General features: G+C 74.8%; 48 protein-coding genes and 1 riboswitch. Of the genes, 25 read left to right on the top strand and 23 right to left on the bottom strand.

Features of this window, described 5'->3' with window-relative positions:
- Positions 1–16: 16 nt before the first annotated feature.
- The gene (locus ACFYNX_RS10320; protein WP_388659664.1) at positions 17–1,807 is read left to right on the top strand and encodes a glycoside hydrolase family 15 protein; all 1,791 of its coding nucleotides are present in this window, start codon (positions 17–19) and stop codon (positions 1,805–1,807) included.
- Positions 1,808–1,811: 4 nt separating this feature from the next.
- Positions 1,812–2,567, top strand: coding sequence for an SDR family oxidoreductase (locus ACFYNX_RS10315; RefSeq protein ID WP_365550143.1), 756 nt, complete (start codon positions 1,812–1,814; stop codon positions 2,565–2,567).
- Positions 2,568–2,627: 60 nt separating this feature from the next.
- Here ACFYNX_RS10315 and amaP read toward each other — a convergent pair whose 3' ends face one another.
- The 5 genes from amaP to ACFYNX_RS10290 form a co-directional block, all read right to left on the bottom strand.
- Positions 2,628–3,215, bottom strand: a complete 588-nt coding sequence (gene amaP, locus ACFYNX_RS10310) for an alkaline shock response membrane anchor protein AmaP (RefSeq protein ID WP_388659661.1) — start codon at positions 3,213–3,215, stop codon at positions 2,628–2,630.
- Between the two features lie 148 nt (positions 3,216–3,363).
- Positions 3,364–3,984, bottom strand: a complete 621-nt coding sequence (locus tag ACFYNX_RS10305) for a DUF6286 domain-containing protein (protein WP_388659657.1) — start codon at positions 3,982–3,984, stop codon at positions 3,364–3,366.
- Positions 3,981–4,361 (bottom strand): hypothetical protein, encoded by a 381-nt coding sequence (locus ACFYNX_RS10300; protein ID WP_388659654.1) that lies wholly within the window; start codon positions 4,359–4,361, stop codon positions 3,981–3,983. Before ACFYNX_RS10300 ends, ACFYNX_RS10305 begins: the two co-directional genes overlap by 4 nt.
- Before the next feature lie 6 nt (positions 4,362–4,367).
- Positions 4,368–4,559 carry a hypothetical protein gene (locus ACFYNX_RS10295; protein WP_030204980.1) on the bottom strand — a complete coding sequence of 64 codons (192 nt, stop codon included), beginning with the start codon at positions 4,557–4,559 and terminating at the stop codon, positions 4,368–4,370.
- Positions 4,560–4,653: 94 nt separating this feature from the next.
- Positions 4,654–5,142, bottom strand: coding sequence for an Asp23/Gls24 family envelope stress response protein (locus tag ACFYNX_RS10290; RefSeq protein WP_388659651.1), 489 nt, complete (start codon positions 5,140–5,142; stop codon positions 4,654–4,656).
- Between the two features lie 93 nt (positions 5,143–5,235).
- On the opposite strand from ACFYNX_RS10290, the gene ACFYNX_RS10285 reads away from it, so the two are divergent.
- Positions 5,236–5,910: a hypothetical protein gene (locus ACFYNX_RS10285; RefSeq protein ID WP_388659648.1), complete on the top strand. Its 675-nt coding sequence runs from the start codon at positions 5,236–5,238 to the stop codon at positions 5,908–5,910.
- Between the two features lie 25 nt (positions 5,911–5,935).
- Here ACFYNX_RS10285 and ACFYNX_RS10280 read toward each other — a convergent pair whose 3' ends face one another.
- The 3 genes from ACFYNX_RS10280 to ACFYNX_RS10270 form a co-directional block, all read right to left on the bottom strand.
- Positions 5,936–6,736, bottom strand: a complete 801-nt coding sequence (locus ACFYNX_RS10280) for an enoyl-CoA hydratase/isomerase family protein (protein ID WP_365550125.1) — start codon at positions 6,734–6,736, stop codon at positions 5,936–5,938.
- 127 nt (positions 6,737–6,863) lie between these two features.
- A complete protein-coding gene (locus tag ACFYNX_RS10275) occupies positions 6,864–7,085 on the bottom strand; it encodes a helix-turn-helix domain-containing protein (protein WP_006123601.1) in 222 nt (73 codons plus the stop codon).
- Positions 7,086–7,450: 365 nt separating this feature from the next.
- Positions 7,451–9,049 carry an ABC-F family ATP-binding cassette domain-containing protein gene (locus ACFYNX_RS10270; protein WP_365550121.1) on the bottom strand — a complete coding sequence of 533 codons (1,599 nt, stop codon included), beginning with the start codon at positions 9,047–9,049 and terminating at the stop codon, positions 7,451–7,453.
- A 281-nt stretch (positions 9,050–9,330) separates the two neighbouring features.
- Between ACFYNX_RS10270 and ACFYNX_RS10265 the strand changes: the two genes are divergently transcribed.
- On the top strand, positions 9,331–10,221 hold the full coding sequence (locus ACFYNX_RS10265; RefSeq protein WP_388659644.1) for a neutral zinc metallopeptidase: 891 nt from the start codon (positions 9,331–9,333) through the stop codon (positions 10,219–10,221).
- 66 nt (positions 10,222–10,287) lie between these two features.
- On the opposite strand, the gene ACFYNX_RS10260 is transcribed toward ACFYNX_RS10265, so the two are convergent.
- Both ACFYNX_RS10260 and ACFYNX_RS10255 read right to left on the bottom strand, forming a co-directional pair.
- Positions 10,288–11,730 (bottom strand): hypothetical protein, encoded by a 1,443-nt coding sequence (locus ACFYNX_RS10260; RefSeq protein ID WP_388659641.1) that lies wholly within the window; start codon positions 11,728–11,730, stop codon positions 10,288–10,290.
- Positions 11,731–11,911: 181 nt separating this feature from the next.
- On the bottom strand, positions 11,912–13,039 hold the full coding sequence (locus ACFYNX_RS10255) for an alpha/beta hydrolase (protein WP_388659638.1): 1,128 nt from the start codon (positions 13,037–13,039) through the stop codon (positions 11,912–11,914).
- A 443-nt stretch (positions 13,040–13,482) separates the two neighbouring features.
- Between ACFYNX_RS10255 and ACFYNX_RS10250 the strand changes: the two genes are divergently transcribed.
- The 7 genes from ACFYNX_RS10250 (at position 13,483) to ACFYNX_RS10220 (ending at position 22,005) form a co-directional block, all read left to right on the top strand.
- The gene (locus ACFYNX_RS10250) at positions 13,483–14,751 is read left to right on the top strand and encodes an inorganic phosphate transporter (protein WP_365550112.1); all 1,269 of its coding nucleotides are present in this window, start codon (positions 13,483–13,485) and stop codon (positions 14,749–14,751) included.
- A gap of 12 nt (positions 14,752–14,763) precedes the next feature.
- A complete protein-coding gene (locus ACFYNX_RS10245; protein ID WP_388659635.1) occupies positions 14,764–14,985 on the top strand; it encodes a hypothetical protein in 222 nt (73 codons plus the stop codon).
- A gap of 199 nt (positions 14,986–15,184) precedes the next feature.
- Positions 15,185–15,316: riboswitch (cobalamin riboswitch) on the top strand.
- A gap of 34 nt (positions 15,317–15,350) precedes the next feature.
- Positions 15,351–16,331: a cobalamin biosynthesis protein gene (locus tag ACFYNX_RS10240; protein ID WP_388659632.1), complete on the top strand. Its 981-nt coding sequence runs from the start codon at positions 15,351–15,353 to the stop codon at positions 16,329–16,331.
- A complete protein-coding gene (locus tag ACFYNX_RS10235; protein WP_388659629.1) occupies positions 16,328–17,836 on the top strand; it encodes a cobyric acid synthase in 1,509 nt (502 codons plus the stop codon). Before ACFYNX_RS10240 ends, ACFYNX_RS10235 begins: the two co-directional genes overlap by 4 nt.
- A gap of 67 nt (positions 17,837–17,903) precedes the next feature.
- Complete coding sequence (locus ACFYNX_RS10230; RefSeq protein WP_388659626.1) at positions 17,904–20,003, top strand: putative cobaltochelatase; 2,100 nt, start codon at positions 17,904–17,906, stop codon at positions 20,001–20,003.
- Entirely contained in the window at positions 20,003–20,611 is a 609-nt protein-coding gene (gene cobO / locus ACFYNX_RS10225) for a cob(I)yrinic acid a,c-diamide adenosyltransferase (protein WP_125667376.1), read from the top strand. The genes ACFYNX_RS10230 and cobO overlap by 1 nt, the downstream gene beginning before the upstream one ends.
- A complete protein-coding gene (locus ACFYNX_RS10220; RefSeq protein ID WP_388659624.1) occupies positions 20,605–22,005 on the top strand; it encodes a cobyrinate a,c-diamide synthase in 1,401 nt (466 codons plus the stop codon). Before cobO ends, ACFYNX_RS10220 begins: the two co-directional genes overlap by 7 nt.
- Positions 22,006–22,007: 2 nt before the next feature.
- On the opposite strand, the gene ACFYNX_RS10215 is transcribed toward ACFYNX_RS10220, so the two are convergent.
- A complete protein-coding gene (locus ACFYNX_RS10215; protein ID WP_125667377.1) occupies positions 22,008–22,736 on the bottom strand; it encodes a ZIP family metal transporter in 729 nt (242 codons plus the stop codon).
- Positions 22,737–22,811: 75 nt separating this feature from the next.
- Between ACFYNX_RS10215 and cobC the strand changes: the two genes are divergently transcribed.
- On the top strand, positions 22,812–24,380 hold the full coding sequence (cobC, locus tag ACFYNX_RS10210) for an Rv2231c family pyridoxal phosphate-dependent protein CobC (RefSeq protein WP_388659807.1): 1,569 nt from the start codon (positions 22,812–22,814) through the stop codon (positions 24,378–24,380).
- Positions 24,381–24,660: 280 nt separating this feature from the next.
- Here cobC and ACFYNX_RS10205 read toward each other — a convergent pair whose 3' ends face one another.
- The 3 genes from ACFYNX_RS10205 to ACFYNX_RS10195 form a co-directional block, all read right to left on the bottom strand.
- A complete protein-coding gene (locus tag ACFYNX_RS10205; RefSeq protein ID WP_388659621.1) occupies positions 24,661–25,647 on the bottom strand; it encodes an SCO1860 family LAETG-anchored protein in 987 nt (328 codons plus the stop codon).
- 319 nt (positions 25,648–25,966) lie between these two features.
- Positions 25,967–26,686 (bottom strand): siderophore-interacting protein, encoded by a 720-nt coding sequence (locus ACFYNX_RS10200; RefSeq protein ID WP_388659618.1) that lies wholly within the window; start codon positions 26,684–26,686, stop codon positions 25,967–25,969.
- A gap of 136 nt (positions 26,687–26,822) precedes the next feature.
- Entirely contained in the window at positions 26,823–27,908 is a 1,086-nt protein-coding gene (locus ACFYNX_RS10195) for an amidohydrolase family protein (RefSeq protein ID WP_388659616.1), read from the bottom strand.
- A gap of 86 nt (positions 27,909–27,994) precedes the next feature.
- Here ACFYNX_RS10195 and ACFYNX_RS10190 point away from each other — a divergent pair, with 86 nt between their 5' ends.
- Positions 27,995–29,095, top strand: coding sequence for a pyridoxal-phosphate-dependent aminotransferase family protein (locus ACFYNX_RS10190; RefSeq protein ID WP_388659805.1), 1,101 nt, complete (start codon positions 27,995–27,997; stop codon positions 29,093–29,095).
- Positions 29,096–29,256: 161 nt separating this feature from the next.
- Here the strand turns inward: ACFYNX_RS10190 and ACFYNX_RS10185 are convergent, their stop codons facing one another.
- Complete coding sequence (locus ACFYNX_RS10185; protein WP_388659613.1) at positions 29,257–30,324, bottom strand: alkene reductase; 1,068 nt, start codon at positions 30,322–30,324, stop codon at positions 29,257–29,259.
- 141 nt (positions 30,325–30,465) lie between these two features.
- Here ACFYNX_RS10185 and ACFYNX_RS10180 point away from each other — a divergent pair, with 141 nt between their 5' ends.
- A complete protein-coding gene (locus ACFYNX_RS10180) occupies positions 30,466–30,975 on the top strand; it encodes a MarR family winged helix-turn-helix transcriptional regulator (protein WP_388659610.1) in 510 nt (169 codons plus the stop codon).
- Positions 30,976–31,122: 147 nt separating this feature from the next.
- Here the strand turns inward: ACFYNX_RS10180 and ACFYNX_RS10175 are convergent, their stop codons facing one another.
- Entirely contained in the window at positions 31,123–32,193 is a 1,071-nt protein-coding gene (locus tag ACFYNX_RS10175) for an aminotransferase class V-fold PLP-dependent enzyme (RefSeq protein ID WP_388659607.1), read from the bottom strand.
- Positions 32,194–32,349: 156 nt separating this feature from the next.
- Positions 32,350–33,060 (bottom strand): DsbA family oxidoreductase, encoded by a 711-nt coding sequence (locus ACFYNX_RS10170; protein ID WP_388659605.1) that lies wholly within the window; start codon positions 33,058–33,060, stop codon positions 32,350–32,352.
- A gap of 334 nt (positions 33,061–33,394) precedes the next feature.
- On the opposite strand from ACFYNX_RS10170, the gene ACFYNX_RS10165 reads away from it, so the two are divergent.
- Entirely contained in the window at positions 33,395–33,964 is a 570-nt protein-coding gene (locus ACFYNX_RS10165; RefSeq protein ID WP_388659602.1) for an SMI1/KNR4 family protein, read from the top strand.
- Between the two features lie 751 nt (positions 33,965–34,715).
- Here ACFYNX_RS10165 and ACFYNX_RS10160 read toward each other — a convergent pair.
- A complete protein-coding gene (locus tag ACFYNX_RS10160) occupies positions 34,716–35,108 on the bottom strand; it encodes a hypothetical protein (protein WP_388659599.1) in 393 nt (130 codons plus the stop codon).
- Positions 35,105–36,094, bottom strand: a complete 990-nt coding sequence (locus tag ACFYNX_RS10155) for a GlxA family transcriptional regulator (protein ID WP_388659596.1) — start codon at positions 36,092–36,094, stop codon at positions 35,105–35,107. The genes ACFYNX_RS10160 and ACFYNX_RS10155 overlap by 4 nt, the downstream gene beginning before the upstream one ends.
- 70 nt (positions 36,095–36,164) lie before the next feature.
- Here ACFYNX_RS10155 and ACFYNX_RS10150 point away from each other — a divergent pair, with 70 nt between their 5' ends.
- Positions 36,165–37,595 (top strand): MFS transporter, encoded by a 1,431-nt coding sequence (locus ACFYNX_RS10150; protein WP_388659593.1) that lies wholly within the window; start codon positions 36,165–36,167, stop codon positions 37,593–37,595.
- 165 nt (positions 37,596–37,760) lie between these two features.
- The gene (gene helR / locus ACFYNX_RS10145) at positions 37,761–39,968 is read left to right on the top strand and encodes an RNA polymerase recycling motor ATPase HelR (protein WP_388659590.1); all 2,208 of its coding nucleotides are present in this window, start codon (positions 37,761–37,763) and stop codon (positions 39,966–39,968) included.
- A gap of 52 nt (positions 39,969–40,020) precedes the next feature.
- Here helR and ACFYNX_RS10140 read toward each other — a convergent pair whose 3' ends face one another.
- Complete coding sequence (locus ACFYNX_RS10140; RefSeq protein WP_388659587.1) at positions 40,021–41,520, bottom strand: aldehyde dehydrogenase (NADP(+)); 1,500 nt, start codon at positions 41,518–41,520, stop codon at positions 40,021–40,023.
- Between the two features lie 150 nt (positions 41,521–41,670).
- On the opposite strand from ACFYNX_RS10140, the gene ACFYNX_RS10135 reads away from it, so the two are divergent.
- On the top strand, positions 41,671–42,441 hold the full coding sequence (locus tag ACFYNX_RS10135; RefSeq protein WP_365540773.1) for an IclR family transcriptional regulator: 771 nt from the start codon (positions 41,671–41,673) through the stop codon (positions 42,439–42,441).
- Positions 42,442–42,492: 51 nt separating this feature from the next.
- Here the strand turns inward: ACFYNX_RS10135 and ACFYNX_RS10130 are convergent, their stop codons facing one another.
- Complete coding sequence (locus ACFYNX_RS10130) at positions 42,493–43,581, bottom strand: hypothetical protein (protein WP_388659583.1); 1,089 nt, start codon at positions 43,579–43,581, stop codon at positions 42,493–42,495.
- A gap of 155 nt (positions 43,582–43,736) precedes the next feature.
- On the opposite strand from ACFYNX_RS10130, the gene ACFYNX_RS10125 reads away from it, so the two are divergent.
- The 5 genes from ACFYNX_RS10125 (at position 43,737) to ACFYNX_RS10105 (ending at position 51,703) form a co-directional block, all read left to right on the top strand.
- Positions 43,737–45,185, top strand: coding sequence for a peptidoglycan D,D-transpeptidase FtsI family protein (locus tag ACFYNX_RS10125; protein WP_388659580.1), 1,449 nt, complete (start codon positions 43,737–43,739; stop codon positions 45,183–45,185).
- 202 nt (positions 45,186–45,387) lie between these two features.
- The gene (locus ACFYNX_RS10120) at positions 45,388–45,774 is read left to right on the top strand and encodes a hypothetical protein (protein ID WP_388659802.1); all 387 of its coding nucleotides are present in this window, start codon (positions 45,388–45,390) and stop codon (positions 45,772–45,774) included.
- Between the two features lie 64 nt (positions 45,775–45,838).
- Complete coding sequence (locus ACFYNX_RS10115; RefSeq protein ID WP_388659577.1) at positions 45,839–47,908, top strand: SpoIIE family protein phosphatase; 2,070 nt, start codon at positions 45,839–45,841, stop codon at positions 47,906–47,908.
- A complete protein-coding gene (locus ACFYNX_RS10110; RefSeq protein ID WP_388659574.1) occupies positions 47,905–50,721 on the top strand; it encodes a SpoIIE family protein phosphatase in 2,817 nt (938 codons plus the stop codon). Before ACFYNX_RS10115 ends, ACFYNX_RS10110 begins: the two co-directional genes overlap by 4 nt.
- A 226-nt stretch (positions 50,722–50,947) precedes the next feature.
- On the top strand, positions 50,948–51,703 hold the full coding sequence (locus ACFYNX_RS10105) for an SDR family oxidoreductase (RefSeq protein ID WP_388659572.1): 756 nt from the start codon (positions 50,948–50,950) through the stop codon (positions 51,701–51,703).
- A gap of 350 nt (positions 51,704–52,053) precedes the next feature.
- Here the strand turns inward: ACFYNX_RS10105 and ACFYNX_RS10100 are convergent, their stop codons facing one another.
- Complete coding sequence (locus ACFYNX_RS10100; RefSeq protein ID WP_388659570.1) at positions 52,054–52,992, bottom strand: AraC family transcriptional regulator; 939 nt, start codon at positions 52,990–52,992, stop codon at positions 52,054–52,056.
- Positions 52,993–53,224: 232 nt separating this feature from the next.
- On the opposite strand from ACFYNX_RS10100, the gene ACFYNX_RS10095 reads away from it, so the two are divergent.
- Positions 53,225–53,464 (top strand): hypothetical protein, encoded by a 240-nt coding sequence (locus ACFYNX_RS10095; RefSeq protein WP_125656251.1) that lies wholly within the window; start codon positions 53,225–53,227, stop codon positions 53,462–53,464.
- A gap of 36 nt (positions 53,465–53,500) precedes the next feature.
- Complete coding sequence (locus ACFYNX_RS10090) at positions 53,501–54,742, top strand: TerD family protein (RefSeq protein WP_388659568.1); 1,242 nt, start codon at positions 53,501–53,503, stop codon at positions 54,740–54,742.
- A 55-nt stretch (positions 54,743–54,797) separates the two neighbouring features.
- Here ACFYNX_RS10090 and ACFYNX_RS10085 read toward each other — a convergent pair whose 3' ends face one another.
- On the bottom strand, positions 54,798–56,252 hold the full coding sequence (locus ACFYNX_RS10085) for an alkaline phosphatase PhoX (protein WP_388659565.1): 1,455 nt from the start codon (positions 56,250–56,252) through the stop codon (positions 54,798–54,800).
- Between the last annotated feature and the right edge of the window lie 217 nt (positions 56,253–56,469).

The following is a 56,469-nucleotide window of genomic DNA, read 5'->3' as shown; positions in this document are numbered from 1 at the left end:
CGGGAACAGCCCGAGCGTGACGCAACACATCGACGACTACGCCATGATCGGCGATCTCCAGACCGCCGCGCTCGTCGGCCGTGACGGATCGGTCGACTGGCTGTGTCTGCCCCGGTTCGACTCGGCCGCCTGCTTCTCCGCCATCCTCGGCGACGAGGAGAACGGGCACTGGCGGATCGCCCCCAAGGGCGCCACGACCTGCACCTCCCGCCGCTACGCCGAGGACTCCCTGGTCCTGGAGACCTACTGGGAGACCCGTACCGGCGCCGTCAAGGTCATCGACTTCATGCCGCAGCGGGACGCGTACCCCGACGTGATGCGGATCGTGGAGGGGGTCCGCGGCAGCGTCGAGATGAGCGCCGTCCTGCGGCTGCGCTTCGACTACGGCTCGATCGTGCCCTGGATGCGCCGGGCGGACGGGCACCGGGTGGCGGTCGCCGGTCCCGACGCGGTCTGGCTGCGCAGCGAGCCGCACGTGAAGACCTGGGGCCAGCAGTTCTCCACCTGCTCCGCCTTCACCGTCGCCGCCGGCGAGAAGGTGGCCTTCGTGCTGACCTGGCACCCCTCGCACGAGCCGCGCCCCGACCTGATCGACCCCTTCGAGGCGCTGGAGCAGTCGCTCGCGGACTGGCGGGAGTGGGCGGCCCGCTGCACCTACCGGGGACCCCACCGGGAGGTGGTGCTGCGCTCCCTGATCACCCTGAAGGCGCTCACGTACGCCCCCACCGGCGGGATCGTCGCCGCCCCCACCACCTCCCTGCCGGAGGAGGTCGGCGGCGTGCGGAACTGGGACTACCGCTCCTGCTGGCTGCGCGACTCCTCCCTCACCCTCGGCGCGCTGCTGGCCGCCGGGTACGTGGAGGAGGCCGCCGCCTGGCGGGACTGGCTGCTGCGCTCGGTCGCGGGCGACCCCGCCGACCTCCAGATCATGTACGGCCCGGCCGGGGAGCGCCGGCTGCCCGAGACGACCCTGCCGTGGCTGCGGGGGTACGCCGACTCGGCGCCGGTGCGGACCGGGAACGCGGCCGTGGACCAGTTCCAGCTCGACGTGTACGGCGAGGTCATGGACTCGCTCAACCGGGCGCGGGAGGCCGGGATCCCGGCGGAGCGGCACGCCTGGAACCTCCAGCTCAGCCTGCTGGGCTTCCTGGAGTCGACCTGGCGGGAGCCCGACGAGGGGCTGTGGGAGGTGCGCGGGCCGCGCCGCCACTTCACCCATTCGAAGGTGATGGCCTGGGTGGCCGCCGACCGGGCCGTGCGCACCCTGGAGTCCGACCCGTCGCTGCCGGGGGACGCGGCCCGCTGGCGGGCCATGCGGGACGACATCCACGCCCAGGTGTGCGACAGGGCGTACGACCCCGTGCGGAACACCTTCACCCAGTCGTACGGCTCGCGGGAGCTGGACGCCGCCACCCTGCTCATCCCCCAGGTGGGCTTCCTGCCGCCGGACGACCCCCGGGTGGTGGGCACGGTGGACGCGGTCATGGCGGAGCTGACGCACGACGGCTACGTGCGCCGCTACAGCGCCGACTCGACGGCGGTGGACGGCCTGCCGGGGCAGGAGGGGACCTTCCTGGTCTGCTCGTTCTGGCTGGCGGACGCCCTGCGGCTGACGGGGCGGCCCGAGGAGGCGCGGGTGCTCTTCGAGCGGCTCGTCGCGCTCGTCAACGACGTGGGGCTCCTCGCGGAGGAGTACGACCCGGCGACCGGACGCCAACTGGGCAACTTCCCGCAGGCCTTCAGCCACATCGGTCTGGTCGGCACGGCGTTCGCGCTGGCAGCGGAGGAGCCCGACCCGGCAGGATAGGGCCATGGATCTTGGACTGAAGGACCGTGTGTACGTGGTGACCGGCGCGACGCGGGGGCTCGGCCGGGCCTCGGCGGAGGCGCTGCTCGCGGAGGGCGCCAAGGTGCTGGTGACCGGGCGCGAGGAGAAGACGGTCGCCGAGGCCGTGGAGGCGCTGGGCCCGGGCGCGGCCGGGATCGCGGCCGACAACACCGACCCGGAGACCCCGGCCCGGCTGATCGCGGAGGCGCGGTCCCGGTTCGGCGGCTTCGACGGCGTCCTGATCAGCGTCGGCGGCCCGGCGCCCGGCTTCGCGGCGGACAACACCGACGAGCAGTGGGCCGCCGCCTTCGACACCGTCTTCCTGGGGGCGGTGCGGCTGGCCCGCGCGGCGGCCGAGGCCCTCGGGGAGGGCGGGGTGATCGGCTTCGTCCTGTCCGGCTCGGTCCACGAGCCGATCCCGGGCCTGACCATCTCCAACGGGCTGCGCCCGGGGCTCGCCGGCTTCGCCAAGTCCCTCGCCAACGACCTGGGGCCGCGCGGGGTGCGGGTCGTCGGGCTCCTGCCGAGCCGGATCGACACGGACCGGGTGCGCTCGCTGGACGCGCTCTCCGGGGACGCGGACGCGGCCCGCGCGGCGAGCGAGGCGACGATCCCGCTGCGCCGGTACGGCACGCCGGAGGAGTTCGGGCGGACGGCGGCCTTCCTGCTCTCGCCGGCCGCCTCGTACCTGACCGGTCTGATGCTGCCGGTGGACGGCGGGGCCCGCAGCGGCTTCTGAGCCGCCGTCGCGCGAAAGCGCCCGCCGGGTCGCTCCCGGCGGGCGCCTTCGCCGCTTCCGTCAGGTGACCCTGCGGGCGCGGTGCTTCACCGCGCGCAGGCGCGCCTCGGTGGGCAGCGCGGACAGGCCGGTCGCGGTGCGGGCGTTGGCGAGCGCCTGGGAGCCGAGGGTGGCGAGGGCGTCGGCCGGGGCGGCGTACGGCTCCAACTGGAGCTTCACGCGGGCGCGGGGGGCGGTGCGGCGGCCGGTGAGGGAGACCCTCGCCCGGTCCACGCCGTCCTGGGAGGCGGCGTCCGCCTCCAGGACGCCCTCCAGGGCCCGGCCGCGCAGGACGGCCTCGTCGCCGTCGCCGGTGTCGACGGCGACCTCGGCGAGCCGGGCCCGCCGGAACTGGGCGATCAGCCACCACAGGGCGAGCAGGACGATCACGCCGAGGACGGCGATGACCGCCGGCCACCACCAGCCCTCGTCGCGCCAGCGCTGCCGGTCGGCGGTGGTGAGCAGGACGTCGGAGGGGCCCGACCAGGGCCACCAGGACGGTACGTCGAGGCCGGCCGCGGCGGCGAGGACGGAGCCGCCGAGGACGACGAGGACCAGCCCGGCCAGGGCGAGCAGGACGCGGTTGACGCGACGGAGGACGGCGGTCACCTGCGGGCTCCTTCCGGGGGCGCCGGGGTCTTCGCGCGGGAGGTCCCTTCGCGGGGCGCGGGGGCCTTCGCGCGCGGTGGGTTCTTCTCGGGGCGCGCGGGGGCCTTCCCGCGCGCCGGGGTCTTCTCGTGGAGGGTCATCGGCCCGCTCATCCCTTCCGGGGCGGCCGGGCCACCCGTACCTTCGGCACGGGCGGACGGGCGAGGCCGAGTTCGTCGACGCCGGTGGCGATCGCCCGCTCCAGGTCGGTGCGGACCTCGTCGAGGTCGCGGAAGTGCGAGACGGCCCGGACGGCGGCCTTGGAGCGGCGGACGCGCACCTTCGCGGACTGCACGCCGGAGACCTCCATGGCCCGATCCCGCAGGATGAGGGCCGCGGCCTTGCGGTCGAGTCCGGCCCGTACGTCGGGGTGGTCCCGGCGCATGGGGAGGACGGAGCGCAGTCCGGGGGTGAGGGCGAGGAGCAGGAGCCAGAGGCCGAGGAGCGCCGCGAGGGACGCGCCGGCGAGGACCCAGGTGGAGTCGAGCGCCTCGGTCGCGAGGCCGTCGGCCGTCTCCTTCCGCCAGGCCATGGCGGAGTGGCCGGCCCGCACGGCCGCCACGTCGTAGAGGAGCAGCCCGGCGCCGCCGAGGACGGCGGCGGCGAGCAGGGCGGCGGGAACGCGGCGCACCGCCCAGAAGCGGCGGGCGCGGGCCGCGGGGGCGGTGTCGTGGGGCTTCTCCTCCTCCCGGGCGGGAGCGGAGGGGGCCGGTGCCGGGGTGGTGGTCATGAGAGGCGGCCCCTCGGCGTGTCGTCGCGGGTGAGGGCGGAGTGGAGCCGTTCGACGTCGACGGTCACCTCGTGGACCTCCAGGCCGACGAGGTGCTCCACCCGGGTGCGGACCCGGCTGCGGACGGCGCCGCACTGGCGGCCGACGTCGGAGGGGTAGTCGAGTTCGAGGCTCACCGCGATCCGGGCGGCGTCCCGGTGGACGACGACCGAGGCGTGGGGCTTCGAGCCCCCCTTCGGGACGCGGTCGAGCGCCTCTCTGGCCGCCTGGGCGGCGATCTTCGCGACGACCCGGTCGGCGACGTCGGTCGCCCCCCGGTCACGTACCGGGTCGCGTGCCGTGTCCGCCGCCGGGGCCGCTGCAAGGTCCGTCGCCACCCCCCGTCACCGCCGCCGGTCGCCGCGCTCGCGTCCCCGGAACAGGTCGCCGGGTTCCAGGTCCCCGTCGGCGAAGCGGCCGACCACGAAGCCGACCGCCCCGAGGGCCGCGACCAGTACGAAGGCTCCGAAGCCGCCGAAGTATCCGGCGAAGCCGAGAGCCATGCCGGCCAACAGGCCGACCACCGCCATGCTCATTCCGCGTCCCTTTCCCGGCCCTGACCGGCCGGTGTTCCGGTGCCTGCTGGAACCGACGGCCCGCCGGGGTCGTCGGTCCCCTGGAGTCGACGGCTCACTGGAGTCGGCGCTGGTCCTCGTCGCCCTCGTCGTCGTCCTCGTCGTCGGGCAGCTTCACGTCGCTGACCGCGATGTTGACCTCGACGACCTCGAGGCCGGTCATCCGCTCGACGGCGTTGACGACGTTCTCGCGGACGTTGCCGGCGACGTCGGAGATGGGGTAGCCGTACTCGACGACGATCTCCAGGTCGAGCGCGGTCTGCACCTCGCCGACCTCGGCCTTCACGCCCCGGGTGACGTTCGACTTGCTGCTGCCCCCGGGGACCCGGTCGCGCACGGCGCCGAAGGTGCGGGAGAGGCCGCTGCCCATGTCGTGGACGCCGTCGACGTCACGCGCGGCGAGACCGGCGATCTTCTCGACCACGCCGTCGGCGATGGTCGTCTTGCCGCGGGTGGCCGCGGGACCGCCGCCGCTCCGCTTGGTCACGGAGGCGCGGCGCGAGTCGTCCGAGCCGGAGTCTCCGGTGTGCGTGGTGTCCGTCATCAGCTTTCGCCCCTTCTGGGTTATTTCGGGGTTCCTCGCTCACATTAAGGGCGCTTTCCCCGATCCGCTCCACCAATGCGGCAGTCTGGGGGAATGACGACGGCTGAGGGTTGGACGGCGGCGGTCCGCGACCGCCTGGCCCCGGGCAGGCTGCTGCCCCTGGGGACGGCGGAGGACGGCGCCTGGATCGCGGAGCGGGCGGCACGGCGGGTGCTCGACCGGGCCGCCGCGGAGGTACGGGGGGTGGTGCCGGGCGTGATCCGGGTCGGTCCCGATCCGGACGGGGAGCCGGGGCCGGAGCCGCTTCCGGTGCCGCCGGGCGCCCTGTCGCCGGGACCGCTGCGGATCACCGCGGACTTCGGGGCGGTGGCGGGCCGGCCGCTGCCGGAGGTGTCCGAGGAGCTGCGGGCGGCCCTGCTCGAGGCGGCGGCGGACGGGATCGGCCTGGCGGTGGCGGCCGTGGACCTGCGGGTGACGGAGCTGCTCGACGCGGCGCCGGAGGAGGAGCCGGCCGCTCCCCCGCCGGGGCGGCCCTCCCCCGCGACGGACGACCCGGTGGCCCTGGCGGTGTTGCGGGTCGAGGGGGTGGCCGGCGTGACGGACGCGCTGGGACCGCCCGTGCGCCGGAGCGGGGACGCGCTGCGGGTCGAGCTGGCCGTGACGGCGGGCCGCCGCCCGCTCGACGTGGCGCGCGCCGCCCGGAACGCCGCGACCGCGGCCGCCGTTGGGGCGACCGCGGTCACGGTCCTGGTGTCGGAACTGCGCTGAGAGGGCGGCGGGGGCGACGGGGCCGTCAGTCGCCGAGGCCCGCGAGGTCGCGCAGGCGGCGGCCCTGGGCGGCGCGCTCGGCGACGCGCTGCTCCTCGTAGGAGCGGCCGGAGACGCCCTGGAGGAGCGCCTTGGTCTCGTTGACCGCGTCGCGGGGCGCCGCGAGCAGGGCGGCGGCGAGGTCCCGTACGGCCGCGTCGAGCTGGTCGGCGGGCACGGCGAGGTTGGCGAGGCCGATGCGCTCGGCCTCGTCGGCGTGCACGAAGCGTCCGGTGGCGCAGATCTCCAGGGCGCGGGCGTAGCCCACGAGGGAGACGAGGGGGTGCGTGCCGGTGAGGTCCGGGACGAGGCCCAGGCTGGTCTCGCGCATGGCGAACTGCACGTCCTCGGCGACGACCCGCAGGTCGCAGGCGAGGGCGAGCTGGAAGCCCGCGCCGATGGCGTGCCCCTGGACGGCCGCGATCGACACGAGGTCGCCACGGCGCCACCAGGTGAACGCCTCCTGGTACTCGGCGATGACGGCGTCGAGGTCTTCGTCGGAGCCCCGCGCCATGTCGAGGAAGGAAGGCTCGCCGTCGAAGCCCTCGGGCGTGAACGCCTGCCGGTCGAGTCCGGCGGAGAAGGACTTGCCCTCACCGCGCAGGACCACGACCCGCACGCTGCCCGGCAACGACCGCCCGGCTTCCGTCAACGCCCGCCACAGAGCGGGAGACTGGGCGTTGCGCTTCGCCGGATTGGTCAAGGTCACCGTGGCGACGGCGTCCTCGACGGTGAGCCGTACACCGTCCTTGTCGAATACGAGCTCGGCGTCGTCGAGCGTGGTCATGGGGGGCCTCCGGTTCCGGTGCAGCACTGAGTCCATTGCTAAGTGACTGCACAGTAACCACCCGGCCCGCCCTGGGGCCGACCGGGTGGCCACCGGGGGAACCGGTGGCCCGGTCGGGCCGCCCCTGTCAGGCCGAGGCCGCCTTCTTGCCCCGTGTCGCTCCACCGCGTCCACGCAGCGTGACCCCGGACTCACTGAGCATCCGGTGGACGAATCCGTAGGAGCGACCGGTTTCCTCGGCCAGCGCCCGGATGCTCGCACCGGAGTCGTACTTCTTCTTCAGGTCTGCCGCGAGCTTGTCACGCGCGGCGCCGGTCACCCGGCTGCCCTTCTTCAGAGTCTCGGCCACCCGTGCCTCCTCATGGGAAGTGCGCTCTGGACTTCTCATGATCACCCCTCCCGTCCGTCCTGGCCACCCATTCGACAAGGTCCGTGCCGCTTGCTTGGTGGACGGGTACCCCGTCGTCACGACCGGAACCCCGTCTTCCGATCTTCGGGAAAGGCACCGCCACGCCGGTCGGGACGGGAAGTGCCAGGTCAGCGGGGCTCCGGGAGGACGCGTGCGGCGCGGGTCTGCCGGAAGGATTCAGCAGAACACCGCGCCGACGGGTACGAGACGTCCTCACTCAGATGAAGGATCACCCATGAGCCGAATGATCCAGCCCGGGATGATCGTCCGGGGCCCCGCAGGGGTCCTCGGGGGCTTCCCGGCGGTCAGGCCAGGGCCACCAGGTCCGCGTAGTCCGCGCCCCACAGGTCCTCGACGCCGTCCGGGAGCAGGATGATCCGCTCCGGGTCGAGCGCCTCCACGGCCCCCTCGTCGTGGGTGACGAGGACGACGGCGCCCTTGTACGTGCGCAGCGCGCCGAGGATCTCCTCGCGGCTGGCCGGGTCCAGGTTGTTGGTGGGCTCGTCGAGGAGCAGCACGTTCGCCGAGGAGACGACCAGGGTCGCCAGGGCCAGCCGGGTCTTCTCGCCGCCGGAGAGCACCCCGGCGGGCTTGTCGACGTCGTCGCCGGAGAAGAGGAACGAGCCCAGCGTCTTGCGCACGTCGACGAGGTCGAGGTCGGGCGCGGCCGAGCGCATGTTCTCCAGGACGGTCCGGTCGGGGTCGAGGGTCTCGTGCTCCTGGGCGTAGTAGCCGAGCTTGAGGCCGTGGCCCGGGGTGACCTCGCCGGTGTCGGGCTGCTCGACCCCGCCGAGCAGGCGCAGCAGGGTCGTCTTGCCGGCGCCGTTGAGGCCGAGGATGACGACGCGCGAGCCCTTGTCGATGGCGAGGCTCACGTCGGTGAAGATCTCCAGCGAGCCGTACGACTTGGAGAGCCCCTCGGCCGTCAGCGGGGTCTTGCCGCAGGGCGAGGGCTCGGGGAAGCGCAGCTTGGCGACCTTGTCGGAGGCACGCACCGCCTCCAGGCCGGAGAGCAGCCGCTCGGCGCGCTTGGCCATGTTCTGCGCGGCGACGGTCTTGGTGGCCTTGGCGCGCATCTTGTCGGCCTGCGAGTTGAGCGCGGCGGCCTTCTTCTCGGCGTTCTGGCGCTCGCGCTTGCGGCGCTTCTCGTCGGCCTCGCGCTGCTGCTGGTAGAGCTTCCAGCCCATGTTGTAGACGTCGATCACGGAGCGGTTGGCGTCCAGGTAGAAGACCTTGTTGACCACGGTCTCGACCAGGTCGACGTCGTGGGAGATGACGATGAAGCCGCCGCGGTAGGTCTTCAGGTAGTCGCGCAGCCAGACGATCGAGTCGGCGTCGAGGTGGTTCGTGGGCTCGTCGAGGAGGAGCGTGTCGGCGTCCGAGAAGAGGATCCGGGCGAGCTCGACGCGGCGGCGCTGACCGCCGGAGAGGGTGTGCAGCGGCTGGCCCATGACCCGGTCGGGCAGGCCGAGGGCGGCGGCGATGGTGGAGGCCTCGGCCTCGGCCGCGTACCCGCCCTTGGTGAGGAACTCGGTCTCCTGGCGCTCGTACTGGCGCAGGGCCTTGTCGCGGGTGGCGCCGCTGCCGGTGGCGATCCGCTCCTCGTTCATCCGCATCTTCTTGAGGAGGGTGTCGAGGCCGCGGGCGGAGAGGATGCGGTCGCGGGCCAGGACGTCGAGGTCGCCGGTGCGCGGGTCCTGCGGGAGGTAGCCGACCTCGCCGGAGCGGGTGATGGTGCCGCCGGCGGGCTGGCCCTCGCCGGCCAGGCACTTGGTGAGGGTGGTCTTGCCCGCTCCGTTGCGGCCGACCAGGCCGATGCGGTCGCCCTTGGCGACGCGGAAGGAAGCGGACTCGATGAGGACGCGGGCGCCGGCGCGCAGCTCGATGCCGGAAGCGGTGATCACGGACAGACTCCAGGGCGGTGGGGATACGGCGGAAGGACGGGGTGGAGGGCTTCGACGCCGCTAATGCACGGGGAGAATGGCCATACGGCCAGTCTAACGGGACCCTGCAACTGGTTTTCGGCCATGTGGGGCGCTGACCGCCCCCGCCCGCGCCTCCCGCGCCCTCCGCCGGCCCGCCCCTCCCACCGACGCTTCGCAAAAGAAGCGCCGGGTACACGGCCGTCCGATACTCGGCGCAGGGCGGCGGTCACTGCCCGGCGGACAGCGGAGGGTGGTGGACCGTGCAGTTCGACGACAACGCCGATCTGGACACCTCGGAGGTCAGTGACTCCCGGGGAAGCCGGATCCCGGGCGGTGGGGCGACCATCGGCGGCGGGATCATCGGTTTCGTCGCGCTGGTCCTGGGGTTGTTCTTCGGGGTGGGGCCCGACCAGCTCGGGCTCTCGGACGGCGGCGACCAGCCGGCCGCGACCTCGTCCTCGGCGGCCCAGGTGGACCAGGTCTGCAAGAAGGGCTCGGACGCCAACACGCGCGAGGACTGCCGGATCGTCGCCGTCGTCAACAGCGTGCAGGACTACTGGCGGGGCGAGTACGAGCGCCGGGGCGGGACCTACGCCAACGCCACCACCAAGCTCTTCACCCAGCGGGTCGGGACCGCGTGCGGCACGGCGACCTCGGCGGTGGGGCCGTTCTACTGCCCCGGCGACCGGCAGGTCTACCTGGACCTGGACTTCTTCGACGAGCTGCGCACCAAGTTCGGGGCGAGCGGCGGGCCCTTCGCCGAGGCGTACGTGGTGGCGCACGAGTACGGCCACCACGTCCAGAACCTGATGGGGACCCTGAGCCGCGCCCAGGACGGCCGGACCGGCGCGGACTCCAACGCGGTGCGGGTCGAGCTCCAGGCCGACTGCTACGCGGGCGTGTGGGCGCGGCACGCGACGACCACGCCCGACGAGAAGACGGGCCGGAAGCTGCTGACGCAGCTCACCGACCAGGACATCCAGGACGGCCTGAACGCGGCGGCCGCGGTGGGCGACGACCGGATCCAGGAGAAGTTCCAGGGCCGGGTGACGCCGGAGAGCTGGACCCACGGCTCGGCGGCGCAGCGGCAGCAGTGGTTCTACACGGGCTACGAGACCGGCGACATGGCCCGCTGCGACACCTTCCGCTGAGTACCTTCCACCGGCCGGGCCGTCGTCCCCGGCGCCACGGGCACTCCGCGGCGCCGGGGACGCGCGTCACGCTCCCCCGGTGTGGACCTGGAAGGCGGCCCTGCGGACCGCCTTGGCCAGGGCCGGGTCCGGGTGGGCGGCGGCGAGGGCGACGAGGACCTGGACGGTACGGGGGTGGCCGACGGCCCGGACCTCGTCGAGCAGCGCGGGGACGGTGCCCTGCACGGCGGAGTCGAGGTGGCGGACGAGCAGCGCGCTCTCGCCGTGGTCGGCGACGGCCGCGGCGGTGTCCACCCAGAGCCAGGTGGCCTCCTCCCGGGTGAGCACCTCCTGGGCGTCGTCGGGGTCGGCGCCCTCGTACTCCGCGAGCCAGAGCAGCGCGTACGGGCGCAGCGAGGGCTCGGCGACGGTGGCCCGGACCTCGGCCTCGGCGGGGGCGCCGACGACCCGGAGCGCCTCGAAGGCGAGGCCGCGCAGCAGGGCGTCCTCGCCCCGGGCGACGGCGAGGAGCTCGGCCACCGCGCTGGAGAGGGTGCGGGCCGCGAGCCAGGCGCGGTACTCGTCGCGGGCCGGGCCCGGGGTGAGCCGGGCGCAGCCGCGGAGCATGTCCTCGGCGGACTGCTCGATGTTGCCCGCGGGGCTCTGCGCGGCGACGCAGATCTGCTCCAGCTTGACCCACACCGCCCAGTTGCCGAGCGGGGTGAGGGTGGCGTGACGCTCGCCGGAGCCGGAGTCGGCGGCGGAGTCGGAGTCGGAGTCCAGGGTGAGCGCGCCGACGGCGGCCAGGCCCTCCAGGGCCCAGTCGAGGAGGGCGGGCAGCCCGGCGGTGCCGGCCTCGGCCGGGGCCTCGCGGGCCTCGGGGGCGTGTTCGGGTGCGGGGACCTCGCAGCGCTCCTCGCGGAGCTCCTCGACCCGCTGGCCGAGGAGGTCGAGGAGGGCCGGGACGAGGACCGGGCCCTGGGAGAGCTGGAGCAGCGAGAGCACCTGCGGGACGGCCTCGACGACCTCCGCGACGGCGCTCGGGGCGACCCCCTCGGGGGCCGGGTGCACCAGGGACCAGGCGTCGAAGAGGGCGACCCAGCCGCGCAGCACGGCGGAGTCGTCGCGGTCCCAGGCGTGCAGCCGCCAGCCGGGGCGGGCGGTGTCGCCGTGGAGCTCGACGAGTCCGGCGAGCCGGGCGCGGTCCCAGCCGGCCCGGACCTGGGCGGGCGTCAGGTCGAGGGCCGCGGCGGCCCGTTCCTGCGGGGGGAGGGCGCCGGAGCCGGTGCGGGGGGCCGTCCGCGCCGCGCCCCCGGCGGCGGCCCAGCGGGCGATCCGTACGGCGTCGGCGAGGACGTGCCGGGCCTGGCGGGCGAGTTCCGCGCGGGGCGGAGTGCCCTCGGGCGGCCGCGGCGCCGGCCGGGAGCGCCGGGTCGTCACGGCCCGTCGGGCGGTGGCCAGCGACCGTGGGCGGACGAGTCGGAGTCTGGAGTTGCGCGCCAATGGTTCATCGGGCTTTCGAGACGTCACGGGGGCAGTCTTCCCGCTGACGGCCCGAAAGCCCAATCGGAACCGGCCGCGCCGTCGGAACGGGCCCCGCGGAGGCCCGGCGGAGGTCCCGCGAAGACCGTACGGAGGTGCTGCGGAGGCTTCGGGCGGGGCTCCCCCGGCGCCGGTGGGGAAGGCCGCCGCGGCGGGCGCGCGGGAGGTCTCAGAGCAGCGGAACGAGGAAGCGGCGCAGGGACTCCTCGTAGCGGACCGGGTCGGGGTTCCACATCGCCGCGTGCGGGGCGTCCCGGACGGTCTTCAGGCTGATCAGGTCGGGGCGGCGGGCGGCGAGTTCGACGGAGGGCTCCCAGGGGGCGATCGCGTCCTCGGGGCCGTGGAAGAGGAGGACCGGGGAGCGCAGGGCGCCGGGGACCGAGGCGAACTGGAGGAGGTCGCCGTGCGGGCCCGTCCTGCCCCGGGCGGCGCGGACGGCGAGCGGCATCAGGAAGCCGGGGACGTGCCGGGCGGACGCGAGGTGGCGGAGGGTGACCTCCCAGTCCAGGACCGGGGAGTCGAGGACGAGGCCGGCGATCCGGTCGCGCACCCCCGAGTCGGCGGCGGCGCGCAGGGCCATCGACGCCCCGGGCCCCCAGCCGTGCAGGACGACCTTCTGCGCGCCGCGGCGGACGGCGTAGCGGACGGCGGCGTCGACGTCGCGCCACTCGGAGTCGCCGAGGTGGGCGAGGCCGTCCGGGGAGGGGGGAGCGCCCGCGTCGCCCCGGTAGGCGGGGACGAGGACGGGGATCCGGTGCCGGTGGTAGAAGGGGACGACGTTCAGCGGGTGTTCGCGGGTGGCGCCGAGGCCGTGCAGGGCGATCACCCAGGTGGTGCGCGGGGCGGGCACGAGCCAGGCCGGCAGGGGGCCGAGTTCGCCGGGGATCTCCACGTCCTCGTGGTCGAGCCCGAGGGCGCTCGTGGGCGTGCCCCGGTGGAGCGCGGGGGTGAGCCGGACGCGGGCGCCGGGCCCGGGGGCGCCGAGCTCGACCCGCTCCAGGCGCCGGACGACGGTGTCGGCGGTGTGCGGGGTCCGGGTGAGGACGGGGCCGAGGACGGCGTGCAGGCCGGGGCCCTCCATGCCGTACGTGCCGGGGCGCAGCGAGGCGAGGCTGCGGGTGAGGGTGATCCGGTCGGGGCCCGTGGCGTGCACGGTCAGCCGGGGATCGCCGGGCAGGGGGCGGACGGACGACGCCTTGAGGGCGAGGTCGCTGGCGTACCGGCCGGCCGCGACCGCGGCCGCGCCGACACCGAACAGGGTGGTGACGGCCGCTGCCGTCGCTGTAGCCGGGCGCACACCCCCAGTGTCCGCAGGACGGGGCCGCGATGCCACCGGAGGGGCGCGGCCCGGGGCGGGAGGAGAGGAGGGGCCGCCCCGGGTCCGGAGGGGTGGTCCCGGTGGCCGGAGGGGTGGCCCGGCGACCGGAGGCCGCCACTCAGGGGAGTGACGTGGGTCTCCTCGGCGGGGTCCTCCGGTCGGGTGGTCCGGGTCCGGGGAGCGGAACGGGGCGGCACGGGAGGAACCGGGGCAGGCCGCCGGGGCCTTGCGGGGGCCCGGATTACCCGGGGTCGCAGGGCGCCCGCATCGTGGACGGCCCCCTCCCGGACCCCTCCGCGAGGGCCAAGCGGAATCTCCTGGCACCGGTTAGGGACACCACGCCGCCCGCCCCAGTTCATCTTCCGTTCACCCAGGTTGCTTACGTTCGACCAGCCACTGACGTCAAACGATTGCCTGGGTAAATGGAACACATCACGCTGCTGCTCGCCATTGTGGTCGTGACAGCTCTCGTGTTCGATTTCACGAACGGTTTCCACGACACCGCGAACGCGATGGCCACGACCATCTCGACCGGTGCGCTCAAGCCCAAGACGGCGGTGGCCATGTCCGCCGTGCTCAACCTCGTCGGCGCGTTCCTGTCCGTGGAGGTCGCCAAGACGATCTCCGGCGGGATCATCAACGAAGAGGGCATCCGCACAGAGGTGATCTTCGCCGCGCTGGTCGGCGCCATCCTGTGGAACCTGCTGACCTGGCTGCTCGGACTTCCGTCCAGCTCTTCCCACGCGCTCTTCGGCGGCCTCATCGGCGCCGCGGTCATGTCGGCCGGCTGGTCGGCGGTGAACGGCTCCACGATCGTCACCAAGGTCCTCATCCCGGCCGTCGCCGCGCCGATCGTCGCCGGCCTCGCCGCGACGGCCGCCACCAGGCTGACGTACAAGATCAAGGCGAACCCCGAGGCGAAGGCCACGGCCAAGGGCTACCGGGCCGGCCAGATCGCCTCCGCCGGTCTCGTCTCCCTCGCCCACGGCACCAACGACGCCCAGAAGACGATGGGCATCATCACCCTGGCCCTGGTCACCCAGGGCGTCGTCGCCCCCGGCTCGAACCCGCCCCTGTGGGTCGTCGTCTCCGCCGGCGTCGCCATCGCGCTCGGCACCTACCTCGGCGGCTGGCGCATCATCCGCACCATGGGCAAGGGCCTCACCGACCTCCAGCCGCAGCAGGGCTTCGCCGCCCAGACCAGCGCCGCGACGGTCATCCTGGCCTCCTCGCACCTCGGCTTCTCCCTCTCCACCACCCAGTCCTGCTCGGGTGCCGTGATGGGCGCCGGCCTCGGCCGCAAGGGCGGTGTCGTCCGCTGGTCGACCGCGACCCGGATGTTCGTCGCCTGGGGCCTGACCCTGCCCGCCGCGGGCCTGGTCGGCGCCGGCGCCGAGTTCCTCACCAAGCAGGGCGCCTGGGGCATCGCCGCCGTCGCGGTCCTGCTCGTGGCCGGTTCGGCCGTCATCTGGTCGCTCTCCCGCCGCAAGCCGGTCGACCACCACAACGTCACGGCCGACGACGTGGAGGCCGAGGAGCCCGCGGGCGTGGTGACCACCGCCATCGCGGCCGTCACCCCGCCGCCGGCCGGCTCCGTCGCCGCCGTCACCGACGAGGACCTCAAGGCGACCATCCCCGCCCCGGCCCCCACCGACCCGACCGCTCCCCCGGCCCCGGCCGCGAAGGTCTAAGGAAAGCACCGCATGAAGATCGACTGGGCAGCCCTCGGCTCCGTCTTCGGAGTCAGCCTCGTGGCGACCGTCGCCCTGGTGGGCCTCTTCTCCCTCGGCATCGGCGGCCTCACCAAGCAGGAGGAGGCCACCGCGCGCGGCGGCTCCGCCGCCCTGGCCCGCACCGGCGCCTACGCCTGCTTCGGCCTGTGCCTCGCGGCCGTGGCGTACGGCATCTACCTGATCGTCGCCTGACGGTTCCCGCTCCACCGGCCGGGGGGGGGGGGGGGGGGGGGGGGGGGGGGCCCGCCCCCCGGGGGGGGGGGCGGGGGGCGCCCCCCCCCCCCCGGGGGGGGGCCCCCCCCCGGGGGGGGGCGCCCCCCCCCGGCCGCTTTCCTGTGGTGCTCCGCACAGTGCGCCGCCGCAGGTCAAGGCTGGGTTGACGCCCGTTCTCGGGGCGTGGTGGACTGCCGAGGCCATTACGGCGGCAGCAGAGGAAGTCCGGTGCGAATCCGGCGCGGTCCCGCCACTGTGACCGGATCCGAGGGTCCGGGAGTCAGGAACTCTCGCCGCCGGTCACGTCGATCCAGGGCGCGGACCCTGAGTGAGGACACAGCACCATGCCCGGCCGCCCCAGAGCCACCGGTGTCTTCGCGTACGGCGCGGCCGCGGGCCTCGCCGTCGACCTGCTCCTCGGCGATCCCCGCCGGGGCCATCCCGTCGCCGCGTTCGGCCGGACCGCCGCCGCCGTCGAGGAGCGCCTCCACCACGACCACCGCGGCTGGGGCGCCCTGCACACCGCCGTCTGCGCCGGCTCCACCGTCGCCCTCGGCGCCCTCGCCGCCCGGGCCGTGCGGAACCGTCCGGCCGCCGCCGTCGCGCTGACCGCCGCCTCCGTGTGGGCCGTCGTCGGCGGGACGACCCTGGGCCGGGAGGCCCGCGCGATCGGCGGGGCGCTGGCCGCCGGGGACCTGGAGGTGGCCCGGGAGCGGCTCCCCCACCTGTGCGGGCGCGACCCGCAGTCACTGGACGGTCCCGCGATGGCCCGCGCGGTCGTCGAGTCGGTCGCCGAGAACACCTCGGACGCCGTGGTCGGCGCCCTGTTCTGGGGCGCGGTCGCGGGCGTGCCGGGGCTCGTCGGCTTCCGGGCCGTCAACACCCTGGACGCGATGGTCGGCCACAAGTCGCCCCGCCACCGCCGCTTCGGCTGGGCCTCGGCCCGCCTCGACGACCTGGCCGGCTGGCCGGGCGCGCGCCTGACGGCCGCGCTCGCGACCGTCGCCGGCGGGAACCCGCGCGGGGCCGTCCGGGCCTGGCGGGCGGACGCGTCGAAGCACCCGAGCCCCAACGCGGGCCCGGTCGAGGCCTCCTTCGCGGGCGCGTTGGGCGTACGGCTCGGGGGCACCCTCTCGTACGGCGGGCGCGTCGAGCACCGGCCGGTCCTGAACGGGGAGGGGCGGGACGTCGAGGTGGCGGACGTCGAACGGGCGGTGGCGCTCTCGCGCCGGGTGACCGCGCTGACCCTGGCCGCCTGTGTGGGCGGCCGTCTGATCGCCGACGCCGTGAGGCACGGGAAGCACGGAAAGCGGGGGAACGCATGAGGGGCGGGGGGCTGCTGGTCGCCGGGACCACGTCCGACGCGGGCAAGAGCGTCGTGACGGCCGGGATCTGCCGCTGGCTGGTCCGCAAGGGCCTGAAGGTGGCGCCGTTCAAGGGGCAGAACATGTCCCTCAACTCCTTCGTCACGCGCGAGGGCGCCGAGATAGGCCGGGCCCAGGCCATGCAGGCGCAGGCCGCCCGGGTCGAGCCGACCGCGCTGATGAACCCGGTGCTGCTCAAGCCGGGCGGCGACCGCTCCAGCCAGGTCGTCCTGATGGGCAGGCCGGTCGGTGAGCTGAGTGCCCGTGGCTACCACGGAGGTAGGCAGAAGGAGCTGTTCGAGCCGGTCATGGCGTGCCTGGAGGAGCTGCGGAGCACGTACGACGCGGTGATCTGCGAGGGCGCCGGCAGCCCGGCCGAGATCAACCTGCGGCGCACCGACATCGTGAACATGGGCGTGGCGCGGGCCGCGCGACTGCCCGTGGTGGTGGTCGGGGACATCGACCGGGGCGGGGTCTTCGCCCAGTTCTTCGGCACGACGGCGCTGCTGTCCCCCGAGGACCAGTCGCTCGTCGCCGGATACCTCGTGAACAAGTTCCGGGGCGACGTGAGCCTCCTCGAACCCGGGCTCGACATGCTGTACGGCCTGACCGGGCGCCGGACCTTCGGCGTCCTGCCGTACGCGCACGGGCTCGGCATCGACGAGGAGGACGGCCTGCGGGTGTCCCTGCGGGGCACGGTCCGGGAGTCGGTCGTGGCGCCGCCGGTCGGCGCGGACGTGCTGCGGGTCGCCGTGTGCGCCGTCCCCCTGATGTCCAACTTCACGGACGTGGACGCGCTGGCGGCCGAACCGGGCGTGGTCGTCCGGTTCGTGGACCGGCCCGAGGAGCTGGTCGACGCGGACCTGGTGGTCGTACCGGGGACGCGCGGCACGGTGAAGGCGCTCGCCTGGCTGCGGGAGCGCGGCCTCGCGGACGCCCTGGCCCGGCGCGCGGCCGAGGGCCGCCCGGTGCTCGGCATCTGCGGCGGCTTCCAGGCCCTGGGCGAGCGGATCGAGGACGAGGTCGAGTCCAGGGCCGGTGTGGTCGACGGGCTCGGACTGCTTCCCGTACGGGTGCGGTTCGGGGTCGAGAAGACCCTGGCCCGGCCGGTCGGCGAGGCGCTCGGCGAGCGGGTCGAGGGGTACGAGATCCACCACGGCGTCGCGGACGTACAAGGGGGGGAGCCGTTCTTGGACGGCTGCCGGGTCGGCTCCGTGTGGGGCACCCACTGGCACGGCTCCCTGGAGGGCGACGGCTTCCGGCGGGCGTTCCTGCGGGAGGTCGCGGCGGCGGCCGGACGCCGGTTCGTCCCGGCCCCGGACACGTCGTTCGGCGCCCTGCGCGAGGAACAGCTCGACCGGCTGGGCGACCTGATCGAGGAGCACGCGGACACGGACGCGCTGCTGCGGCTGATCGAGGAGGGCGCCCCGGCGGGGCTGCCGTTCGTACCGCCGGGGGCGCCGTGAACGGGCCCGCCACCGACGGCCGTACGCCATTGTTCGAACATCAGCGATGCGAAGGAGAGACCACCCGATGAGCACCCGGTACCCGTTCACCGCCGTCGTCGGCATGGACGACCTGCGGCTCGCGCTGCTCCTGAACGCCGTCAGCCCCGCCGTGGGCGGCGTGCTCGTCCGGGGCGAGAAGGGCACCGCCAAGTCCACCGCCGTGCGGGCGCTCGCGGAGCTGCTGCCCGCCGTGCCGGTGGTCGCGGGCTGCCGGTTCAGTTGCGACCCGGCCGCGCCGGACCCGGGCTGCCCGGACGGGCCGCACGAGGCGGGCCCGGGGGCCGAGCGGCCCGCGCGGATGGTCGAACTGCCCGTCGGCGCCTCCGAGGACCGGCTCGTCGGCTCGCTCGACATCGAGAAGGCCCTCGCGGAGGGCGTGAAGGCCTTCGAGCCGGGGCTCCTCGCCGACGCGCACCGGGGCATCCTGTACGTCGACGAGGTCAACCTCCTGAGCGACCACCTGATCGACCACCTCCTCGACGCCGCCGCCATGGGCTCCTCCTACGTCGAGCGCGAGGGCGTCTCCGTGCGGCACGCGGCCCGGTTCCTGCTCGTCGGGACCATGAACCCCGAGGAGGGCGAGCTGCGGCCGCAGCTCCTCGACCGGTTCGGGCTCACCGTGGAGGTCGCCGCCTCCCGCGAGCCCGAGCAGCGGGTGGAGGTCGTGCGGCGGCGGCTCGCCTTCGAGGACGACCCGGCCGCGTTCGCCGCGCGCTGGACCGGCGAGGAGAGCGCGCTGCGCGAGCGGATCGTCGCCGCCCGCGCCCTGCTCCCGCAGGTGGTCCTCGGGGACGCCGTCCTGCTCCAGATCGCCGCGACCTGCGCCGCGTTCGAGGTGGACGGCATGCGCGCCGACATCGTCATGGCCCGCACGGCCACCGCGCTCGCCGCCTGGGCCGGACGGACGGAGGTGACCTCCGAGGACGTGCGGCAGGCCGCGCTCCTGGCCCTCCCCCACCGCCGCCGGCGCTCGCCCTTCGACGCGCCCGGACTCGACGAGGACAAGCTCGACGAGACCCTGGAGCGGTTCAAGGGCGAGGACCCGGACCCCGACCCGGAGCCGGACGGCCCGGGGGACGGCGGCCCGGACGGCGGCGGCCCGGGTGACGGCGGGGGCGGTCCGGACGGCGGCGGCGTCCCGCCGCAGGGCGACGGGCCCGCGCCCGAGGACGTACCGGTGCCCGAGGACGTACCGGCGCCGGAGGAGGCTCCCGTGCGGGAGCGGGCACCCGCCCCGCAGCAGGCCGGTTCCGGTTCCGGCGAGCGGGCCGCCGTCAAGGCCGCCGAGCCCTTCCGTACGAGGGTGCTCAGCGTGCCCGGTCTCGGCGAGGGCGCGGCCGGGCGCCGCTCCCGGGCCCGCACCGAGCACGGCCGTACGACCGGCTCCACCCGGCCCCGGGGCGCGCTGACCAAGCTGCACCTGGCGGCGACCGTGCAGGCCGCCGCCCCGCACCAGAAGGCGCGCGGGCGGACCGGACCGGGGCTCGTGGTCCGGCGCGACGACCTGCGGCAGGCGACCCGGGAGGGCCGCGAGGGCAACCTCGTGCTCTTCGCGGTCGACGCCTCGGGCTCGATGGCGGCCCGGCAGCGGATGAGCGCGGTCAAGGGCGCGGTGCTCTCGCTGCTCCTCGACGCCTACCAGCGGCGCGACAAGGTCGGCCTGGTCACCTTCCGGGGCCGGGACGCCGAGGTGGCGCTGCCGCCGACCTCGTCCGTGGACGCGGCCGCCGCCCGGCTCGAACAGCTTCCGACGGGCGGGCGCACGCCCCTGTCGGCCGGGCTGCTCAAGGCCCACGACGTGCTGCGGGTCGAGCGGCTGCGGGACCCCTCGCGCCGCCCGCTGCTCGTCGTGGTGACCGACGGGCGGGCGACCGGGGGGCGCGCGGCCGGCGACCCGGTGGCGCTCGCCGCCCGCGCGGCGCGGCTGCACGCCGCCGAGGGCACGGCGTCGGTCGTCGTGGACTGCGAGACCGGCCCGGTGCGGCTGGGGCTCGCGGGACAGCTCGCGCGTGAACTCGGCGGCACCGCCGTGACGCTGGACGAGCTGCGCGCCGACTCGATCGCCGGCCTCGTCAGGGACGTACAGGCAGGACACGCAGCACAGGCATCCAGGAGGGCCGCTTAATGCCGCAGGGACAGCCGACCGTCGTTCCCGACGACGGTCTGACCACCCGCCAGCGCCGCAACCGCGCGCTGGTGATGGTGCACACGGGCGTCGGCAAGGGGAAGTCGACCGCCGCCTTCGGCATGGCGCTGCGCGCCTGGAACCAGGGCTGGCCGATCGGGGTGTTCCAGTTCGTGAAGTCCGCCAAGTGGAAGGTCGGCGAGGAGAACGCCCTCAAGGCGCTCGGCGAGACCGGCAAGGGCGGCACGGTCACCTGGAACAAGATGGGCGAGGGCTGGTCCTGGATCCAGCGCGAGGTCGCCGAGGGCGAGCAGTCGCACGAGGACAAGGCGCGCGAGGGCTGGGAGCAGGTCAAGCGGGACCTCGCGGAGGAGAGGTACAAGTTCTACGTCCTCGACGAGTTCGCCTACCTCCTGCACTGGGGCTGGATCGACGTGAACGAGGTCGTGGAGGTGCTGCGGGGGCGGCCCGGTCAGCAGCACGTCGTCATCACCGGCCGCAACGCGCCCCGGGAGCTGGTGGACTTCGCGGACCTCGTCACCGACATGTCCAAGGTCAAGCACCCGATGGACGCCGGTCAGAAGGGCCAGCGGGGCATCGAGTGGTAGCACGTCTCGTCATCGCCGCGCCCTCCTCGGGCGCGGGCAAGACCACGGTCGCGACCGGCCTGATGGCCGCGTTCGCGGGCCGCGGCCTGGCCGTCTCCCCGCACAAGGTCGGCCCGGACTACATCGACCCCGGCTACCACGCGCTCGCGACGGGCCGCCCGGGGCGCAACCTCGACGCGTACATGTGCGGCACGGGGCTCGTGGCGCCGCTCTTCCTGCACGGGTCGCGCGGCTGCGACCTGGCCGTGGTCGAGGGGGTCATGGGGCTGTACGACGGGGCCGCCGACCAGGGCGAGCTGGCGTCAACCGCGCAGGTGGCGAAGCTGCTCAAGGCGCCGGTGGTCCTGGTCGTGGACGCGTCCTCGCAGTCGCGGTCGGTGGCGGCGCTCGTGCACGGGTTCGCGTCCTGGGACCCGGAGGTGCGGATCGGGGGCGTGATCCTCAACAAGGTCGCGACCGACCGGCACGAGCACCTGCTGCGGGAGGCGCTCGGGGAGTCCGGGGTGCCGGTCCTCGGCGTGCTGCGGCGGGCGCCCGCCGTGGCGACGCCGTCGCGGCACCTGGGGCTCGTGCCGGTGGCCGAGCGGCAGGCCGCCGCCGTGGAGGCGGTGGCGGCGCAGGCCGAACAGGTCCTGGCCGGGTGCGACATGGAGGCGCTGCTCGCGCTCGCGCGGTCGGCGCCGGAGCTGTCGGCGGAGGCGTGGTCGCCGGAGGTCGTGGGGCGCGCGGTCGCGGGCCGGCCCCGGATCGCGGTGGCCGGCGGGGCGGCGTTCACGTTCTCGTACGCCGAGCACACCGAACTCCTGACCGCCGCCGGTGCCGAGGTCGTCGCCTTCGACCCGCTGCGGGACGAGGTGCTGCCCGAGGGGACCTCCGGGCTCGTGATCGGGGGCGGCTTCCCCGAGGTGTACGGGGGCGAGCTGTCCGCCAACGAGCCGCTGCGGAAGGCCGTGGCCGGGCTCGCCGCCTCGGGGGCGCCGATCGCGGCCGAGTGCGCCGGGCTGCTCTACCTGGCGCGGTCCCTGGACGGCACGCCCATGTGCGGGGTGCTCGACGCCGACGCGCGCATGTCGGAGCGGCTCACGCTCGGGTACCGGGACGCGGTGGCCGTCAGCGACAGCGTCCTCGCGCCGGCCGGGGCGCGGATGCGGGGGCACGAGTTCCACCGGACCGTGATCGAGCCGGGCGCCGGGGAGCGGGCGGCGTGGGGGCTGCGGCAGCCCGAGCGTCGCGTGGAGGGGTTCGTACGGGGCGGGGTGCACGCCAGTTACGTGCACACGCACTGGGCGGGCGCGCCCGGGGCGGCGGCGCGGTTCGTGGAGCGGTGCGCGGGTGCGGGTTCGATCGACGGTCCGGTCGCGGGCGGTCCGGTCGTGGAGGGTCCGGGCGCGTGAGGTCAGCCGTTGGAGGCCCCCACCACGAGCCAGATGAAGCCGACGCCCGCCGCCGTGCACAGCAGGGTGGAGCGGGCGGGGTGGTCGTGGTGGGCCTCCGGCAGGATCTCGGCGGCGGCGAGGTAGAGCAGGGCGCCGCCGAAGAAGCCGAGATAGCCGCCGAGAAGTTCCTCCGGAAGGGTGAACAGCAGGGTGGAGGCGGCGCCGAGGACCGGGGCGACGGCGTCCGCGACGAGCATCGCGAGGGCCTTGCGGCGCGCGTTCCCGTAGAGGCTCGTGATCGTGTACGTGTTGAAGCCGTCGGCGAAGTCGTGGGTGATGACGGCGAGGGCGACGGTGGCGCCCATGCCGCCGCCGACCTGGAAGGCGGCGCCGAGCGCGACGCCGTCCATGAGGCTGTGGCCGACCATCGCGGCGGCGGCCGTGAGGCCGACCTGGGGGACCCTCTCGTCGGCCGCGACCCCGTGCGCCGCTTGACGCACGGCGAGCAGGCGCTCGACGACGTGGGCGAAGAGGAAGCCGCCGACGAAGAGCAGCAGGGCCTCCGGGACGCCGAAGACCTCGTGCCCGGCGGCCTCCAGGGCCTCGGGCAGGAGGTCGAGTCCGACGACGCCGAGCATGAGCCCGCCGGCGAGTCCGAGGACGAGGTGACGCCGGTCGGTGACGCGCCCGGCGACCCATCCTCCGAAGAGCGTCATGAGGAACGCGCCGAGCGCGACGACCACAGCCATGGGGTCTTGCTACCGGATCGGGAGGCGTCCGCGCACCTCGGTGTGGGCGCGCGGCCGGGCGTCCCGGCGGACGAGGTGCTGGCCCTCGTGGACGCGGTCCTGCGGGAGGCGGGGCTGCCCCGTACGGCCGTCCGGTCGCTGGCCACGCTCGACGCGCGGGCGGCGGAGCCGGGGATCGCCGGGGCCGCGGCGGTGCTGGGCGTGCCCGTGCGGGGTTTCGCGGCCGAGGAGTTGGCGGCCGTGTCCGTACCGCACCCGTCGGCCCTGCCGCTGGCGGCGACGGGCACGGCCTCGGTGGCGGAGGCGGGGGCGTTGCTGGCGGCGACCGCGGCCCCGGACACGGAGGCGGGTACCGGGTCGGCCCCGGGCGGGGGCGGGGCGGAGGCGTCCGTGGCGCGTGCGCGGGTCGTGCTGCTCGTGCCGAAGCGGAAAACCCGGCGCACAACGTGCGCTCTCGCCGCTTCCGTCCCGGTTCGGTCGCACGAAGGCGCCCCGGGCGTACGGTTGTTGCCCCCGTCACACGGGTACATCGCTGGCGAGCCTGGCTCACCCCCCACCATCCCCACCCCCCACACGACGGCGGCCATGGACATGCACACGCATACCGACGCCCACGACCTTCGCCACCACGGTGACGCCGAGGTCAGGGACGAGAAGCTCATCGACCTGGCGGTCAACGTCCGGTCGGACACCCCTCCGGACTGGCTCCGCAGACGCATCGCCGACTCCCTGACCGGTCTCGCCGCCTACCCCGACGGCCGGGCCGCGCGGGCCGCGGTCGCCGAGCGGCACGACCTGCCCCCGAGCCGGGTGCTGCTCACGGCCGGCGCGGCGGAGGCCTTCGTACTGCTCGCGCGGGCGCTGCCGGCGCGGCGGCCGGTGGTGGTGCACCCGCAGTTCACCGAGCCGGAGGCGGCGCTGCGCGACGCCGGGCACGAGGTGGAGCGGGTGCTGCTGCGCGAGGAGGACGGCTTCCGCCTCGATCCGGCGGCGGTCCCGGAGGAAGCGGACCTGGTGGTGGTCGGGAACCCCACGAACCCGACCTCCGTGCTGCACCCCGCCGCCTCGATCGCCGCGCTCGCCCGGCCGGGGCGGACCCTGGTGGTGGACGAGGCCTTCATGGACGCGGTGCCGGGCGAGCGGGAGTCCCTCGCCGGGCGGACGGACGTGCCGGGGCTCGTGGTGCTGCGGAGCCTCACCAAGACCTGGGGCCTGGCCGGGCTGCGGATCGGGTACGTGCTCGCCGCGCCCGGGACGATCGCGGACCTCGAGCGGGCGCAGCCGCTGTGGCCGGTGTCGACGCCCGCCCTGGTGGCGGCGGAGGCCTGCATGTCGCGGGCGGCGCTCGCGGAGGCCGAGCACGCGGCGCACCGGATCGGGATGGAGCGGGCCCATCTGCTCGCGGGACTCGCGGAGTTCGACGAGGTGCGGACGGTGGCGGGGGCCGAGGGCCCGTTCGTGCTCGTCCGGATCGACGGGGCGGACGCGGTGCGGGAGCGGTTGCGGTCGCTGGGCTTCGCGGCCCGCCGGGGCGACACGTTCCCGGGGCTCGACCGGAACTGGCTGCGGCTCGCGGTCCGGGACCGGGCGACGACGAACCGCTTCCTCCAGGCCCTGGACCAGGCGCTGTTGATGGGCGGCTGAGACGGGGCGCCCGCTTCGGACGGGCTGTCACGGACGGGCTGTCACGGACGGACGTCTACGGACGGACGTCCACGGACGGACGTCTACGGACGACGTCTACGGACGACGTCTACGGACAGGCCTCCACGAACGGGCTTCCACGAACGGGCTTCCACGGGCCGGGGCCCGGCCGGGGTTTCCCGGTAACGGGCCGGGGCCCGGGGAGGGCGGTGTCGTCACCACCGCCCTCCCCGGGCCCCGGCGTTCTCCTTCCCCCCCCCGGCGCCTCCCCCTCGGGCCGTCAGCCGCGCGAACGCGCGCGCGAACGGGTCAGCGCGAGCGCGCCGCCGCCCGCCACGACGAGGGCGAGCGCCCCGCCCGCGATGTACGGGGTGGTGGAGCTGCCACCGGTCTCGGCGAGGTTCTGGGTCGGGGTGCTGCCGCCATTGTCGGTGGTGATGCCGCCGCCGTCGCTCGGCTCGGCGGAGGGCTCCCGGGTCGGCTGCTCCGAGGGCCGCTCGGTCGGCTTCCCGGTCGGCTTCTCCGTGGGCTTCCCGGTCGGCTCCGTGCCCTCGGGCGTCTCGCAGGTCGCCTCGGCGAGGGTCACGGTGCCGTCGACCTCGGCGACGCCCAGCTCCAGCGGGTTGACCTTCACCTTGAGTTCGAGGGCGGTCGCCGCGGCGGTGCGGGAGGTCGTGGAGGTGCGGGAGAGGTCCAGGGTGACCTCGCCGACGCCCGGCACGGTGACCTGGGTCCGGCCGCCCGCGGACAGGGTGGTCTTCTTGCCGAGGACGGTCACGTGGCCGAGGACGTTGGACTCGGCCACCGGCTTCTTCCCCACCTCGCACAGCGCCCTGGAGGTGACCTTCTCGACCTCGACGAGGGAGAGCAGCGGCAGGCCGGGGACGTGCACGCGCGCCTTGACGAGGTTGACGTGCCCCTCGGCCTTCTCCTCGTCCACGGTGGCCTCGGAGGTGGCGACGTCGGCCTTGAGGATGTCGACCGGCTCGCCGTTCTCGGCCCCCTGCACCTTCACGGAGAGCGCGGTCTCGTTCTCGCTCTCCGGCGCCCGGACCTCGTTGAGGGAGGCGCGGACCGGCACGTTCACCGTCTTGCCGAGGAGGGAGACGTCGAGGCCGGTCCGCAGGACGACGGCGGTGGCGCGCCCTTCGCCGCCCGTGGCGTGCGCCGCGGGGGCCGCGAGGAGCACCGGGCCGACGGCCAGGGCGGCGACGGTGGCGGCGGCCGCGGAACGGCGTACGGGCATGCGGAAGGTGTTGCTGTTCAAGGTGGTGGAACCCCCACAGGAGACATGGCGTCGCCGGCCGCTCACCACGGGGACGGTGGTTCGGCGCGGTCCCGGCGACCTGGGACACCGGAATCTTTACGCACGGAGAGTGAACCGGCAGTCACCTGGAGCCAGTTCACCCCAAAGGGGGGTTTCCGCGTTCATTTTCGATTCTTTTCGCCACAACCGTTCCCACCCGTCCCGCGTCTTTCGCACGAAGCGCCGGACGGGGGCCCGGAAGGAAACGGCGAGCGCGAGGTGGGCGGGGGTGAGAACGACCGGTCCCGGGTCGGGGTAACGGGCCGTCAACCCGGCGCGTTCAACTGTCGCGCCAGTACCCGAGGGCGTGGACGCGCTCCTTGGGCAGCCCGAGCTCCTTGCGCGCGTATCCGCCGAGGGCGCGGGTGGTCGAGGTGTCGCAGGCGATCCAGACGTACGAGGCGGGGTCGGCGAGCGCGGGCAGCTCGGCCTTCACGCGGGCGACCAGTGCGGCACCGCCCTTCTCGCGCGGCACCCGGCGCAGGTCGTGCCGCTCGGGGTCGACGCGGAACGGCAGTGCGTCGTCGGAGGCGCGCTGCGTCTCGAACCAGACGGTGGCCGGGAGGCCGGGGAAGGCGTCGAGCAGGGAGTTGATCGCGGGCAGGGAGGCCGTGTCGCCGACCACGAGCAGCCGGCCGGGCAGCGGGTCGGGGACCTCGAAGCCGGTGCCCTGGAGGGTGGCCTCCACGGTGTCGCCGACGGAGCAGTCCCGTGCCCAGCGGCTCGCGACCCCGTCGTGGAGGGCGAACTCCAGACCGAAGGTGCCGGCCGCCGCGTCCGGGTCGACGAGGGTGTAGGCGCGCTGGTGCGGCTTGCCGCCGTCGTCGAACCAGACGCGGACCCACATCGTCGGGTGGACCCCGGCGGCGGCGAGGAGCCCGCCGTCCGTGAAGCGCACCCGGCGGTAGTCGTCGGTGACCCGCTCGACCCCCGTCACGGTGAACGTGAAGTCCTTGCCCCGCATCAGCTTGAGGACGGCGCCCTGCCAGCCGTGACCCACCGTGATCCCCCCTCGGTTACCGTGGATTAATTTAGGTCAGCCTAACCTAAGTCTCTCGGGGGTGTCCCGTGTCCGCGGCCCGTAGGCCACGATCCGTCCGTAGGCCACGATCCGTCCGTAGGCCACGATCCGTCCGTCAGCCCACGATCCGCCCGTTGACGACGATTCGCCGCGGCGCCGCCAGGACGCGGACGTCCGCGCGCGGGTCCTCGCCGTAGACGACGAGGTCGGCGGGGGCGCCCTCCTCCAGGGCGGGACGGCCCAGCCAGGCCCTGGCCCCCCAGGTGGTGGCCGAGAGGGCGTCGATCGGCGGGATGCCGGCCCGGGTCAGCTCCTCGACCTCCTCCGCGACCAGGCCGTGGGCGAGGGAGCCGCCCGCGTCGGTGCCGACGAAGACCGGGACGCCCGCGTCGAAGGCCGCGCGGACCGTGTCGTACCGCCGCTCGTGCAGCCGTCGCATGTGGGCCGACCAGCGGGGGAACTTCTCCTGGCCGCCGTCCGCGAGGTGCGGGAAGGTCGCGATGTTGACCAGGGTCGGGACGATGGCGACGCCCCGCTCGGCGAAGAGCGGGATGGTGTCCTCGGTGAGCCCGGTGGCGTGCTCGATACAGTCGATGCCCGCCTCGACGAGGTCGCGGAGGGAGTCCTCGGCGAAGCAGTGGGCGGTGACCCGGGCGCCGAGCCGGTGCGCCTCCGCGATGGCCGCCCCGACCTCGGGGCGCGGCCAGCAGGCGGTGAGGTCGCCGGCCTCGCGGTCGATCCAGTCGCCGACGAGCTTGACCCAGCCGTCGCCCCGGCGGGCCTCCCGGCCGACGTACGCGACGAGGTCGGCGGGCTCGATCTCGTGGGCGTAGTTGCGGATGTAGCGGCGGGTGCGGGCGATGTGCCGGCCCGCGCGGATGATCTTCGGAAGGTCCTCGCGGTCGTCGATCCAGCGGGTGTCGGAGGGCGAACCGGCGTCCCTGATGAGCAGGGTCCCGGCGTCCCGGTCGGTGAGGGCCTGCTTCTCGGCGGTGTCCACGTCGACGGGCCCGTGCCGGTCGAGGCCGACGTGGCAGTGCGCGTCGACCAGGCCGGGCAGGACCCAGCCCGTCACCGCCAGGGCCTCCCCCGGGGGCCGCTCGAAGGTGATCCGCCCGTCCACGCACCAGAGTTCGTCCCGTACGTCCTCCGGGCCGACGAGCACCCGCCCCCGCACGTGCAACACCTCGTGATCGCTCATGCCTGCACTGTACGAGGGCCCGCGGGAGGGGTGGGCGTACGCTGGCCACGCCCGTACCGCCGACCCGAGAAGGCACCACCGTGACCGTGACGCACCCGCTCCTGGACCTGGCCCCGCTGACCGCCGCGCACTTCGCGTCGATCGAGCGGCGGGTGGCCGCGCTGCTCTCCACGGAGCAGGACGTGGTGATCACCCAGGGCGAGGCCCTGCTGCCGCTCGAAGGGTGCATCCGGAGCGGGGCGCGGGCCGGTTCGACCGCGCTGAACGTGGTCACCGGCCCGTACGGGCAGACCTTCGGGAACTGGCTGCGGGACTGCGGCGCGACCGTGGTCGACCTGGAGGTGCCCTTCCACGCGGCGGTGACGGCGGAGCAGGTGGAGCGGGCGCTCGCCGAGCACCCGGAGATCGACTTCGTGTCCCTGGTGCACGCGGAGGCGGCGACGGGCAACACCAACCCGGTCGCGGAGATCGGCGAGGTCGTCCGGACCCACGGCGCGCTGTTCTACCTGGACGCGGTGGCGTCGATCGGCGCGGAGCCGGTGCTGCCGGACGCGTGGGGCGTGGACATGTGCATCATCGGCGCGCAGAAGGCGATGGGCGGCCCCGCGGGCGTGTCCGCGGTGTCGGTGAGCGCGCGGGCCTGGGAGCGGTTCGCCGCCAACCCGGCCGCACCGCGCCGCTCGTACCTCTCGCTCCTGGACTGGAAGGAGCGCTGGATCGACGGCGGCCGCAAGACGCTGCTGCACGCCCCGGCGCAGTTGGAGATGCTGGCCCTGGAGGCCTGTGTGGAGCGGATCGAGGCGGAGGGCCTGGACGCGCTGATGGCGCGGCACGCCTCGGCGGCGGCCGCGACCCGCGCGGGCGCGCTCGCGCTGGGCGGCGGCCTGGAGCCGTACGTGTACGAGGCGAAGGACGCGGCCCCGGTGGCGACGACGCTGCGCACGCCGGAGGGCGTGAACGCCGCCGAGCTGGTGGCGAAGGCGCTCGCGGCCGATCCGTCGCTGCCGCTGATCGCAGGCGGCGGGGCGCTGTCCGGGGAGATGATCCGGGTCAACCACTACGGGGTGGACGCGACCCCGGGCGCCGTCCAGTCCTCGCTCGCGGCGCTCGGCGCGGCGCTCGGCGAGACGGGCCGCGCGGTGGACCTGGAGGGCGCGCGCCGGGCGGTGACGGAGGCCTGGCGGTAGCCCGTACGGGCTTCCGGTACGGCGGGGTGGTCCGTACGGGATCCCGTACGGGCTCCGGTACGGCGAGGTGGTCCGTGGGATCCCGTACGGGCTCCGGTACGGCGGGAGGGGCGGGGTTCCGGTGCCGGGACCCCGCCCCTCCCACGTACGCCCGGGGGGAGTTACAGCGCCGGGTAGTCCGTATAGCCGCGGTGGTCGCCGCCGAAGAAGGTGGCGGGGTCCGGGGTGTTGTAGGGGCCGCCGGCCTTCAGGCGGGCGGGCAGGTCGGGGTTGGCGATGAAGAGCGCGCCGTAGGCGACGAGGTCGGTGGTGCCGTCCTCGATCAGGGCGAGGGCGTCGGGGCCGGTCGGGCCCTCGGTGGCCGGGTTGAGGACGAAGGTGCCGGAGAACGCCTTGCGCAGGGCGAGGGTCAGCTCGCGGACCTCGGGCGTGGCCTCGGTGACGTGCAGGTACGCGATGCCGACCGGGTCGATCGCGGCGACGAGGGCCGGGTAGATCGCGTCGGTGTCGGTCTCGGCGATGTCGTTGTAGGTGTTGGCCGGGGAGATGCGCAGGCCGGTGCGCTCGGGGCCGATCTCGGCGGCGACGGCCTTGACGACCTCGACGGCGAAGCGGATGCGGTTCTCGACCGGGCCGCCCCACTCGTCGGTGCGGTGGTTGGAGCCGGTGGCGAGGAACTGCTGGATCAGGTAGCCGTTGGCGCCGTGGATCTCGACGCCGTCGAAGCCGGCCTCGACGGCGTTGCGGGCGGCGGTGGCGAAGCCGGCGATCGTCTCCGCTATCTCGTCGGCGGTGAGCTCGCGCGGGGCGAGGAAGTCGATGAGGCCGGTGCCGGCGAAGAGCTGACCGGCCGGGGCGACGGCGGAGGGGCCGACGGGGTGGAGGCCGCCGCCGAGGACCTGGGGGTGGCTGATCCGGCCGGCGTGCATGAGCTGGGCGAAGATCCGGCCGCCCTTCGCGTGGACGGCGTCGGTGACCTCGCGCCAGGCGGCGATCTGCTCGGCGGTGTGCAGGCCGGGGGTGTCGGGGTAGCCCTGGCCGATGGCGGTGGGCTGGACGCCTTCGGTGATGATGAGGCCGGTGGAGGCGCGCTGGGCGTAGTACTCCGCGACGAGCGCGGTGGGGGTGCGGCTCTCGCCCTCGGCCCGGCTGCGGGTCATGGGGGCCATGGCGATGCGGTTGGCGAGCCGGGTGCCGGCGAGGTCGATCGGGTCGAAGGCGGTGGTCATGGCGGTCCCTTCCCACAAAGTGTGTGGTCGACCAAGTATCGGACTTATGTGGTCGGCCAAGTATCTGGTCCGGACGCCACTGTAACCCATTCCTTGGCCGACCAAGGTAATCTTTGGGTGATGACGTCCCGAGGAGCTCCCGTGTCCGGAACCGACCCCGTCTGTACCGAGCCGCCGCTCGCCGCCACGCGCTGCGGGCCCGTCAACCACGCCCTGGCGCGGGTCGCGCGGATGCACCGGATCGCCATGGGGCGGCGGCTGCGGGAGCTCGGGCTCTACCCGGGCCAGGAGCTGATGATGATGCGGCTGTGGGACTGCGGGCCGGTCCGGCAGTCGGAGCTGATCCAGTCCCTGGGCCTGGACCCGTCGACGGTCACGAAGATGCTCCAGCGGCTCGAACAGTCCGGGCACGTGCGGCGCGGCCCGGACCCGGCGGACCGGCGCGCGGTCCTGGTCGAGGCGACGGAGAAGGGCCAGGCGCTGCGCGCGGGCGTCGAGGACGCCTGGCGGGACCTGGAGGCGTGCTCGCTCGACGGGCTCTCCACGACCGACGGGGCGGAGCTGTCCCGGCTGCTCGGCCTCGTCGCGGAGAACCTGCGCGGGGAGACGGAGGGGGCGGTCGACTGCGCGCCGGGGGCGGGGGCCTGCTGAGGCGGGCGGGCCTGCTGAGCCGGGCGGGCCCGGGAGACGGGCGGGCCCGGGCGCGGGCCTGCTGAAACGGGCGGGCCCGGGCGCCGGGCCCCTGACGCAGGGCCCTGGGTCCCACCCCCTCCACCCCTCACCGCCGCGCCCCCCGCGTCAGCCGCCCAGGACGTCCAGGGCGCGGTCCACGTCCGCCGTCGTGTTGTACAGGTGGAAGGAGGCCCGCAGGTTGCCCGCGCGGGCCGAGAGCAGGACGCCGGCCCGCTCCAGGGCGTCCGCGCGGTCCCCGAGGCCCGGGACGGCGACGACCGTCGAGTCGTCCTCGACCGGCGCGTGCCCGAGGGAGCGGAGCCCGGCGCGGAAGCGGGCCGCGAGCCCCTTGTTGTGGACCTCGATCCGCTCGATGCCGACCTCTTCGAGGAGGGCGAGCGAACGGGCCGCCCCGTGGTACGAGAGGAAGGCCATCGGCTCGTCGAACCGGCGCGCGGAGCGGGCGAGTTCGCGGACCGGGCCGTAGCTGTTGGCCCACCGGTCCTCGCCGGTGACCCAGTTGGCGTGGATGGCCAGGAGCGAGTCCTGCGCCTCCTCGGTGACGGTGAGGAAGGACGCGCCGCGCGGACAGAGCAGGTACTTGTAGCCGCCGGCGACCGTGTAGTCCCACTCCCCCGCCCGCAGCGGCAGCCAGCCGGCCGCCTGGGTGGCGTCCAGGAGGGTGCGGGCGCCGTGGACGGCCGCGGCCTCCCGCACCGCCGCGAGGTCGGCCGTCCGGCCGTCCGCCGACTGCACGGCGGAGAGGGCGACGAGCGCGGTCTCCGGTCGTACGGCCCCGGCGAGCCGCTCCAGGGGCGCGAAGCGGACCTTGAGGTCGCCGCGGATCGTGAAGGGGGTGATGACGGAGGAGAAGTCGCCCTCGGGGAAGAGGACCTCGGACCCGGCGGGCAGCGACTGGGCGATCATCCCGCAGTGCACGGCGACCGAGCTGCCGACGGCGACGCGCTCGGGGGCGGTCCCGACGAGCCGGGCGAAGGTCGCCCGGGCCTCGTCGACGATCTCGAAGCTCCCGGACCCGCCGGGGCGCCCGTCGGCGGTCTCCTGGGCGAGGAGGGTGACGGCCTCGACGGTCCGGCGGGGCATGAGCCCGCAGGTGGAGGTGTTGAGATAGGTCTTCTTGGGCGCGAACTCGGCGCCGCCGAGGGGCCGGTCGAGAGGCTGGTCGAGGGAATCCATGACCCCCACCCTGGATTCCCGACGATCACCCGTCAATCGCGCCCCCACCTGGGGGACCTTCCAAGCACGGCTTATCGCCGCAGGTCAACAGGGGTACGGGGCCCGGCCCGGAGTCGGCGGACGCCGAAATCCGAGCCGGGGAACGGGGGGGCCGACTCAGGCCCCGGGGACCTCACAGCCGTCCGGGCCGCAGGCGTCGGCGTCCGCGCCGGTGCCGAGCGGCTGGAGGGCGCGGCCCTGCCAGGCCTGTTCGAGGGCCTGGGTGAAGACCTCGGCGGGCTGGCCGCCGGAGACGCCGTAGCGGCGGTCGAGGACGAAGAACGGCACGCCGTTGGCGCCGAGTTCGGCGGCCTCGCGCTCGTCCTGGCGTACGTCGTCGGCGTAGGCGGCCTCGTCGGCTAGGACGGCCCGGACCTCGGTCTCGTCGAGGCCGGCCTCCACGCCGAGCGCCACCAGGGTGTCGGCGTCGAAGACGGAGCGCTCCTCGGCGAAGTTGGCCCGGTAGGCCAGGTCCAGGAGCTCGCCCTGCCGGCCGCGCGCCTTGGCGAGGTGGAGCAGCCGGTGGATGTCGAAGGTGTTGCCGTGGTCGCGGCCCTCGGTGCGGTAGCCGAGCCCCTCGGATTGCGCGTTGGAGGCGACGTGCGCCTCCATGGCCCGGGCCTCGTCGAGGGTGCGGCCGTACTTCTTCGCCAGCATCTCCAGGACGGGGGCCGTGTCGCCCTTGGCACGACCGGGGTCGAGCTCGAAGGACCGGTGCACCACCTCGACGTCGTCCCGGTGCGCGAAGGCCGCGAGCCCCTTCTCGAAGCGCGCCTTTCCTATGTAGCACCAGGGGCAGGCGATGTCGCTCCAGATCTCGACGCGCATGGGTTTCTCTCCGAGGGGGTGACGGGGGTGAAGACGGGGTGTTCCGCAAGGGGAACGCTCCCACCTGCCCGTTTCATTCCCTGTACCGGAGCGGTGTGAGGCGGGTCGTCGCCGCAGCCGTCCTCGCCCTGGGGCGTCAGCTCCGAGAAGGCTCACCGAGGGGCCGGCCCTGCGCTTCGGGGCGGAAGACGAGCGCGGGGAGGGGAAGATGATCGCGGGGAGGGAGGGAACGTGTGCTCGAAGTACCATCCCCGCAAGGTTCTCCGGTCGGTACTTCCCCTCTCCGCAGAGGCGTAGTCGGACGGGGACATCTCTGTGGGGAGGACAGAGGGCGATGAGTGTGGCTGAGAGCTGGTCGCGTGTGATGGGTCTTCTTCAGCAGCACGCACCGGCCGATCACGCGGATCTGCCGGGGCCCGCTACGGAGGAGATGCTCGCGGCGGCCGAGGAACGGATGGGGATCTCCCTGCACGGGGACCTGCGGACGTGGCTGTCGCGGAACAGTCTGGATCTGCCGGAGGAAGACGTCGACGACGAAGTGGCATGCTGCGGCTTCGACGGGTTCCCCGACGAGGGAAGCTTCTTCCTGGGCATCCGGGCGATGGAGAGGCTCTACGCGAACCGCTCCGTGTCCGGTGGATTCGACCCTCCGGACCGGCCGGACGATCCGTTCTGGCGCAACGAGTGGATCCCGTTCCTGTCGGACCAGGACGGCTGGACGGGAAAGTTCGTCGACGTGCGGGACGGGCGCGTCGGCAGATGGTTTGTGGGTGACCCCACGGTTACGGGCGAGTACGAGTCGATGGCCCGGTACTTCGACTCCGTGGCGGAGACGCTGACGAGGATCGCCGATGGGAACTCCCCGGTCTGCCGGTTCACCGAAGGCCGACTTGCCTGGTCGTGAGAAGGGCGTTCGCCTCGACCGTCCGGACGGCGCGGAGGCGATGCGCACGGAGGAGGGCGTCAACTCCGCAGTGGCCGGAGTGAGTCCCTCCACAGGATTCCGGTGGGGGGACGCACCCCCGATAGCCTGTCCGGCATGTCGGAGACCACGCAGAAGCCCGCGGTCCGGTGCGTCAAGTGTTCCGGGACGGGAGTCGTCCTTTCCAAGGCGGCGGACACGACCACGAGACTGCCCCGTTGGCGGTACCGGTGTCTCGAATGCGCGGTTGCCTGGTGGGTTGACGAGCATGAGCACTGGCAGGAGTACCCGCCCGGAAGGTAGGAACGTGTTCGTTCCCGCACGCGAGCCGATTCAGCGGCTCGTGAAGCCGTGCAACCGCCCGTATCGCGGCAGCGCTTCCTCCTACCACGACGGAAGGACCGGCGTCCGCACGGATGGTCGGGGCACGTGGTGAGCGAGCAGCGGAGGCTCACCCCCGACGAGACCTTCGCGGCGCTCTACAGGCTCGCCCTGGACGTCGCGGAGGAACGCGGAGCGCGGATCGCGGAGGGTGCGCGCGGGTCGGGTGCGTATGCCTTCATGGCGGAAGCCCGGAGGCTGTGTCCCGATGTGCCGATCATCTGGGACGGAGGGCCGGACCCTTCCTGACCTTCTGAACGGCCCCGTCCACGCGTCTCCCCCGTGATGTGTGGGCGGGACCTCCTCCTTCCCCGACCTAGCCCAACCACGAGGGCAGTCGCGCCGTGTTCCTTCAGGAAGCCCGGATCGCCCGGTCGATCTCCGCGCCGGTGCGGGCCACGACGACGGGCCACTCGTCCCTGAGGGCGGCGGGCAGGAGGTCGTGGTCCTCGTCCCGCCGGATCACGGTCGGTCCGCCCGGGACGATGAGCACGGCGTCCAGCCGGCGCAGCAGGGCGGCCAGGAGGTCCATGATGCCGCCGCCTCCGAAGCGGTTGAAGGTGATGTTGTCCGGGCTGGAGAAGTACACGCCCGCCTCCTCGTTCTCCGCCGTACGCACCTGCAGGAAGTTCTCCCCGAGGTCCCGTGCCACCACGTAGGGGGCGAGGACCTCGCGCGCGGCGCTCATGTCCAGGGGCGCCGACTCGCCGTTCTGGAACCGGCACACGAAGATGTCGAAACTCATGCTGCCGCTCCCCCCGCCCCGCTCCGCGTCAGACGGCTGAACGTGGCGCGGTAGGCGCTCGGGGTGAGGCCGGTGCGGCGCAGGAGGTGGCCGCGCAGGGAGTCCGCCGTGCCGAGGCCGCAGGCGCGGGCCAGCGCGTCCATGGGGAGGGTGGTGGTCTCCAGGAGTTCCTTCGCCCGTTCGACGCGCTGGTGGAGCAGCCACTGGAGCGGGCTGACCCCGGTCTCGGCGTGGAAGCGGCGCGAGAGGGTGCGGACGGAGACCCCCGCGTGCCGGGCGAGGTCGGTGAGGCCGAGCGGCTCGTCGAGGTGTTCCATCGCCCACGCGCGCGTGTCGGCGAAGGAGACCCCGCGCTCGGGCGGCAGCGGGGTCTGGGTGAACTGGGCCTGGCCGCCGGGCCGTACGGGCGCGACGAGGGCGAGCCGCGCGACCGTGTTGGCGACGGCGGCGCCGTGGTCGGTGCGGATGACGTGCAGGCAGAGGTCGATGCCCGCCGCGTATCCGGAGGAGGTGAGGACGGGACCGTCCTGGACGTAGAGGACGTCGTCCTGGAGGTCGACGGCCGGGTGCCGGGCGGCGAGCAGCGGCCGGTACGCCCAGTACGTCGTGGCCGCACGGCCGTCGAGCAGCCCGGCCTCGGCGAGCGCGAAGGCGCCGGTGCAGATGGAGGCGATCCGCTTGCCCGCGCCGGCGGCGCCGCGCAGCGCGTCGAGGATGCGCGGATCGGGATCGGTGTACGAGCCGCTGCCCGCGAGGATCACCGTGTCGGCGCCGACCACCGCGTCCAGCCCGCGCGGGACCGTCAGGTCGAGGCCGCCGGTGGTGGTGACGGGCCCGGGGTCGGGGGCGCAGATGACCGTCTCGTACCCCGGTCCGCCGTCGATCTCGACCTTGCCGAACAGCATCTCCGGAATGGCGAGGTTGAACATCGAGACGGGCGGGGCGGCGATCACGGCGACGCGGCGGACGCGGGACGCGGTCGGCATGGCCAGAACCTCCGGTCGTATGGCATTCGGGCCACTACTGTACGGGTCCGCAGGTCACGAAGCTGGGTCCATGCCCTCAACGGTTCGCAGCGAAGCCCCTGTTGTTCCCGAAGCCCCTGTTGTTCCCGAGACCCCTGCCGGGCCCGAAACCCCTGCCGGGCCCGGGACCCCGCCTGCCCCCAAGACCCCTTCCTCCCCCCGTCCGGCCCTCGCCGCCGCCATGCTCGGTTTCGCCCTCATCACCCTCGACACCTCGGTCGTCAACGTCGCCCTGCCCGCCGTCGGCGCCGACCTGCGGACCGGCATGACCGGCCTCCAGTGGGTGGTCGACTCGTACACGCTGGCCCTCGCCGCGCTGCTGCTGTCCAGCGGGGCGCTCGCGGACCGGATCGGGGCGAGCCGGGCGTACGGCGCCGGGGTCGTCGTCTTCACGCTCGCCTCGGCCGCCTGCGGTCTCGCCCCCGGCCTCCCGGCGCTGCTCGCGGCCCGGGCGGTGCAGGGCGCGGCGGCGGCCGTGATGCTGCCGGCCTCCCTCGCGCTCGTACGGGAGGCGTACGGGGATCCGGGGCGGCGGGCCCGCGCGGTGTCGCTGTGGGCGGCGGGCGGGACGGCCGCGGTGGCGCTCGGCCCGGTCGCGGGCGGGGCGCTGACGACGGCCTGGAGCTGGCGCGGCGTCTTCTTCGTCAACCTGCCGCTCGGCCTCGCCGCGCTCGTCCTGCTCGCCCGGGTGGCACGCTCGGCCCGCCGGCCCGCGCCGCTGGACCTGCCGGGGCAGGTGACGGCGGCGGCAACGCTCGGGGCGCTGACCTTCGCCGCCATCGAGGGCGGTACGGAGGGGTGGTGGGCGCTGGGGGTCGCGGTGGCCGCCTTCGCCGCGTTCCTGGCGGTCGAGGCCCGGCGGCGCGATCCGGTGGTGCCGCTCGGGCTCTTCCGGGACACGACGGTGGCGGTGACGGTGGCGGCGGGCGCGGCGAACAGCGTGGCCTTCTACGGCACGGTCTTCGTGTTCGCCCTCTTCTTCCAGCAGGTCCTCGGGCTCTCGGCGCTCGGCGCGGGGCTGATGTTCCTGCCGATGACGGGGCTGCTCGCCGGGGTGAACGTGCTGTCGGCGAAGGTGGCGGCGCGGTACGGGGCGCGGCTGCCGATCGTCGTGGGCCAGGTGGTCGGGGTGGCCGGACTCCTCGGGCTGCTCGCCGTGGACGCGGGGACCCCGCTGCCGGTGCAGGCCCTGCTCCTGGTGCCGCTGGCGCTCGGGGCGGGCTTCTCGCTGCCGCCGCTGACCGCCGCGATGATGGAGGCCGTTCCGGCGGAGCGGGCGGGGACGGCGGCGGGGCTCCTGAACGCGGTCCGGCAGACGGCGGGCGCACTGGCGATCGCGGTCTTCGGTTCGCTGGCGGGCCGGTCCGTGGAGTCGGCGCTGGGCACGAGCCTGCTGATCAGTGCCGGATTCCTGGGGCTCACGGCGCTGGCCTCGCTGCGGCTGCCGCGCCGCCGGGCCTGAAGCCGGATCGGAGGGGGTGGCGCGTACGGGAGCGGACCCTCCTCTCGCCACTCTCAAGGTATAGCGCACAGGGGGGCTTGCGGCAAGGCCCCCTCCGTACCGCAGAATCGCCGACCTGACCGAAGAAGACCCAGGTCGGACACTGCGAAACGGGAGACCCACCACGTGCCCAGCTCTTCCCCCGCCCCCCTCGGCCCCACCGCCGCGACCCGTGCGTTCGACCTTCCCGAGCGGCTCTCCGCCAAGGCCGACCCGGCGCTGATCGCCGCCGACGAGCGGCACTTCGCCGCCGTGGCGGAGAGCCTGGGGCGGTCCGTCGCCGAACTGTCCGGGCGGCTCGACGCCCTGCGGAAGGCGCCCGGCGGCATCGGGCGCGAGGCGATGGAGCGGGACGCCGAGATCCACCGGCTGACCGCACGCCTGCGGACCCTGCGCCGCTTCGGCCTCGACCTGTGCCTCGGCCGGATGGTCGGGGCGGACGCGGCGGACGGGGCGGATGCGGTGGACGGCACCGGGCCGGTGTACGTCGGGCGGCTCGGGCTCACCGACGGCGCCGGGCGCCGGCTCCTCGTCGACTGGCGCTCCCCGGCGGCCGAGCCGTTCTTCGCGGCGACCCACGCCGACCCGATGGGGCTCGTCAGCCGGCGCCGGTACCGCTGGACCGGCGGCCGGATCACCGACTACTGGGACGAGGTGTTCACCGCCGAGGGCCTCGAAGGGCACGCGGCGCTCGACGACCAGTCGGCGTTCGTCGCGAGCCTGGGCGGCGAGCGCTCGCCCCGGATGCGCGACGTCCTCGGCACCATCCAGGCCGACCAGAACGCCGTCGTCCGGGCGGGTTCCAAGGGCGCGCTCGTCGTCGACGGCGGCCCGGGTACGGGGAAGACGGTCGTCGCCCTGCACCGCTCCGCGTACCTCCTCCACGCGGACCCGCGCCTCGGGCGGCGCGGGGGCGGCGTGCTGTTCGTCGGGCCGCACCGGCCCTATCTGGACTACGTCTCCGACGTCCTGCCCGGCCTCGGCGAGGACGGGGTGCGGACCTGCGTCCTGCGGGACCTCGTCGCCGAGGGGGCGGAGGCGGCGGCCGAGACCGACCCGGAGGCGGCCGCCCTGAAGTCCTCGGTGGACATGGTGGAGGCGGTCGAGGCGGCCGTCCGGTTCTACGAGACGCCCCCGGACGGGGGGACGACGGTCACGACCCCGTGGGACGAGGTCCGGCTGACCGCCCGCGACTGGGCGCGGGCGTTCGAGGCGCCGGAGCCGGGGACCCCGCACAACGAGGCGCGCGAGCAGATCTGGGAGGAACTGGCCGAGATCCTGCGGGAGAAGCACGCCGAGGAGGTCCCGGAGGAGGAGTTCCGGGCGTCGCTGCGCCGGGACCGGGAGCTGACGGCCGCCCTGCACGGTGCGTGGCCGCTGATCGAGGCGGCCGACCTCGTCGGGGACCTGTGGACGGTCCCCGCCTATCTGCGCCTGTGCGCGCCCCGGCTCGGCCCGGAGGAGGTGCGGAGGCTGGGGCGTGCGGACGCGCGCGCGTGGACGGTGTCCGACCTGCCGCTCCTGGACGCGGCCCGCCGGCGGCTGGGCGACCCGGAGGCGTCGCGGCGCGAGCGCCGGCGCGAGGCCGCCGTCGCGGCCGAGCGCGCCCGCCGGGCCGAGGTCACCGCGAGCCTGCTGGAGAACATGGTGATCGACGAGAGCGAGGGCGCCATGGGGATGCTGCGCGGGCGGGACCTCCAGGAGAGCCTGATCGACGAGGGCGCGCTGCCCGCCGCCGAACCCGACCTGCTCGCCGGTCCGTTCGCGCACGTCGTCGTGGACGAGGCGCAGGAGCTGACCGACGCGGAGTGGCGGATGCTGCTCGCGCGCTGCCCGTCGCGGAGCTTCACGATCGCCGGGGACCGCGCCCAGGCCCGGCACGGCTTCACGGAGTCGTGGCGGGAGCGCCTGGAGCAGGTCGGGCTCGACCGGATCGAGGTGGCCTCCCTGAGCATCAACTACCGGACGCCGGAGGAGATCATGACGGAGGCGGAGCCGGTCGTCAGGGCCGCGCTCCCCGACGCCAACGTGCCGGTGTCCGTCCGCAGGACCGGGATCCCCGTCGCGTACGGGTCGGTCGGGGACCGGGACGCGGTCCTGGACGCCTGGCTCGCGGAGCACGCGGAGGGGACCGCCTGCGTCATCGGCGACCCCGCGTTCCGCGAGCGGCCCCGCGTCCGCTCCCTGACCCCGTCGCTCGCGAAGGGCCTGGAGTTCGACCTGGTCGTCCTGGTCGACCCGGAGGCGTTCGGCGGGGGCGTCGCGGGGGCGGTGGACCGGTACGTCGCGATGACGCGGGCGACGCGGCGGCTCGTGGTCCTGGGGAGCGCCTGAGAGCGGACGCCCCGGACGCTCCGGGGCCCTGGCGTCCCGGCCGCCCCGGGGTTCAGCGCCTCGGCAGCCCCAGCGGGTTGCCGTCGCGGAGTTCCGGCGGGAGGAGGTGGTCGGGGGTCGACTGGTAGGTGACCGGGCGGAGCCAGCGTTCGATCGCGGTCGCGCCGACCGAGGTGGAGGTGGAGGTGGTGGCCGGGTAGGGGCCGCCGTGGTGCTGGGCGGCGGCGACGGCGACGCCGGTGGGCCAGTCGTTGACGAGGACACGGCCGGCCAGCGGGGTGAGGGCGGCGAGCAGCGGGGCCGCGTCGGGGTCCTCGGCCGCCCCGGTGGTGTGCAGGGTGGCCGTGAGGTTGCCCGGGAGCAGGCCGAGGACGGCGGTGGCCTCCTCGCGGGTGGTGTAGCGGGCGACGACGGTGACCGGGCCGAAGCACTCCTCCAGGAGGAGGTGGTGGCCGCCCGCGAGGAGCCGTTCGGCGTCGACGGCGAGGACGCCGGCGCCGACGGCGTGCGCGCCGGCCGCGCCCGGGGTGACGGGGGCGCCGACCCCGGGGAGCGCGGCGCGCTCGGCGACCCCGGCGACGAAGGCGTCCCGCATCCGGTGGTCGAGCATGACGGACGGTCCGGTGTCGCCGACGCCGGCGGTGAGGGCGCCGAGGAAGCGGTCGCCCGCCTCGCCCCGGGGGGCCAGGACGAAGCCGGGCTTGGTGCAGAACTGGCCCGCGCCCAGGGTCATGGAGCCGGCGAGCCCGGCGCCGATCGCGGCGGCCCGCTCCCCGGCGGCCGCGGGGGTGATCACGACCGGGTTGAGGGATCCGAGTTCGCCGTGGAAGGGGATCGGCACGGGCCGGGCGGCGGCCGCGTCGAAGAGCGCCCGGCCGCCGCGCACGGAGCCGGTGAAGCCGGCCGCCGCGACGAGCGGGTGGCGTACGAGCGCGACGCCCGCGTCGAAGCCGTGGACGAGGACGACGACGTCCTCGGGGAGGCCGGCCTTGACGGCGGCCCGGCGCAGGAGGGAGGCGCAGAGTTCGGAGGTGGCCGGGTGGCCGGGGTGGCCCTTGACCACCACGGGGCAGCCGGCCGCGAGGGCGCTGGCGGTGTCGCCGCCGGGGACGGAGAAGGCCAGCGGGAAGTTGCTCGCGGCGTAGACGGCGACGACGCCGAGCGGGACCTTCCAGCGGCGCAGGTCGGGCCGGGGCGGGACGGCCCCGGGGTCGGGCAGGTCGATCCGGACGTCGAGGAAGGAGCCCTCCTCGACGACGTCGGCGAAGGACCTCAACTGGGCCGTGGTGCGGGCGAGTTCACCGGTGAGCCGGACGGGCCCGAGGGCCGTCTCGGCGTCGGCCGCCGCCACGACGTGGTCGCGGGACTCGTCGAGGAGGTCGGCGGCGGTACGGAGGAGGGCGGCCCGTGCGGTCCGGTCGGCGAGGGCCCCGAGGGTGCCGTGCGCGGCCCGGACGGCCCGGTCGACCTCCTCCGCCGTGGCCTCCACCGCGACCCGCTCGCGCGGCTTCCCCGTCCGGGGGTCCACGCTCCACACTGGTTCCGCCGCCACCGCCACGCCCCTGTTCGCTAATCTGACCGCAGTTCCCGCAGATGAACACGGATCCGGTGGACTCTATTGACGGCCCTGCCGTCTCCACAAGGGGTCCCGTCCGGCCGGGGGCGACCGGGAGGGGCGGGCGACGGAAGAGGGGCGAGGACCATGGCGGGTGCCGACGCGGGCGGGGCGCAGGTGAAGTCCGCAGTGCGGACCGTGGAGCTCCTCGAGTACTTCGCCGGGCGCCCCGGGACGCATTCACTGGCCACCGTGCAGGAGGCCGTCGGTTACCCCAAGTCCAGTCTGTACATGCTGCTTCGCACCCTGGTGGAGCTGGGCTGGGTGGAGACGGACGCGACCGGCACCCGGTACGGCATCGGGGTGCGGGCGCTGCTCGTCGGCACCGCGTACGTCGACGGCGACGAGGTGGTGGCCGCCTCCCGGACCGTCCTGGACCGGCTCGCGGACGAGACCACCGAGACGGTCGGCCTGGCGCGGCTCGACGGCACCGACGTGGTCTGTCTGGCGACCCGCCGGTCCCCGCACCACCTGCGGCCGTTCACCCGGGTCGGGCGGCGGCTGCCCGCGCACTCGACCGCGCTCGGCAAGGCGCTGCTCGCCACCCACGACGACGAGCAGGTGCGCAAGCTCCTCCCGGAGACCCTGCCGGCGCCGACCGCGCACACGACCACCGACCGCGAGGAGCTGATCGAGGAGCTGCGGGTCGTCCGCGAGCGGGGCTTCTCGGTGGACCGCGAGGAGAACACGCTGGGGCTGCGCTGCTTCGGCGTGGCCGTCCCCTACCGGACCCCGGCGCGGGACGCGATCAGTTGCTCGGTGCCGGTGGCGCGGCTCACCCCGGACCGCGAACGGTCGATCGAGGACGCGCTCCTCGCCGCGCGGGACCGGCTGGCCCTGATGACCCGGCGGCTCTGAGCCCGGTACGGGCCGGACCCGTACGGAAGGGGAGGGCCCCGGAAGGGGCCGCTACGACCGCGTGGCCGTCCCGCAGCCCTCCCGGCTCCGGTCCTCGCCCAGCGGCTCCGTGCGGGCGTAGGGGTCGATCGTGCGGCCGTCCGTGGCCGTGCCCGTGTCCGGCGCGCCCCCGCCGAACTGTGGCCGGAAGTAGCCGGTGGACTCGCCGCAGCCGCCGTTGGTCATGTGGAGCTTGTACGACAGGAGGGTGAAGGTCCCCTCCTCCGTGGCCGCCTTCGCCGGGTCGTCCCAGCTCACCACGGTCTCCCGCCGCGCGATCACGCGCACGACCTCGTCGCCGCCGCCGGCCGGGGCGACCGGGTAGACGTAGGTGACGTCGGCGGTCACCTCCAGGGCCCCGAGCCTCCCCTCCCGGTAGGAGAGCCGGCCCCGGGTCCTGACCTCGTCCCCGACGAGGCGGGCCTGCGCCGGGTCGAAGCGGCTGAAGAGCAGCAGCGGGTCGTGGTCCTCGCCGGGGGTGCTCAGGGCGGTCGACACGAAGGTCCTGACGTCCTCCTGGCGCGGGTTCATCAGGGCGATCGCCCGCTCCGGGCGGGCGCCCCGCAGCACCGCCGGGTCCAGGCCGGACGCGGCGAGGAAGTCACGCGTGCGCGTGAGGGCCCGCGCCACCTCCGCCTTCGTCATCCGGCCGGTGGCCTCGGCGGCGGGCACGGTGATGCCGGCCGTGCCGCTCTTCCAGCGCGCGGCCGGGGAGCCGCGGAAGGGGTCGGCGAGCGTGGCCCGTCCGCCCGGTTCGGCGGGGGGCGTCTCCTCCGGCCGGGCGGTCTCCGGCGCGAGGGGCGCCCCGGCCCGGTCCCCGTGGCCGGACCAGCCGACGACGCCTCCCGGGTCCACCGCCACGAACAGCAGGGCGAGGGCGGTCACGAAGCCCGCCACGTACCAGCCCCTCCTGCTCCGGGGGCGTACGGGCGCGGACGCGGACGCGCGCCACGGCGCGGGCGCCGCCCGCAGTCGGGCCGCCTCCTCGCGGGCGCGTGCGGACGGCTCCTTCGGCGCGTCCCCCGCGCCGTCGGCCGAGGTCCGGAGGAACTCCTCCCACACCTCGTCCGGCACCGACGAACCGTCCCGCTCTCCGCCCACGCCCGGCCCCTTCCCCGTTCCCCCGCGTTTCCGGCCCCTCCCGGGGCTCCCGCATGATCGCACGGCCGACCGCACGGATCCGGACATGAAGGTTCGCTGAGAAACGGAACACATCCGGAACGTCCGCCGCCGGTCCGTTCGTCCCGACAAGTGCGATGAACAAGACGATCAGGCACACCTCGGTCTTCGTGCTGCTCCTCGTGCTCGCCCTCCTGGGCCGGGCCACGTGGGTGCAGGCGTACGAGGCCAAGGCGCTCGCGGACGACCAGAAGAACCGGCGGAAGACGATCGCGCAGTACGCGCAGCCGCTCGGGAACATCGTCGTGGCCGGCTCCCCGGTCACCGGCTCGAAGAGGACGGAGGGGACGGACCTGGCGTACCGGCGGACCTACCCGGACGGCGAGCTGTACGCGGCCGTCACCGGCTACAGCTCGCAGGCGTACGGCGCCACCCAACTGGAGGGCATCTACGCCGACGTCCTCGACGGCACCGACGACCGGCTGAAGAACCCGCTGGACGCGGTGACCCGCGAGCAGCAGGAGCCGGGCACGGTCGTCACCACGATCGACCCCGCCGTGCAGAAGGCCGCCTACCGGGCGCTCGGGAACAAGAAGGGCGCGGCCGTCGCCGTCGACCCGGTGAGCGGCCGGATCCTCGCCCTGGCCTCCACGCCGTCCTACGACCCGTCGAGGATCTCCGGCACGAACGACGGGGCCGCCTGGAAGGAGCTGACCTCCGACGAGGACAAGCCGCTGGTCAACCGGGCGCTGCGGCAGCCGCTGCCGCCCGGCTCCACCTTCAAGCTGGTCGTCGCGGCGGCGGCCCTGGAGGACGGCCTCTACCGCTCGGTGGACACGGCGACGCGGAGCCCCGACCCGTACACGCTGCCGCACACCCGGACCGTGCTGAGGAACGAGAACGCCTCCGCGCCCTGCGAGGACGCCACGATCCGCACCGCGCTGCGGTACTCCTGCAACAACGTCTTCGGCAAGATGGCCGCCGACCTGGGGCAGGACAAGGTGCGGGCGACGGCGGAGAAGTTCGGCTTCAACGACGCCGGGCTGGACGTCCCGGTCCGGGCGTACGCGAGCGTGTACCCGTCGACGATGGACCCGGCGCAGACGGCGCTCAGCGGCATCGGCCAGTTCGACGTGACGGCCACCCCGCTCCAGATGGCCATGGTGTCGGCGGCGATCGCCCACGACGGCCTCCTCGCGGCCCCGCACATGGTGTCGCGGGTCGAGGACTCCGACGGCGACGCGCTCGCCTCGTACGAGGACGGGGACACCCGGCGGATCGTCTCCTCCTCGACGGCCGAGCAGTTGCGCAGCGCGATGGTGACCGTGGTGGAGGAGGGCACCGGCACCAACGCGGCGGTCGCCGGGGCGGAGGTCGGCGGCAAGACGGGCACCGCGCAGCACGGCGAGAACAACAGCAAGACGCCGTACGCCTGGTTCACCTCGTACGCCAAGGACTCCTCGACCGGGAAGCAGGTGGCCGTCGCGGTGATGATCGAGGACTCGGGCGCGGCCCGCTCCGAGGTCAGCGGCAACGGCCTGGCGGCGCCGGTGGCGCAGAAGATGATGGCGGCGGCGCTGAAGTGACGCCGGTGACGTCGGCGTGGCGTCGGTGGCGCGGGTGGCGTCGAAGTGACGGTGAGCGGGGCCCGATTGGCCGTCGGGCCCCGTCACGCGATATGCAGGGGCACGCTCGCATCCGAGCGCGCGTTCGATCCCGCACCCCCTGTTCGCCCTCGCCTCGCGGAGGACCCCCGTGCGTCTGCCCCGTTCCCTGTCCGGCTGGACCATGGCGGTCTTCGGCGTGCTCGCCGCCGCGCTCGGCGTGGTGGGCCTGGTCGTCCCGGACGCCCTGCTCACGGTCATGGGCTTCGAGCCGGTGCCCGACGGCGGGCGGGCGGACGGCGACCACACCCCGGTCTTCCTGACGGCCTCCTCGATGGCCGCGCTCAACATGGGCGTCTACTACGTCCTGGCCGCGCTCGCCGACTGGAAGCCGTTCTTCCGCTGGACGGTCCCCTTCCGCCTCCTCACCTGCGCGGTCTTCACCCTCGCCGTCGTCACCGGCCGCGCCCCGTCCGGCTTCCTGGGCGTGGGCCTGTGGGAGGGGCTCGGCGCGCTCGTGACGGGGCTCGCGCTGCGGTACGAGAAGCGGAAGGATGCGGGCGCCCCCTAGGTGCGGCGCGGCCTCCGGGCGGGGAGCATGGAGGAAAAGCGCGGGCGCGGCGGGAGGAGGCAGGGTGACGGCCGGTTCCTTCCCTGGGACGGCGGGGCGGGTCGGGGTGCCCCTGGACGGCAAGGGGCTGCTCGACGTGCTCGGGGTCGCGGCCGTCGTCGTGGACGCGCGCGGCCGGATCGTGCTGTGGAGCCCGCAGGCGGAGGCCCTCTTCGGCTTCCGCGCCGAGGAGGCCCTCGGCCAGTACGTGGCCCGGCTGATCGTCGGCGACGACCACCGCGAGGAGGCGACGCGCCTCTTCGGCGAGGTGCTCGCCGCCGGCACGGCCTGGTCGGGCACCTTCCCCGTGCGGCACAAGGACGGCTCCACCCGGCAGGTGGAGTTCCGCAATATGCGGCTCACCGACGACCTGGGCGGGCTCTACGCCCTGGGGATCGCCGCCGACCGGACCGTCGTCGAGCGGGTCGAGGCCGAGCTGGCCCTCTCCGACCGGCTCGTCTCCCAGTCCCCGATCGGCCTCGCCGTCTTCGACACCGCGCTGCGCTTCGTCCTGGTGAACCCGGCCCTGGAGCGGATCAACGGCATCCCGGCCGCCCTGCACACCGGGCGGCGGATCTCCGACATGCTGCCGGCGATCGACGCGCCGGGGGTGGAGGAGGTGCTGCGGGCGGTCCTGGAGTCGGGCGAGCCGGTGCTCGACCACTCCACGGTGGGCCGGACCCCCGCGGACCCGGGCCGTGACCACGTCTGGTCGGTGTCCTTCTACCGCCTCGAAGGCGGCGAGGGCCGGGTCCTGGGCGTGGCGGCCTCGGTGATCGACGTGACCGAGCGGCACCGGGCGGACGCGGAGGCGGACCGGTCCCGGCGGCGGCTCGCGCTCATCGCGGACGCCTCGGCCCGGGTCGGCACCACCCTGGAGGTGGAGCGGACCGCCGACGAGCTGGCCTCGGTCGTGGTGCCGGCGCTCGCGGACGTCGCGGCCGTCGACGTCCTGGACTCCGTCCTGTCGCTGCGCAGGCCGGGGGCGCCGGAGGAGGAGGGCCCGGCGCTGTTCCGCGCGCTCGCGGTGAAGGCGTCGGGGCCCACGGAGGCGCTGCCGGCCGCCGACCCGCCGGGGTCGGTCGCGATGTACGGGGCGGACCGGCTGGTCACCCGGTGCGTGCACACCGGTCTGCCGGTCCTGGTGGAGCGGGTCGGGCCCGGGGACCTGCCGCGGATCGCGCGGAGCCCGGAGGCGGCCGAGATGCTGGCCAGGGCCGGGGTCCACTCGTACCTCGCGGTGCCGCTGATCGCGCGCGGCGAGGTGCTCGGCGCGCTCGACCTCAAGCGGGACCGCAACGCGCTGCCGTTCGACGGGGACGACGTGCTGCTCGCGACGGAGCTGGCGGCCCGGGCGGCGGTGAGCATCGACAACGCGCGCTGGTACCAGAGCGTGCGGAACTCGGCGGTGACGCTCCAGCGCAGCCTGCTGCCGGGGGCGCCGCCCGCGCGGGCGGGCCTGGAGGTCGCGGCCCGCTACCAGCCGGCGCAGGCGTCGAGCGAGGTCGGCGGGGACTGGTACGACGTGATCCCGCTGCCCGACGACAAGACGGCGCTCGTCGTCGGGGACGTGATGGGCAGCGGGATCGACGCGGCGGCGACGATGGGCCGGCTGCGGACGGCGACCTGCGCGTTCGCGGACCTCGACCTGTCCCCGGCGCAGGTGCTGCGGCACCTGGACCGGATCACGGAGGGCCTGGAGCACTACATCGCGACCTGCCTCTTCGCCGTGCACGACCCGGCCAGGGAGCGGTGCCGGATCGCGAACGCGGGCCACCTGCCGCCCGTGCGGGTCCCGGTGGACGGCCCGGCCGAGCTGGTGCGGCTCTCGACCGGGGTGCCGCTGGGGGTGGGCGGCGGCACCTTCCGCACGGCCCGGGTGCCGTTCCGGCCCGGGGACCGCCTGGTGCTCTACACGGACGGGCTGATCGAGACCCGCGACGAGGCGATCGACGAGCGGCTCGCCCTGCTCGTGGGCCTGCTCGACGAGGCGCGCGGTCCCCTGGAGGAGACCTGTGACCTGCTGCTGCGGGCGCTGCGCCGGCCGGGCGCGCCGGACGACGTGGCGCTCCTGATCGCCCGGAGCACGGGATGACCCCGCGGAAGCGGCGGAACGGCCCGGGCCCCGGCACCGGCCGGGACCGGGGGCGGGCGCGGCGGGGCAAGGAGAAGCGGCGCGAGACCGGGCTGCGGAGCGTCGCCGGGCAGGTCTTCGCCCTGGAGGCGCTGATCGCGCTCCTGGTGATCGTGGCGGCGCTGTTCGTCACCTTCTACCAGGAGCGGCGGGACACCGAGCGGGACGCCCGGGCCCGCTCGCTCGCGGTCGCGGAGGCGCTGGCGAACGCCCCGGGCATCGACGCGGCGCTGGCCTCGCCCGACCCGACGGCGCGGCTCCAGGACGAGGCGGAGGCGATCCGGCGGGCCACGCGGCTCGACTTCATCGCGATCCTGGGCCCGGACGGGATGCGGTACACCGACTCGCAGCCGGACCTGATCGGCCGCAGGGCGGTCGGCGACCTCTCCCGGGCGGCGGTGGACGGCGAGTCGTACACGGAGCTCTTCGAGGGCGCGCCGAACGACGCGGTGCGGGCCGTGGTGCCCGTGGTGAACGATCGGGGCAAGATCGTCGGTCTGGTGACCAGCGGCATCGAGGTGGAGAACATCGCGCACTCCGTCCAGGACCGGCTGCCGCTGCTCGCCGGGGCGGCGGGCGGCGCGCTCCTGGTGGCGGTGGGCGGGGCGGCCCTGGTGAGCCGGCGGCTGCGGCGCCAGACGCACGGCCTGGGGCCGGCCGAGATGACCCGGATGAAGGAGCACCACGAGGCGGTGCTGCACGCCGTGCGGGAGGGGGTCCTGATCATCGACTCCGACCACCGGCTGCTGCTCGCCAACGACGAGGCGCGGCGGCTGCTCGGTCTGGGGCCGGAGGCCGAGCGGCGGCACGTCTCGGAGCTGGGTCTGGACCCGCGTACGGTCGAGCTCCTGGAGTCGGGGGAGGCGGCGACCGACGAGGTGCACCGGGCGGGCGACCGGTTGCTCGCGGTGAGCGTGCGGCCCACGCTGCCGCACGGCTCCGAGTCCGGCTGCGTGATGACGATGCGGGACACCACCGAGCTGGCCGCGCTGTCCGGCCGGGCGGCGCTGGCCCGGGGGCGGCTCCAGTTGCTCTACGAGGCGGGGGTCCGGATCGGGACGACCCTGGAGGTCGTGCGGACGGCGGAGGAGCTGGCGGAGGTGGCGGTGCCCCGGTTCGCGGACTTCGCCACGGTGGAGCTCCTGGAGCCGGTGCTGCGCGGGGAGGAGCCCTCCGAGATCGTGGAGACGGCGGCCGCGTCGGCGGAGATGCGGCGGACGGCGCTGAGCGGGCTGCGGCCGGACCGGCCGCTCCAGCCGGTCGGGGACACCGTCCGCTTCGACGTGCCCAGCACTCCGATGGCCATGGCCCTGGCCTCGGGGCACGCGGTGGTGCAGCCGGAGCTGGCCGAGGCGGAGGGCTGGCGGGCGCAGGACCCGGAGGGGGCGGCGCAGGCCCTCGCGTACGGGATGCACTCGCTGCTCACGGTGCCGCTGCTGGCCCGGGGGGTGGTCCTGGGGATGGCGAACTTCTGGCGGGCGGACACGCAGGAGCCGTTCGGGGAGGAGGACCTGTCGTTCGCGGAGGAGCTGGCGGCGCGGGCGGCGGTCGCGATCGACAACGCGCGCCGGTTCACCCGGGAGCACGCGATGGCGGTGTCGCTCCAGCGGAGCCTGCTGCCCCGGGTGCTGCCGGAGCAGAGCGCGGTGGAGGTCGCGCACCGCTACCTCCCGGCGAAGGCGGGGGTGGGCGGCGACTGGTTCGACGTGATCCCGCTGCCGGGGGCGCGGGTGGCGCTCGTGGTGGGGGACGTGGTGGGGCACGGGCTGCACGCGGCGGCGGCCATGGGGCGGCTGCGCACGGCCGTGCACAACTTCTCGACCCTGGACGTGCCGCCGGAGGAGATCCTGGGCCACCTGGACGAGTTGACGGGGCGGATCGACGCCCGGGAGACGGAGGGGACGGACGGGGAGGGGCGGCGGCGCGACGAGGGCATCACCGGCGCGACCTGTCTGTACGCGATCTACGATCCGGCCTCCGGAGTGTGCACGGTGGCGAGCGCGGGCCATCCCGGGCCCGCGCTCGTGGCGCCCGACGGGCGGGTGGAGTTCCCCGAGCTGGCGTCGGGGCTGCCGCTCGGGCTCGGCCTGGGCGAGGCGCCGTTCGCGTCGACGGAGCTGCGGCTGCCGGAGGGCAGCAAGCTGGTGCTCTTCACCGACGGCCTCGTGGAGGACCAGGGGCGGGACTTCGACGCGGGGCTCGGGCTGCTGCGGTCCGCGCTCGCCCGTCCGGACCGGAGCCCGGAGCAGACCTGCTCGGACGTCTTCGCGACGCTCCTCCCGCCCGCGCCGCGCGACGACATCGCGCTCCTGGTGGCGCGGACCCGGCTCCTCGACCGGGAGCGGATCGCCGAGTGGGAGGTGGCACGGGACCCGTCGGCGGTGTCGCCGGTGCGGAACGCGGCGGCGGCGAAGCTGTCGGAGTGGGGGCTCGACGGGCTCGCGTTCTCGGCGGAGCTGATCCTCAGCGAGCTGATCACGAACGCGGTACGGTACGGCGCGGACCCGGTGCGCGTGCGGCTGCTCCACGACCGGACGCTGATCTGCGAGGTCTCGGACGGCAGCAGCACCTCGCCGCACCTGCGGCACGCGGCGGCGACGGACGAGGGCGGGCGCGGGCTCTACCTGGTCGCGCAGTACGCGGAACGCTGGGGAACGCGGTACGGCCGGCGCGGCAAGACGATCTGGGCCGAGCTGCGGGCGGGCACGGGCGCCCCCGAACCGGCGGAGGCGGCGATGCCGGACCTGGACGCGCTGGAGGACCTGGCCTGGTGAGGGCCGGGGCGGGACCGGACGGGCCCGGGGGCAGGGCGGCGTCCCGGCCGGGCCCAGGATCCGCCGCCCCCGCGGGGAAGCGCTCCCACAAACCCTTTGACGCTCCGTCAGGCCGCTCCCTAGCGTGTCCACGGCCCCGAAGGTCCCGCACGCGGGCGGCCCCGGTGAAGGGCCCGCTGCGTCCGCCCCGCGCCCGCCCCCGTACCGTCCGAAGGAGAGCCGCCGCATGACCCGTCCCCTCGCCCTCGTGACCGGGGTCGGCCGTACCGTCGGCATCGGCGCGGCCGTCGCCCGGCGCCTCGCGGACTCGGGCTGGGACCTCGTCCTCACCCACTGGACCCCCTACGACCTGCGCATGGATTGGGGCGTCGAGCGGGGCGCGACCGAGGCGATCCTCCGCGACCTGGCCGGCCGGGGCGCGACCGCCGAGGCGGTGGAGGCCGACCTCGCCGACCCCGGGGCCCCCGCGCTCGTCTTCGACGCCGCCGAACAGCGCCTCGGCCGTCCGGTCACGGCCCTCGTCCTGTGCCACTGCGAGTCGGTCGACTCCGGTCTCCTCGACACCACGGTCGAGAGTTTCGACCGCCATTTCGCGGTCAACGCGCGCGCGTCCTGGCTGCTGGTACGGGAGTACGGCCGGCGCTTCGCCGGAACCCACGGGACCGGCCGCGTCGTCGCCCTGACCAGCGACCACACCGTGGGGAACCTCCCGTACGGGGCGAGCAAGGGCGCCCTGGACCGCATCACCCTGGCGGCCGCCCACGAGTTCGCGCACCTCGGGGTCACCGCGAACGTCGTCAACCCGGGCCCGGTGGACACCGGCTGGATGTCGGAGGAGCTGCGGGAGGAGGTCGTGCGCAAGACCCCGCTCGGCCGCCTCGGCACCCCGCGGGACGCGGCGCACCTGGTGGACTTCCTCTGCTCGCCCGGGGGCCAGTGGGTCAACGGCCAGTCGCTGACCGCCAACGGCGGCCTGGTCTGATCCGGAACCGCCGCACGGAGGTACGCAGGACCCGGCCGGACTGATACGGGGGAGCCGGCCGGGTCCGGGTGACCGTCCGCGTGGGCGGACCGGACCCGCTCACCGTAGGCCCGCCCGAAGATCGTCGCGAGCCGCGGAACGCGGGACCTGTCCGGAATGCGCGACGGATCGGAGCGGCGGAAGCACGCCCCGGCCGGGGAGCGCGCCCCCGGCGGCCCGGCTCCGGCGGCCCGGCTCCGGCCGGTGACACCGCCGCCGGCCCCGGCCGACGGCTTTGGCGCGATACCGCCGCCGGTCTCCCGCCACCGCTCTCCCGCCCCGCACCCCCTCGGCGCCCCGCCCCGCGCCCCTCAGCGCCCCGCCCGCAGCGTCCGGGACGGGGACTCGCCGTACTTCTCCCGGTAGCGCGCCGCGAACCGGCCCTGGTGGCCGAAGCCCCAGCGCCAGGCCACCTCGCTCACGCTCACCTCGCCCGGCGCGGCCGCCCGCAGCTCCTCGCGGACCCGGTCGAGGCGGACCTCCCGTACGTACGCCATCGGGGACATCCCCACGTACTCCCGGAAGGACTCCTGGAGGCGGCGCACGCTCACCCGGGCCAGGGCGGCGAGCTCGGTGGTGGTGAACGGGTGCTCGGGGCGCTCCCGCACCGCGTCCATCGCCCGCTTGACCGGGGCCGGCCGCCGGGCCTCCCCCGGCCGGTCGAGCGCCTCGCGCCAGGGGTGCTCGGCGGCCAGGAGCAGCCCGTTGAGCAGCGCCTCCTGGAGGGGCCTGGCCACCAGTTCGTGCCGGGCCAGGCCCTCCCCGGTCAGCGTCTCGTACGCGACCCGGCGGGCGAGGCGCACCCAGCTCAGGCCGGGGCCGCGCGTGATGTCGAGCCGGGGTTCGAAGGCGAGCGGGCCGCGCGGCGCCCGGCCCATGAGCTGTTCGAGGCGCTCGCGCAGCGCGGCCGCCCCGATCTTCACGGCCAGGGTCCGGCAGTCGCCGCTCCAGCGGTCCAGGAAGGTGTCCCCCGCCGGGTCGAGCAGCAGTGCCTCGGCGGCCGTCGCGACGAGGACCGGGCCGCCGCCCTGGCGCAGCTCCATGGTGCCGGTGAGCGGGGCGTTCAGGTGGTAGGCGCCCAGTTCCCCGAAACTCATCCGGACGTCGGCCCCGCAGCTCAGGTCGCCGATGACCAGCGGTCCGAGGACGACGGTGTCGAACCGCGCCGCGAAGGGGCGCGCCCGGCGCTCGACGAGCTCCATGCGGCTCGTGTAGTACCGCGCGTCCAGCTCCTCGCGCGCCTCGTCCACGTCCTGCGTCCGGAACGAGCTCCCGTCCGCCGGTCTCCCCGGCCCCCCGGACTCCGCCGTCCCCACCGGTCCCGCCGTCCCCACCGGCTTCGCCTGCTCCACCGTCCCCGTCCGCCCCACCGTCCCCGTCCGCCCCACAGCGCCCACCGTCGTTCCCCCGGCCCCCACAGCACCCATGGGTCGAAAGAATATTCATATGACGGATCTGACCGGGAACGGCAGGATGCCCGTCATGCCACGACCTCATGGATTCACGTACGAGCGGCGGGGCGACGGCTCCGTCGTCCTCACCCACCAGGGCCGCGCCGCGGGCGTGCTGCGCGGCGGGCGCGCCGAGAAGTTCCTGGCGGAGGTGGAGTCGGGCGACGCCCAGCTCGTCATGGCCCGCTGGACGGGCGCGTACCGCTTCGGCAACGAGCGGCAGGCCCGGAACCATCCGCGTAACCAGGGTGGTCGAACCGGGCGAAGGTAAGGGAACGGCAAAGGGGCCCGGATCGTTAGCCCTGGCATGACCGCTATGACCCCCGGCTCGAACATCCCTCTCACCGCCACGCGCGTGGCGGTGGACGTCGCCGCCCCGGTGCGGCTCGACGTCTCGGGCCTGCTGCTCGGCGCCAACGGCAAGGTGCGCTCGGACGACGACTTCATCTTCTACAACCAGCCGGCCGGGCCCGGTGTCACCTACCGCTCCGGCGGCGGGACCGCGCCCGACGCGATCCTGGTCGACACCGGCGCCCTGCCGGCCGGCGTCGAGAGGATCGTCGTCACGGCGAGCCCGGACGCCGCGGGCCGGACCTTCCAGGGCGTCGAGCCCACGGCGACGATCCGGAACGCGGACGACGGCAGCCCCCTCGCCACCTTCACGCCGCCGCGGCTCGCCACGGAGACGGCGCTCGTGGTCGTCGAGATCTACCTGCGCAACGGCGCGTGGAAGGCCCGCGCCGTGGGCCAGGGCTACGCGAACGGGCTCGCCGGCATCGCGACCGACTTCGGCGTCTCGGTCGACGACGAGCCGGCCGCGCCCCCGGCCCCCGCCGCGCAGGCCGCGTCCCCGGCGCCCCCCGCTCCCCCGGCCCCGCCCGCGCCGCCCGCCGCCCCGGCGGACCCCCGGGTCGCGCCCCCGGCCCCGCCCGCTCCCCCGGCCGCCCCCGCCGCTCCCGCACCCGGTACCGGCAAGATCAACCTCGACAAGGGCCGGGTCAACCTCCAGAAGAACCAGACGGTGTCCCTGGTCAAGGGCGGCCGTCCGCTGCTCTCGCAGGTCAAGATGGGCCTCGGCTGGGAACCCGCCTACCGGGGCAAGGACATCGACCTGGACGCGTCCGTCATCGCGTACGGACCCCAGCGCAACCACCTGGACAGTTGCTACTTCGGCAAGCTGGCCATCCTCAACGGCTCGGTCAAGCACTCCGGCGACAACCTCACCGGCGAGGGCGCGGGCGACGACGAGGTGATCGTCGTCGACCTGGGCCGGCTGCCCGCCGAGGTCTCCGGCCTCGTCTTCACGGTCAACTCCTTCTCCGGCCAGAAGTTCACCGAGGTCGCCAAGGCCTACTGCCGGCTGATCGACGCGGCGACGGGCGAGGAGCTGGTCCGCTTCGACCTGACCACCGCCGAGCCGCAGACCGGCGTGATGATGGCGAAGCTGATCAGGCAGTTCTCCGGCGAGTGGGAGATGACGGCGATGGGCGAGTTCGTGAAGTCGCGGACCGTCCGGGGCATGGTGAAGCCGGCCGCCCAGGCGCTCTGAGCGACCGGCCCGACAGGGGGTTCCCGGGGATCCCCCGGGAACCCCCTGTCCCGTCTCAGCGGCGGGGCTGGCGGCGCCAGGGGCCGGTGATCGCGACCATGATGCCCGGGTCCTGGATGTTGGCGAACAGCGTGTCGCCGTCGGGCGAGAAGACGACGCCGGTGAACTCGCTGCCGTTGAGGTCGTTGCGGGCGATCGGGTACGTGCGGCCGGAGTCGGTGGCGCCGAAGAGGTGCTGGACCCCTTCGCCGTCCTCGGCGATGACGAGCCCGCCGTACGGCGAGACGGTGATGTTGTCGGGGCCGTCGTAGGCGCCGTCCGCGTCGGGGTTCGCGTTCACGCCGAGCAGCACCTTGAGGGTGAGGGTGCGGCGCTTCGGGTCGTAGAACCAGACCTGGCCGTCGTGCGCCGCGCCCGGGCTCTCGGCGCGCGCGTAGGAGGAGACGACGTAGGCGCCGCCGTCGGCCCACCACATGCCCTCCAGCTTGCGGGCGCGGGTGACCTGCCCGTCCGCGAACTGCTTGCGGACGGGGGTGGTGCGGGCGTCGCGGTCGGGGACGTCGACCCAGTCCACGCCGTAGACGGTGCCGATCCGGGTGGCGCGGGAGAGGTCGTCGACGACCCGGCCGCCGGAGTCGACGCACTTGAAGGCCTGGAGTGCACCGGCGTCGTCCGCGAGGGTGCGGAGTTTGCCGCGCCCGTGCCGGAAGCCCTTCGGCGGCACCCAGCGGAAGAGCAGCCCGTTGGGGCCGGAGGCGTCCTCGGTGAGGTAGGCGTGGCCGCGCTCGGGGTCGACGACGACGGCCTCGTGGTCGTACCGGCCGAAGGCCTTGACCGGCTTCGGGTGGCGGTTGGCGCGGTGGTCGCGCGGGTCGACCTCGAAGATGTAACCGTGGTCCTCGGTCATGCCGTTGACGCCGGCGAGGTCGGAGTTCTCCTCGCCGGTGAGCCAGGTGCCCCAGGCGGTGCGCCCGCCCGCGCAGTTGGTGGAGGTCCCGGCGAGGCCCACCCATTCGGCCACGGTGCCGTCGCGGTGCACCTCGACGACGGTGCAGCCGCCGGCCGCGGCCGGGTCGTAGACGAGGCCCTCGACGAGCGGGACGGGGTGGGTCCACTTGGCGCGGGGACCCTTGAGCTCGTGGTTGTTGACCAGGTACGTGGTGCCGCGCGGGCCCGCGAAGGCGGCGGTGCCGTCGTGGTTGGAGGGGGTGAACTCGCCCGACTCCAGACGGGTCACGCCGCTGTGGGTGACGACGCGGTAGGAGAACCCGGCGGGCAGGGCGAGCATCCCCTTCGGGTCGGCGACCAGCGGCCCGTACCCGAGGGCGTGGCCGTGTCCGTGTCCGTGATCGTGGCCATGTCCGTGGTCGTGTCCGGCCCCGTGCGCCTGCGGCTCGTCGGACGCGAGCGCCTCGGGGGCGGTGGCGAGAGCCCCGACGACACCGGTGAGGGCGAGCCCCGCACCGGCGGCGGTGGACTGCTTGGTGAACTCTCTGCGGTTGAGCGGCATGGCGGCGGGTTCTCCCTGTGGTGGCCGGATGTCGCGGGCCACCCTCCCGCGCCTCCGCGAACACCGACTGAACGCCACGGGAACACCGCCGGGGGGGCCGGGGCGCCCCGCCGCCCCCCCCCCCCCCCGCCCCCCCCCCCGCCCCCCCCCCCCCCCCGAGAAAACAGAAAGACCCACCCCGAAGCAAAGCAACCCCACGACAAAGCCAAAATAAACC

This window comes from Streptomyces sp. NPDC007872 (assembly GCF_042868165.1).
In the GTDB taxonomy this organism is placed as follows: Bacteria; Actinomycetota; Actinomycetes; order Streptomycetales; family Streptomycetaceae; genus Streptomyces.
Note: the sequence above shows the minus strand (reverse complement) of the source record. Positions and strands in the feature narration are given on the sequence as shown.

Coding starts and splice junctions, on each gene's coding strand:
- ACFYNX_RS10315 (WP_365550143.1), top strand. CDS start 1,812: ATGGATCTTGGACTGAAGGACCGTGTGTACGTGGTGACCGGCGCGACG.
- ACFYNX_RS10305 (WP_388659657.1), bottom strand. CDS start 3,984: ATGACCACCACCCCGGCACCGGCCCCCTCCGCTCCCGCCCGGGAGGAG.
- ACFYNX_RS10295 (WP_030204980.1), bottom strand. CDS start 4,559: ATGAGCATGGCGGTGGTCGGCCTGTTGGCCGGCATGGCTCTCGGCTTC.
- ACFYNX_RS10290 (WP_388659651.1), bottom strand. CDS start 5,142: ATGACGGACACCACGCACACCGGAGACTCCGGCTCGGACGACTCGCGC.
- ACFYNX_RS10285 (WP_388659648.1), top strand. CDS start 5,236: ATGACGACGGCTGAGGGTTGGACGGCGGCGGTCCGCGACCGCCTGGCC.
- ACFYNX_RS10280 (WP_365550125.1), bottom strand. CDS start 6,736: ATGACCACGCTCGACGACGCCGAGCTCGTATTCGACAAGGACGGTGTA.
- ACFYNX_RS10250 (WP_365550112.1), top strand. CDS start 13,483: ATGGAACACATCACGCTGCTGCTCGCCATTGTGGTCGTGACAGCTCTC.
- ACFYNX_RS10245 (WP_388659635.1), top strand. CDS start 14,764: ATGAAGATCGACTGGGCAGCCCTCGGCTCCGTCTTCGGAGTCAGCCTC.
- ACFYNX_RS10240 (WP_388659632.1), top strand. CDS start 15,351: ATGCCCGGCCGCCCCAGAGCCACCGGTGTCTTCGCGTACGGCGCGGCC.
- ACFYNX_RS10235 (WP_388659629.1), top strand. CDS start 16,328: ATGAGGGGCGGGGGGCTGCTGGTCGCCGGGACCACGTCCGACGCGGGC.
- ACFYNX_RS10230 (WP_388659626.1), top strand. CDS start 17,904: ATGAGCACCCGGTACCCGTTCACCGCCGTCGTCGGCATGGACGACCTG.
- cobO (WP_125667376.1), top strand. CDS start 20,003: ATGCCGCAGGGACAGCCGACCGTCGTTCCCGACGACGGTCTGACCACC.
- ACFYNX_RS10215 (WP_125667377.1), bottom strand. CDS start 22,736: ATGGCTGTGGTCGTCGCGCTCGGCGCGTTCCTCATGACGCTCTTCGGA.
- ACFYNX_RS10195 (WP_388659616.1), bottom strand. CDS start 27,908: ATGAGCGATCACGAGGTGTTGCACGTGCGGGGGCGGGTGCTCGTCGGC.
- ACFYNX_RS10185 (WP_388659613.1), bottom strand. CDS start 30,324: ATGACCACCGCCTTCGACCCGATCGACCTCGCCGGCACCCGGCTCGCC.
- ACFYNX_RS10175 (WP_388659607.1), bottom strand. CDS start 32,193: ATGGATTCCCTCGACCAGCCTCTCGACCGGCCCCTCGGCGGCGCCGAG.
- ACFYNX_RS10170 (WP_388659605.1), bottom strand. CDS start 33,060: ATGCGCGTCGAGATCTGGAGCGACATCGCCTGCCCCTGGTGCTACATA.
- ACFYNX_RS10165 (WP_388659602.1), top strand. CDS start 33,395: ATGAGTGTGGCTGAGAGCTGGTCGCGTGTGATGGGTCTTCTTCAGCAG.
- ACFYNX_RS10160 (WP_388659599.1), bottom strand. CDS start 35,108: ATGAGTTTCGACATCTTCGTGTGCCGGTTCCAGAACGGCGAGTCGGCG.
- ACFYNX_RS10155 (WP_388659596.1), bottom strand. CDS start 36,094: ATGCCGACCGCGTCCCGCGTCCGCCGCGTCGCCGTGATCGCCGCCCCG.
- ACFYNX_RS10150 (WP_388659593.1), top strand. CDS start 36,165: ATGCCCTCAACGGTTCGCAGCGAAGCCCCTGTTGTTCCCGAAGCCCCT.
- ACFYNX_RS10135 (WP_365540773.1), top strand. CDS start 41,671: ATGGCGGGTGCCGACGCGGGCGGGGCGCAGGTGAAGTCCGCAGTGCGG.
- ACFYNX_RS10125 (WP_388659580.1), top strand. CDS start 43,737: ATGAACAAGACGATCAGGCACACCTCGGTCTTCGTGCTGCTCCTCGTG.
- ACFYNX_RS10120 (WP_388659802.1), top strand. CDS start 45,388: ATGGCGGTCTTCGGCGTGCTCGCCGCCGCGCTCGGCGTGGTGGGCCTG.
- ACFYNX_RS10110 (WP_388659574.1), top strand. CDS start 47,905: ATGACCCCGCGGAAGCGGCGGAACGGCCCGGGCCCCGGCACCGGCCGG.
- ACFYNX_RS10105 (WP_388659572.1), top strand. CDS start 50,948: ATGACCCGTCCCCTCGCCCTCGTGACCGGGGTCGGCCGTACCGTCGGC.
- ACFYNX_RS10095 (WP_125656251.1), top strand. CDS start 53,225: ATGCCACGACCTCATGGATTCACGTACGAGCGGCGGGGCGACGGCTCC.
- ACFYNX_RS10090 (WP_388659568.1), top strand. CDS start 53,501: ATGACCGCTATGACCCCCGGCTCGAACATCCCTCTCACCGCCACGCGC.
- ACFYNX_RS10085 (WP_388659565.1), bottom strand. CDS start 56,252: ATGCCGCTCAACCGCAGAGAGTTCACCAAGCAGTCCACCGCCGCCGGT.